60 protein-coding genes (1 of these 60 only partly in view) are annotated in these 56,256 nt (G+C 63.6%); 10 read left to right on the forward strand and 50 right to left on the reverse strand.

The features are described 5' to 3' along the window. Positions 1-153: 153 nt before the first annotated feature. The 23 genes from VGE08_RS23240 to VGE08_RS26655 all read right to left on the reverse strand — a co-directional run bounded on the left by VGE08_RS23240 (position 154) and on the right by VGE08_RS26655 (position 18,712). Positions 154-1,098, reverse strand: a complete 945-nt coding sequence (locus VGE08_RS23240; RefSeq protein ID WP_331070319.1) for a diguanylate cyclase domain-containing protein — start codon at positions 1,096-1,098, stop codon at positions 154-156. A gap of 15 nt (positions 1,099-1,113) precedes the next feature. Beyond that, a complete protein-coding gene (gene nagZ / locus VGE08_RS23245) occupies positions 1,114-2,157 on the reverse strand; it encodes a beta-N-acetylhexosaminidase (RefSeq protein WP_331070320.1) in 1,044 nt (347 codons plus the stop codon). Positions 2,158-2,247: 90 nt separating this feature from the next. Continuing rightward, the gene (gene rlmD / locus VGE08_RS23250) at positions 2,248-3,600 is read right to left on the reverse strand and encodes a 23S rRNA (uracil(1939)-C(5))-methyltransferase RlmD (protein WP_331070321.1); all 1,353 of its coding nucleotides are present in this window, start codon (positions 3,598-3,600) and stop codon (positions 2,248-2,250) included. Then, positions 3,597-4,385 carry a 3'-5' exonuclease gene (locus tag VGE08_RS23255; protein ID WP_331070322.1) on the reverse strand — a complete coding sequence of 263 codons (789 nt, stop codon included), beginning with the start codon at positions 4,383-4,385 and terminating at the stop codon, positions 3,597-3,599. Before VGE08_RS23255 ends, rlmD begins: the two co-directional genes overlap by 4 nt. Before the next feature lie 14 nt (positions 4,386-4,399). Continuing rightward, on the reverse strand, positions 4,400-4,786 hold the full coding sequence (gene acpS / locus VGE08_RS23260) for a holo-ACP synthase (protein ID WP_331070323.1): 387 nt from the start codon (positions 4,784-4,786) through the stop codon (positions 4,400-4,402). A gap of 100 nt (positions 4,787-4,886) precedes the next feature. Further along, a complete protein-coding gene (pdxJ, locus tag VGE08_RS23265) occupies positions 4,887-5,615 on the reverse strand; it encodes a pyridoxine 5'-phosphate synthase (protein ID WP_331070324.1) in 729 nt (242 codons plus the stop codon). Positions 5,616-5,627: 12 nt separating this feature from the next. Next, a complete protein-coding gene (gene recO, locus VGE08_RS23270; RefSeq protein ID WP_331070325.1) occupies positions 5,628-6,350 on the reverse strand; it encodes a DNA repair protein RecO in 723 nt (240 codons plus the stop codon). Between the two features lie 115 nt (positions 6,351-6,465). Beyond that, positions 6,466-7,446 carry a GTPase Era gene (era, locus tag VGE08_RS23275; RefSeq protein WP_331070326.1) on the reverse strand — a complete coding sequence of 327 codons (981 nt, stop codon included), beginning with the start codon at positions 7,444-7,446 and terminating at the stop codon, positions 6,466-6,468. Positions 7,447-7,471: 25 nt separating this feature from the next. After that, positions 7,472-8,164, reverse strand: coding sequence for a ribonuclease III (gene rnc, locus VGE08_RS23280; protein WP_331070327.1), 693 nt, complete (start codon positions 8,162-8,164; stop codon positions 7,472-7,474). A 19-nt stretch (positions 8,165-8,183) separates the two neighbouring features. After that, on the reverse strand, positions 8,184-8,549 hold the full coding sequence (locus VGE08_RS23285; protein ID WP_331070328.1) for a DUF4845 domain-containing protein: 366 nt from the start codon (positions 8,547-8,549) through the stop codon (positions 8,184-8,186). Between the two features lie 72 nt (positions 8,550-8,621). Beyond that, a complete protein-coding gene (lepB, locus tag VGE08_RS23290; RefSeq protein ID WP_331070329.1) occupies positions 8,622-9,413 on the reverse strand; it encodes a signal peptidase I in 792 nt (263 codons plus the stop codon). Positions 9,414-9,424: 11 nt separating this feature from the next. Continuing rightward, positions 9,425-11,227, reverse strand: coding sequence for a translation elongation factor 4 (gene lepA / locus VGE08_RS23295; RefSeq protein ID WP_331070330.1), 1,803 nt, complete (start codon positions 11,225-11,227; stop codon positions 9,425-9,427). Between the two features lie 147 nt (positions 11,228-11,374). Next, positions 11,375-11,620 carry a glutaredoxin family protein gene (locus VGE08_RS23300; protein WP_331070331.1) on the reverse strand — a complete coding sequence of 82 codons (246 nt, stop codon included), beginning with the start codon at positions 11,618-11,620 and terminating at the stop codon, positions 11,375-11,377. A gap of 19 nt (positions 11,621-11,639) precedes the next feature. Then, positions 11,640-12,719, reverse strand: coding sequence for a MucB/RseB C-terminal domain-containing protein (locus VGE08_RS23305; RefSeq protein WP_331070332.1), 1,080 nt, complete (start codon positions 12,717-12,719; stop codon positions 11,640-11,642). Further along, positions 12,719-13,441, reverse strand: a complete 723-nt coding sequence (locus VGE08_RS23310; RefSeq protein ID WP_331070333.1) for a sigma-E factor negative regulatory protein — start codon at positions 13,439-13,441, stop codon at positions 12,719-12,721. Before VGE08_RS23310 ends, VGE08_RS23305 begins: the two co-directional genes overlap by 1 nt. Positions 13,442-13,567: 126 nt before the next feature. Further along, entirely contained in the window at positions 13,568-14,161 is a 594-nt protein-coding gene (gene rpoE / locus VGE08_RS23315; RefSeq protein WP_331070334.1) for an RNA polymerase sigma factor RpoE, read from the reverse strand. A gap of 151 nt (positions 14,162-14,312) precedes the next feature. Beyond that, entirely contained in the window at positions 14,313-14,816 is a 504-nt protein-coding gene (locus VGE08_RS23320; RefSeq protein WP_331070335.1) for a hypothetical protein, read from the reverse strand. Then, on the reverse strand, positions 14,758-15,060 hold the full coding sequence (locus tag VGE08_RS23325) for a succinate dehydrogenase assembly factor 2 (protein ID WP_331070336.1): 303 nt from the start codon (positions 15,058-15,060) through the stop codon (positions 14,758-14,760). The genes VGE08_RS23320 and VGE08_RS23325 overlap by 59 nt, the downstream gene beginning before the upstream one ends. Before the next feature lie 56 nt (positions 15,061-15,116). Next, a complete protein-coding gene (locus VGE08_RS23330; RefSeq protein ID WP_331070337.1) occupies positions 15,117-15,899 on the reverse strand; it encodes a succinate dehydrogenase iron-sulfur subunit in 783 nt (260 codons plus the stop codon). Positions 15,900-15,901: 2 nt separating this feature from the next. After that, complete coding sequence (gene sdhA, locus VGE08_RS23335) at positions 15,902-17,686, reverse strand: succinate dehydrogenase flavoprotein subunit (RefSeq protein WP_331070338.1); 1,785 nt, start codon at positions 17,684-17,686, stop codon at positions 15,902-15,904. After that, on the reverse strand, positions 17,683-18,069 hold the full coding sequence (gene sdhD, locus VGE08_RS23340) for a succinate dehydrogenase, hydrophobic membrane anchor protein (protein WP_331070339.1): 387 nt from the start codon (positions 18,067-18,069) through the stop codon (positions 17,683-17,685). The genes sdhA and sdhD overlap by 4 nt, the downstream gene beginning before the upstream one ends. Continuing rightward, the gene (gene sdhC, locus VGE08_RS23345) at positions 18,066-18,461 is read right to left on the reverse strand and encodes a succinate dehydrogenase, cytochrome b556 subunit (RefSeq protein ID WP_331070340.1); all 396 of its coding nucleotides are present in this window, start codon (positions 18,459-18,461) and stop codon (positions 18,066-18,068) included. The genes sdhD and sdhC overlap by 4 nt, the downstream gene beginning before the upstream one ends. 47 nt (positions 18,462-18,508) lie before the next feature. Then, on the reverse strand, positions 18,509-18,712 hold the full coding sequence (locus VGE08_RS26655) for a DUF1674 domain-containing protein (protein WP_414717529.1): 204 nt from the start codon (positions 18,710-18,712) through the stop codon (positions 18,509-18,511). 115 nt (positions 18,713-18,827) lie between these two features. Here VGE08_RS26655 and VGE08_RS23350 point away from each other — a divergent pair, with 115 nt between their 5' ends. Next, on the forward strand, positions 18,828-19,751 hold the full coding sequence (locus VGE08_RS23350) for a hypothetical protein (RefSeq protein WP_331070341.1): 924 nt from the start codon (positions 18,828-18,830) through the stop codon (positions 19,749-19,751). Between the two features lie 82 nt (positions 19,752-19,833). On the opposite strand, the gene lysS is transcribed toward VGE08_RS23350, so the two are convergent. The 4 genes from lysS to VGE08_RS23370 all read right to left on the reverse strand — a co-directional run bounded on the left by lysS (position 19,834) and on the right by VGE08_RS23370 (position 25,384). Next, positions 19,834-21,405 carry a lysine--tRNA ligase gene (lysS, locus tag VGE08_RS23355; protein ID WP_331070342.1) on the reverse strand — a complete coding sequence of 524 codons (1,572 nt, stop codon included), beginning with the start codon at positions 21,403-21,405 and terminating at the stop codon, positions 19,834-19,836. A 5-nt stretch (positions 21,406-21,410) separates the two neighbouring features. Further along, a protein-coding gene (prfB, locus tag VGE08_RS23360) for a peptide chain release factor 2 (RefSeq protein ID WP_333783776.1) occupies positions 21,411-22,506 on the reverse strand; the annotation gives its coding sequence in 2 pieces (ribosomal slippage) (positions 21,411-22,442 and positions 22,444-22,506; 1,095 coding nt in all). A 128-nt stretch (positions 22,507-22,634) separates the two neighbouring features. Further along, the gene (recJ, locus tag VGE08_RS23365) at positions 22,635-24,368 is read right to left on the reverse strand and encodes a single-stranded-DNA-specific exonuclease RecJ (RefSeq protein ID WP_331070343.1); all 1,734 of its coding nucleotides are present in this window, start codon (positions 24,366-24,368) and stop codon (positions 22,635-22,637) included. Further along, complete coding sequence (locus VGE08_RS23370; RefSeq protein ID WP_331070344.1) at positions 24,362-25,384, reverse strand: hypothetical protein; 1,023 nt, start codon at positions 25,382-25,384, stop codon at positions 24,362-24,364. The genes recJ and VGE08_RS23370 overlap by 7 nt, the downstream gene beginning before the upstream one ends. A gap of 39 nt (positions 25,385-25,423) precedes the next feature. On the opposite strand from VGE08_RS23370, the gene VGE08_RS23375 reads away from it, so the two are divergent. Next, on the forward strand, positions 25,424-25,804 hold the full coding sequence (locus VGE08_RS23375; RefSeq protein ID WP_331070345.1) for an Mth938-like domain-containing protein: 381 nt from the start codon (positions 25,424-25,426) through the stop codon (positions 25,802-25,804). Between the two features lie 445 nt (positions 25,805-26,249). Here VGE08_RS23375 and VGE08_RS23380 read toward each other — a convergent pair whose 3' ends face one another. The 3 genes from VGE08_RS23380 to surE are packed head-to-tail and all read right to left on the reverse strand — an operon-like array spanning position 26,250 to position 28,451. Further along, positions 26,250-26,954 carry a peptidoglycan DD-metalloendopeptidase family protein gene (locus VGE08_RS23380; RefSeq protein WP_331070346.1) on the reverse strand — a complete coding sequence of 235 codons (705 nt, stop codon included), beginning with the start codon at positions 26,952-26,954 and terminating at the stop codon, positions 26,250-26,252. A 28-nt stretch (positions 26,955-26,982) separates the two neighbouring features. Further along, positions 26,983-27,687 carry a protein-L-isoaspartate(D-aspartate) O-methyltransferase gene (locus VGE08_RS23385; RefSeq protein ID WP_349258786.1) on the reverse strand — a complete coding sequence of 235 codons (705 nt, stop codon included), beginning with the start codon at positions 27,685-27,687 and terminating at the stop codon, positions 26,983-26,985. Beyond that, positions 27,684-28,451 carry a 5'/3'-nucleotidase SurE gene (surE, locus tag VGE08_RS23390; protein WP_331070347.1) on the reverse strand — a complete coding sequence of 256 codons (768 nt, stop codon included), beginning with the start codon at positions 28,449-28,451 and terminating at the stop codon, positions 27,684-27,686. The genes VGE08_RS23385 and surE overlap by 4 nt, the downstream gene beginning before the upstream one ends. Positions 28,452-28,612: 161 nt before the next feature. Between surE and VGE08_RS23395 the strand changes: the two genes are divergently transcribed. Further along, positions 28,613-29,149 (forward strand): Smr/MutS family protein, encoded by a 537-nt coding sequence (locus VGE08_RS23395; RefSeq protein ID WP_331070348.1) that lies wholly within the window; start codon positions 28,613-28,615, stop codon positions 29,147-29,149. Positions 29,150-29,172: 23 nt separating this feature from the next. Here the strand turns inward: VGE08_RS23395 and truD are convergent, their stop codons facing one another. From truD to VGE08_RS23445, 10 genes are all read right to left on the reverse strand, one after another. Next, entirely contained in the window at positions 29,173-30,234 is a 1,062-nt protein-coding gene (truD, locus tag VGE08_RS23400) for a tRNA pseudouridine(13) synthase TruD (protein ID WP_331070349.1), read from the reverse strand. Next, on the reverse strand, positions 30,231-30,722 hold the full coding sequence (gene ispF / locus VGE08_RS23405) for a 2-C-methyl-D-erythritol 2,4-cyclodiphosphate synthase (protein ID WP_331070350.1): 492 nt from the start codon (positions 30,720-30,722) through the stop codon (positions 30,231-30,233). Before ispF ends, truD begins: the two co-directional genes overlap by 4 nt. Beyond that, positions 30,719-31,420: a 2-C-methyl-D-erythritol 4-phosphate cytidylyltransferase gene (gene ispD / locus VGE08_RS23410; RefSeq protein WP_331070351.1), complete on the reverse strand. Its 702-nt coding sequence runs from the start codon at positions 31,418-31,420 to the stop codon at positions 30,719-30,721. The genes ispF and ispD overlap by 4 nt, the downstream gene beginning before the upstream one ends. Before the next feature lie 32 nt (positions 31,421-31,452). Next, the gene (gene ftsB / locus VGE08_RS23415; protein ID WP_331070352.1) at positions 31,453-31,845 is read right to left on the reverse strand and encodes a cell division protein FtsB; all 393 of its coding nucleotides are present in this window, start codon (positions 31,843-31,845) and stop codon (positions 31,453-31,455) included. 38 nt (positions 31,846-31,883) lie between these two features. Continuing rightward, a complete protein-coding gene (eno, locus tag VGE08_RS23420) occupies positions 31,884-33,176 on the reverse strand; it encodes a phosphopyruvate hydratase (RefSeq protein ID WP_331070353.1) in 1,293 nt (430 codons plus the stop codon). Continuing rightward, the gene (gene kdsA / locus VGE08_RS23425) at positions 33,173-34,006 is read right to left on the reverse strand and encodes a 3-deoxy-8-phosphooctulonate synthase (RefSeq protein ID WP_331070354.1); all 834 of its coding nucleotides are present in this window, start codon (positions 34,004-34,006) and stop codon (positions 33,173-33,175) included. The genes eno and kdsA overlap by 4 nt, the downstream gene beginning before the upstream one ends. A gap of 32 nt (positions 34,007-34,038) precedes the next feature. After that, positions 34,039-35,700: a CTP synthase gene (locus tag VGE08_RS23430; protein WP_331070355.1), complete on the reverse strand. Its 1,662-nt coding sequence runs from the start codon at positions 35,698-35,700 to the stop codon at positions 34,039-34,041. 183 nt (positions 35,701-35,883) lie between these two features. Continuing rightward, positions 35,884-37,269: a tRNA lysidine(34) synthetase TilS gene (tilS, locus tag VGE08_RS23435; RefSeq protein ID WP_331070356.1), complete on the reverse strand. Its 1,386-nt coding sequence runs from the start codon at positions 37,267-37,269 to the stop codon at positions 35,884-35,886. Between the two features lie 14 nt (positions 37,270-37,283). Further along, positions 37,284-38,243, reverse strand: a complete 960-nt coding sequence (locus VGE08_RS23440; RefSeq protein ID WP_331070357.1) for an acetyl-CoA carboxylase carboxyltransferase subunit alpha — start codon at positions 38,241-38,243, stop codon at positions 37,284-37,286. A 174-nt stretch (positions 38,244-38,417) separates the two neighbouring features. Further along, positions 38,418-39,407, reverse strand: a complete 990-nt coding sequence (locus tag VGE08_RS23445) for a ParB N-terminal domain-containing protein (protein WP_331070358.1) — start codon at positions 39,405-39,407, stop codon at positions 38,418-38,420. Positions 39,408-39,629: 222 nt separating this feature from the next. Between VGE08_RS23445 and VGE08_RS23450 the strand changes: the two genes are divergently transcribed. Further along, the gene (locus tag VGE08_RS23450; protein ID WP_331070359.1) at positions 39,630-39,938 is read left to right on the forward strand and encodes a DUF883 family protein; all 309 of its coding nucleotides are present in this window, start codon (positions 39,630-39,632) and stop codon (positions 39,936-39,938) included. Here VGE08_RS23450 and VGE08_RS23455 read toward each other — a convergent pair whose 3' ends face one another. The 3 genes from VGE08_RS23455 to VGE08_RS23465 are packed head-to-tail and all read right to left on the reverse strand — an operon-like array spanning position 39,939 to position 42,021. Next, entirely contained in the window at positions 39,939-40,838 is a 900-nt protein-coding gene (locus tag VGE08_RS23455; RefSeq protein WP_331070360.1) for a fused MFS/spermidine synthase, read from the reverse strand. Beyond that, on the reverse strand, positions 40,828-41,427 hold the full coding sequence (locus VGE08_RS23460; RefSeq protein ID WP_331070361.1) for a fused MFS/spermidine synthase: 600 nt from the start codon (positions 41,425-41,427) through the stop codon (positions 40,828-40,830). Before VGE08_RS23460 ends, VGE08_RS23455 begins: the two co-directional genes overlap by 11 nt. Before the next feature lie 18 nt (positions 41,428-41,445). Further along, a complete protein-coding gene (locus VGE08_RS23465) occupies positions 41,446-42,021 on the reverse strand; it encodes a hypothetical protein (RefSeq protein ID WP_331070362.1) in 576 nt (191 codons plus the stop codon). A gap of 130 nt (positions 42,022-42,151) precedes the next feature. On the opposite strand from VGE08_RS23465, the gene VGE08_RS23470 reads away from it, so the two are divergent. From VGE08_RS23470 to VGE08_RS23495, 6 genes are all read left to right on the forward strand, one after another. Further along, positions 42,152-42,439: a hypothetical protein gene (locus tag VGE08_RS23470; protein WP_331070363.1), complete on the forward strand. Its 288-nt coding sequence runs from the start codon at positions 42,152-42,154 to the stop codon at positions 42,437-42,439. Positions 42,440-42,575: 136 nt separating this feature from the next. After that, entirely contained in the window at positions 42,576-43,871 is a 1,296-nt protein-coding gene (locus tag VGE08_RS23475; RefSeq protein ID WP_331070364.1) for an MFS transporter, read from the forward strand. Positions 43,872-43,894: 23 nt separating this feature from the next. Further along, positions 43,895-45,136, forward strand: coding sequence for a serine hydrolase domain-containing protein (locus VGE08_RS23480; protein WP_331070365.1), 1,242 nt, complete (start codon positions 43,895-43,897; stop codon positions 45,134-45,136). 31 nt (positions 45,137-45,167) lie between these two features. Beyond that, positions 45,168-46,769 (forward strand): amidohydrolase family protein, encoded by a 1,602-nt coding sequence (locus VGE08_RS23485; RefSeq protein ID WP_331070366.1) that lies wholly within the window; start codon positions 45,168-45,170, stop codon positions 46,767-46,769. A 208-nt stretch (positions 46,770-46,977) separates the two neighbouring features. Beyond that, on the forward strand, positions 46,978-47,355 hold the full coding sequence (locus VGE08_RS23490) for a translation initiation factor Sui1 (RefSeq protein ID WP_331070367.1): 378 nt from the start codon (positions 46,978-46,980) through the stop codon (positions 47,353-47,355). A 36-nt stretch (positions 47,356-47,391) separates the two neighbouring features. Further along, positions 47,392-47,982: a YceI family protein gene (locus VGE08_RS23495; RefSeq protein WP_331070368.1), complete on the forward strand. Its 591-nt coding sequence runs from the start codon at positions 47,392-47,394 to the stop codon at positions 47,980-47,982. Between the two features lie 50 nt (positions 47,983-48,032). Here VGE08_RS23495 and dnaE read toward each other — a convergent pair whose 3' ends face one another. The 7 genes from dnaE to VGE08_RS23530 all read right to left on the reverse strand — a co-directional run. Continuing rightward, positions 48,033-51,563: a DNA polymerase III subunit alpha gene (dnaE, locus tag VGE08_RS23500; protein WP_331070409.1), complete on the reverse strand. Its 3,531-nt coding sequence runs from the start codon at positions 51,561-51,563 to the stop codon at positions 48,033-48,035. Between the two features lie 5 nt (positions 51,564-51,568). Further along, on the reverse strand, positions 51,569-52,309 hold the full coding sequence (gene rnhB, locus VGE08_RS23505) for a ribonuclease HII (RefSeq protein WP_349258787.1): 741 nt from the start codon (positions 52,307-52,309) through the stop codon (positions 51,569-51,571). Between the two features lie 36 nt (positions 52,310-52,345). Then, complete coding sequence (gene lpxB / locus VGE08_RS23510) at positions 52,346-53,536, reverse strand: lipid-A-disaccharide synthase (RefSeq protein ID WP_331070370.1); 1,191 nt, start codon at positions 53,534-53,536, stop codon at positions 52,346-52,348. Positions 53,537-53,618: 82 nt separating this feature from the next. Continuing rightward, positions 53,619-54,407 (reverse strand): acyl-ACP--UDP-N-acetylglucosamine O-acyltransferase, encoded by a 789-nt coding sequence (gene lpxA / locus VGE08_RS23515; RefSeq protein WP_331070371.1) that lies wholly within the window; start codon positions 54,405-54,407, stop codon positions 53,619-53,621. 132 nt (positions 54,408-54,539) lie between these two features. Beyond that, on the reverse strand, positions 54,540-54,986 hold the full coding sequence (fabZ, locus tag VGE08_RS23520; RefSeq protein ID WP_331070410.1) for a 3-hydroxyacyl-ACP dehydratase FabZ: 447 nt from the start codon (positions 54,984-54,986) through the stop codon (positions 54,540-54,542). A 91-nt stretch (positions 54,987-55,077) separates the two neighbouring features. Then, positions 55,078-56,145, reverse strand: coding sequence for a UDP-3-O-(3-hydroxymyristoyl)glucosamine N-acyltransferase (gene lpxD / locus VGE08_RS23525; RefSeq protein ID WP_331070372.1), 1,068 nt, complete (start codon positions 56,143-56,145; stop codon positions 55,078-55,080). A 54-nt stretch (positions 56,146-56,199) separates the two neighbouring features. Beyond that, on the reverse strand, positions 56,200-56,256 hold the 3' end of the coding sequence (locus tag VGE08_RS23530) for an OmpH family outer membrane protein (RefSeq protein WP_331070373.1). The gene runs 522 nt beyond the window's last position; only the last 57 of its 579 coding nucleotides appear in the window; the start codon falls outside the window, past its right edge; it ends in the stop codon at positions 56,200-56,202.

Below are 56,256 nucleotides of genomic sequence, written 5' to 3' on the forward strand. Positions count from 1 at the left end.
CCGTCCGCTCGCAGCGCAAGGGCTTGCTTGCGCAACTCGATTCTGGCGTCTGTGCTGGCCTTGCGGCGATCTTCTTGGCTCACCGGCGGAGTATGTCACACCGATGTTTTAGATTCATGTAGTTTCACGCCGGGTTAATAAGTGCCATTGCCCTTAATCCGCTTCGCGACTGACCACGCGATTGCGGCCCAGATCCTTGGCGTCACGCAACGCCTTCAACGCCTGCTCGTAAATGCGCTCCGGTGCGGCATCGTGCGGCGGCACCAGGGAAACGACGCCGGCACTGGCCGTCACGTAACGCGACACGATCGAGCGCGGATGATGAATAGCGAGATCGCGCACTCGCCCCAGCACCGCCTCGGCCAACTTGGAAGCCTGTGCCAGATCCAGACCGGTGGTCATCGCGGCAATCTGGTCTTCATCGAAACGGCCGCACAGGTCGCTGGCGCGTCGGAAACATCCGCCGATGACCCGTGAGATGCGCTTGAACGATTGATCCGAACCGTTCTTGCCGAATGTTTCCTTGTAGGTGAAGTAGCAGTCCAGATCGAAGATCAGGAAGCTGAGGCGGCGTGACTCGCGCTGCGCCAGGCCCCAGTCCCGCTTCACCAGCTCATCGAAATAGGTCCGGCGCAACAGCCCGGTCAGTTTGTCGTCGCGCAGGTAGGCCAGCATGGTTTGTGTACTCAGTGCCGGATCACTCTTGTCGCGCGCTTCGGGAAGACGCAGCCGATCGCCGCCCTCGCGATGAAAGCCTGCGAAGTGCGTCACAGTCCCGCTGGCATCGCGCAGCGGCTGAATGGTCACTTCGTTCCAGAACATCGTGCCGTCACGCCGATAGTTGCGCAGCGTGGTCTGGCACGACTTGCCGTCTTGCAGGGCGGCGCGAATCTTGGCCAGGCCCTCCTGTTCATGATCCTCGCCCTGCAGGAAACGCAGGCTGCGGCCCAGGAACTGGCTGGCGTCGTAACCGGTGAGCTTCTCCATTGCAGCGTTCACGAACACCACCGGGTGATCGGCGGCACGGGCGTCGCAAACCACCACCCCCTCCGGGGCGGCCTCCACCAGGCTTTTCAGCAGTGTTGCGTCGACGCTCATGTTGTTCGGTTCTGCTTATGCATTCAGCCGTAGATCGGGCCGCTCCATGCAGCCCTTCACGGCCCCCTCGCAGGCACGCCACTCCAGCGAAGCGTGCAGCGCGTCGCGGGGCAATCCCGGCTTGCCGTGCAGGCGGGCCATGCGGACTTGACTTAAAGGATCTCCGCTCCCCCGCAAAGAATCGATGACCTGGAGCACACCTTGACGATCGTTGCACAAGGAAAGCACATCACAACCGGCTTCCAGGGCCGCTTTGGCCCGGGCCGGCATGTCCCCGACCACTTTGGCGCCGGCCATGGACAGGTCGTCGGTGAATATGGCGCCCTCGAAACCCAGCCGGCCGCGCAGCTCGCTTTGCAGCCAGCGGCGTGAGAAGCCCGCTGGCTTATCGTCCACGTCGGTGAAGATCACATGGGCGGCCATGATGGAGGCCAGGCCGTTGTCGATCAGCCGGCGATACGGGGTGAGGTCCTCGTCCATGTCCGCCAGCGGACGGCGGTCCACCGGCATGGCCACGTGCGAATCGGGGGCTACGAAACCATGGCCGGGATAGTGCTTGGCGGTGGCCGCCATGCCCGCTTCCCGCATGCCGCCCATGAAGGCGATGGCCAGCTCGGACACGATGCGCGCATCGCGATGAAAGGAACGATCCCCGATCACCGTGCTGGCGCCATAGTCCAGGTCCACGCACGGCGCAAAACTCATATCGATGCCCACGGCCCGCAACTCGGCGGCCATCAGCCAGCCGCATTGGCGGGCCAGCAAGCGACCTGCGACCGGGTCCAGATCGTATTGGCGGCCGATGACACGCATCGACGGCAACACGGTAAAGCCCTTGCGAAACCGCTGTACACGGCCGCCCTCATGATCGACCGTGACCAACAGCGGCGGCGAGCGCACGGCGCGAATGTCGGCGACCAGTCGCTGCAACTGCTCGACGCTTTCGAAATTGCGCGTGAACAGGATCACAGCGCCAACCAGCGGATGAGCCAGCAGTTCCCGATCTTCCTCGGTCAGGGTGGTGCCCTGCACGTCGATCATCAGTGGCCCGAGAGTCATAGGACGGCGGTTGGTGGTTAGCGGTTGGTGGTTGGATGAAGAATAGTCGACGATCCCGGTAGTGGTCTCGCTCTGGCTAACCACTAGCCACTAACCGCCAACCGCCTTCACGAAGAGTGCGGCCGATTCCACGTGCGCCGTATGGGGAAACATATCCATCACACCGGCGGCGCGCAGTTCGTAACCATGCTCGTGCACGAGAATACCGGCATCGCGCGCCAGGCTGCCCGGATGACAGGAAATGTACAACACGGTGTCGGCACCCGACTTAGCGACCACAGGCAGGACTTCTTGAGCACCGGCGCGCGGCGGATCCAGCAGTACCTTGTCGAACTTGCCGGCCCACGGGCTCGAGAATTGCGCCGTGCCCAGGCTCTCGTCGGCCAGGTTGGCCGTATAAAACTGCGCGTTCTCCAGGCCGTTTCGAGCCGCATTGGCCCGAGCGCGCGCCACCAGGCTGGCATCTCCCTCGACCCCGACCACTTGCCCCGCCCGGCGCGCCAGCGGCAATGAGAAATTCCCCAGCCCACAGAACAGATCCAGCACACGATCCGTGCTCTGGGGCGCAAGCAACGTGACCGCGCGATCGATCATCTGCAGATTGAGCGGGCCATTGACCTGGATGAAGTCGGTCGGCAGGAAATGCAGCGCGAGATCGAACGCGGGCACGCGATACTCCAGCGGCGCGAGTTCCTCCCCAGCGTCATGCAGGGGCGCGACGGTGTCATAGCCACCGGGCTGGAGAAACATTTGTACCGAATGTTCGCGGCCGAACCGCTGCAGCAGCGCTTTATCCGCATCGGTCAACGGCTCGAGCACCCGCACCACCAGGGCAACCGCGTTATCCGCCACCGCCACTTCGATCTGCGGCACACGATTGCGAATGCTCAATGCCGTGACCAGCTCCGACAGCGGCACGATGAGTCGATCCATCGGCGACTGCAGTACTTCACAACGCTGCAGGTCGGTGATGTAGGGCGTATTGCGCTCGCGGAAACCGACCACCGTGCGGTTCTTCTTGGGCACCCAGCGTGCCGCCAGTCTCGCGCGACGCCGATAGTTCCAGGTGTCCGCCTGCAGCGGCGGTAGAATCTCCTGCGGCGTGACTTTGCCGATGCGCGTCAAGGAATCCATAAGCTGCTTTTGTTTGAACAGCAGCTGTTGTTCGCCGGACAGGTGTTGCAACACGCAGCCGCCACACATGCCGAAATGTATGCAGCGCGGCTCGACGCGAGCCGGCGACGGCTCGATGACGCGCAGCAAACGTCCTTCGTCGAAGTTGCGCCCGCGCTTGAAGCGCTGCCATTCGACCAGCTCGCCGGGCAGAGCATCGTCGATGAAAACCGTCTTGCCCTCGACATGGGCGATGCCGCGGCCTTCGTGCGACAGATCGGTGATCTTTGCGACTTCCGGTGCGCGCTGCGCATTGCTCCGCCTGCTCATCGTTGGGACGGCCCCCAGGCGGCGAGGAATTCCTGGAAGTGCGGCTTGCCCTGAGCGGCCTGCGTGGCCAGCACCTCGCGCACCCTGGCGATCTCGGCTTCATACTCATCGCGCATGAGACGGCCACGCATCATTTCGAAGCGCAGATAGATCAAGAGCGTGTTGAGCACATCGGTTTCGCAGTAGTTGCGGATGACGTCGATCTGTCCCTCGAGGTAGGCATCCCAAACTTTGTCGCCGCTCATGCCGAGCTTGCCGGGCAAACCGAGCAACGTGGCCGCGGCCTGCAAGCTCACCCGGGCGCGGCTCTGGTAGCTCGACAGCACATCCATCAAGTCCAGGTGCCGGGAGTGATAGCGATTGAGATAGTTGTTCCAGCGAAACGCCTGGTCCTCATCGCCGCCTTCCCAATAGCGTGGCGCGACGATGCCGTGACGGAGCGCGCGATAGTGCAGCACCGGCAGATCGAAGCCGCCGCCGTTCCAGGAAACCAGATCGGGCGTGTACTTCTCGATGCCATCGTAGAAGCGCTGGATGATCTCGGCCTCCGACGCGTTCGGATCGCCGAGCGACCACACCTTGAATGTATCGCGCGAGCGCAGTGCCACCGAGATGGCGACCACGCGCTGCTGCTCGTAGGAAAGAAACTCGGTGCCCGAGGCTTCGCGACGCTTGGCCTGCATCACATAGCCGACCTGCTTGTCGCTCAGGTCGCCCAGGTCATAGATGCGACGGCCCAACTCGACGTCGGGAATGGTTTCTATGTCGAAAACAAATACGGGCATTTAATTCGCCATTCTCAATGACCACGGCACATCAGCACCGCCACTGCGACCACCAGCCCCGCTTCATCGGTCAATGTGATGTGACCCTCGCCGATGCCGAGCCGCTCGCGCAGCCGCTGGCCGCGCTCCGACCAGATGATGCCGGGCCGGCCGAATTCGTTCGCGGCCACGCCGACATCGCGAATCCAGATGCCATGCGCGAAACCGGTCCCCATGGCTTTGACAATGGCTTCCTTGGCGGCAAAGCGCATCGCGAGAAACCGCGCGGGGCGAGTCTGCGCGCGAAACGCGTCCAGTTCTGCGGGCAACAGCAAGCGCTGGATGAAATGCTCGCCATACTTCTCGTGCAGCCGCTCGATGCGCTGGATCTGCACGATGTCGGTGCCAATGCCGAAAATCATGGCTAGTGGTTGGCGGTTGGTGGTTGGTGGTCAGTTAGCGATCGTCGTAGCGCCCTCGTCCGGCCAACCTCTAACCACCAACCGCTTACCGCTCTTCTCATCACCGCCCGGCTCGGGCCTGCAGCATCAGACGCTTCATCTCGGCGACCGCAGTCGCCATGCCATGAATCACGGCATGCGCCACGATGGAGTGCCCGATGTTCAGCTCGACGATCTCGTGGATCGCTGCGATGGGCTGCACATTGTGATAATGCAGGCCATGGCCGGCATGCACGGTGAGCCCCAGCTTGGCCGCGTGGTGGGCCGCCGCTTCGATGCGCTTGAGCTCCTTGGCCCGCTGTTCGCCGATCGCATCGGCATAGGCGCCGGTGTGCAGCTCGACGACCGGTGCACCGACCCGTACCGCGGCTTCGAGTTGCGCCGGTTCCGGATCGATGAACAGGGACACGCGAATGCCGGCGTTCGCCAGCTTGGCGCAGACCTTCTTCAACGAATCCTGCTGGCCGGCCACGTCGAGGCCGCCCTCGGTGGTGATTTCGGTGCGCTTCTCCGGCACCAGGCAGACATCCGGAGGGCGGACCTCCAGGGCGATGCCGACCATGGCGTCGGTGGCTGCCATTTCCAGGTTCAGGCGAGTCTGCAGCGCATCCTTGCACATGCGCACGTCGCGGTCCTGGATATGCCGACGATCTTCGCGCAGATGAATGGTGATGCTGTCCGCGCCCGCCTGTTCGGCGATCAACGCCGCAAACAACGGATCAGGATAGGTAGTGCGACGCGCCTGACGCAGCGTCGCCACGTGATCGACATTTACACCGAGGTGAAGCATTGGGGAATGCTGTCATTTTCCCTTTCGCAACGCCAGCATGACTTGCCGGGTGCGCAGCTCTCGGCCCTCCAGGCAGCGGTCCAGGGCGGCTCGCAACAGACGGCGGGCATCGGCGCAGACCGCCGCGTCCGACAATTCCTCGCGGCCCAGCGACAGCAGCGTTGCGCCGGAATAAACCACCGTCCCCTCGGCCACGCCTTCGATCCGCACCGGCCCCTGCTCCATGCGGTAGTGATAAGAAGCGTCCGGATCGATCGGCTCGTGGTCGCGCGCGTCTCGTTCCAACGCCAGGCCATAGCCGATGGCGTCGAGCAGGCGCTTCTCGAACAGGCGCAAGGGCCGGATCGGGTCCTCTCGCTTCAGCTGGTCCAGGGTCTGCGAGTACAGCGCGAATACGTCGGGATGGCTGTCGTGACGCGCGAACAGCTTCAGCAACAGCTCGTTCAAATAGAACCCGTGCACCAGGCGGTCCGGGGGCAGCGGCATCATCGCGCCGTCGAACTCGGCCCCAGTCAACTGCCCCGCTTCGCCCCGCCCGCTCCACGACACCAGCAGCCGATTGAACGGCTGCAGGATGGAGAGCAGCGACGAGTTGGATTTACTGCCGCCGCGCGCGCCGCGGGCAAACACCGAAACGCGACCGTGATCGCGCGTGAACAACTCCAGAATCCGGCTCGTATCGCGATACGGCCGGTGATGCAGTACGTATGACGGCTGGAGATGAACGTTGGCCACTGCGGCTTGGAAGTGACTAATGAATGGTGACTAATGAATAGTCAGAGGCGCACGACCATGCCGCCGAAGCATTTCTGACCATTCATCAGTCATTGGTCACCAGTCACTTCGGTTCCTACATTTCGTAGCCCAGCTGCTTGAGCGCCATTTCGTTGTCCGACCAATTCTCCTTGACCTTCACCCACAGCTCCAGGTGCACCGGGCGGCCGAACAGGTTGGACATTTCGATGCGCGAGGCGCGCCCGACTTCTTTGAGTTGCTCACCGCCCTGGCCGATGACGATGGCCTTCTGGCCGGTGCGCTCCACCCAGATCACGGCATTGACCAGCAGCCGTCCGTCCTCTTCCTTGAATTGCTCGATGGACACAGTCAGCCCGTACGGCAGCTCCTGCCTCAGACGCAATGTGAGTTTCTCGCGCACGATCTCCGCCGCCTGGAATTCACGGCTGCGATCGGTGAGCTGATCCGGCGGAAAATGCGGCGGCGACAGCGGCAGATGGCGCGCGATGATGGACGGCAGCTGCTCGATATTGCTTTTCTTCAGCGCCGACAACGGCACCACCTCGACGAATTCAGCGCGCCGGTTCAGTTCTTCGATGAAGGGCAGCAGACGCTCGCGCGGCGTCACCTTATCGACCTTGCTGAGCACCAGGATGATCGGACGCTTCTGCTGAACCAGAGCATCCAGCACGCGCTGGTCCTCGTCGCTCCAGCTCAGCGATTCGACCACGAACAGGTTCACGTCCGCATCCTGCAGGGACGCGAGCGCGGCCCGGTTCATGTGACGATTCATGGCGCGACGGCCGCCGGAATGAATGCCCGGCGTATCGACGAAAATGATCTGTTCCTCCGGCCGCGTCAGTATCCCCAGGATGCGATGCCGCGTGGTCTGCGGCTTGGGACTGACGATGCTGACCTTGCGCCGGAGCAACGCGTTCAACAGCGTCGACTTGCCGACGTTGGGCCGGCCGACGATGGCCGCGAAACCGCAGCGATAATTCTCGGACACAGCCAGGCCGCCGGCTTCATCGTGCTCGTGCAGATCGGCGGATTCTTCGGAGGGCTGGTCCGGGACTTGTGGGGGTTGCTCGCTCATCGGATCGCGAAACGTCGCAGCTTCATCAGGTGGATTTTTCCTGGCTCTGGTGGAAGGCATTCAATAACAACTGGGCAGCGGCCTGCTCGGCGCGGCGCCGGCTCGGACCGCTGGCGGACACTTGCAGGCCCAGCGAGCTCACCGAGCAGCGCACCTCGAAAAGCTGATTGTGCGCCTCGCCGGTGATGGATTCGACCGAATATGAGGGCAGCGGCAAGCCGCGCGCCTGCAGTGCTTCCTGCAAACGAGTCTTGGGGTCCTTCAGTTCGTCGGCGCTGGGCAGCCGGCCCAGGCGCGGCACCAGCAATCGTTCGATCACGCCAGCGGCGGCCTCGAAGCCGCCGTCGAGATAGACGGCGCCGAACAATGCCTCCAGCGCATCGGCCAGGATGGACTTGCGTCGGAATCCGCCGGACTTCAGCTCGCCCGAGCCCAGCCGCAGCTGGCTGCCGAGATCGATCTCGGCGGCGATCACGGCCAGCGCCTCGCCACTCACCAGGCTGGCGCGGAAGCGGGACAGATCGCCTTCGTTGGCCTCAGGGAATGCATTGAATACCAGCTTGGCGACCACGCAGGTAAGCACTGCGTCGCCCAGGAATTCCAGGCGCTCGTTGTGCGCCCCACCCGCGCTGCGATGCGTAAGCGCGGACTCGAGCAAAGCCGGGTCGCGGCACTCGTATCCAAGCTTCTCACGTAGCCATTCGCGCGCGGTCTTCAAGTGCGACTCAGATCCCCGACTAGGTTGCGCCGCCGACAGTCACGCTCTTGTCGAAGTCGACGACCAAAGAAACGTTGGCGATGAACGGTGCCTCGGCACGATACCAGGCGCGCATCACGAAGCCTTTGCCGTCTCGTTTGATCTCGATGTCCTGGTAATCGATGGACTTGATGTCCTCGACCGCCCAGCGACGCGACAGCGAGTTTCTGAGCGCGCGCTGATCGCCGCCCGAATTTTCCTTGGCAGTCTGCTCCAGGGCGCGTGCCACCGCCATGTATTCCAGATACAGGGGGACCAGCCGGATCAAGGCGAACACGGCCAGACCCAGGATGGCGACGATGGTCAACATACCCAGGGCAGTAGCGCCACGCTGACGGGAACGCATGCTTGCAACTCCACTTTACGGGCCGCCAAAGGCCCACCGGTTAGGGGGTCAGTGGCGCGAAAGATACCTGAATTACCGGATCGGATCGCCGATTCGGTCCCAGATTGGCGCGGCCGGCAGGTCCCAGTTGAGCCAGATCCGCACCGCCTTGCCCACCAGGTTGCGCTCGGGCACGAAGCCCACCTCGAAGTAGCGGCTGTCCCGGCTGTTGTCCCGGTTGTCGCCCATGAAGAAATAATGCCCGGCAGGGACGATCTCGTCGTAGTCCCGGGCTTCGCGGCCCGGCAGATACAGCACCTGGTGCTCGATGTCGCCCAAGTGCTCGGTCGCCAGCTGCGCCCCGGTATGGCCGTGGCCGGTGTAGGTGCCGTTCATGTCGACCTTGACCCGCTCGCCATTGATGTAAAGGTTCTGGCCGCGCACCACGACGTGATCGCCCGGCAGGCCCACCAGACGCTTGATGTAGTTGGTGGCCGGGTCCTTCGGCAGGCGGAACACGATCACATCGCCCCGCTGCGGCTCGCCAATGGCAAGGATCTTGGAGTTGAGCACCGGCAGCCGCAGGCCATAGGAGAACTTGTTGACGAAGATGAAGTCGCCGTCGAGCAGCGTCGGCATCATCGAATCGGAGGGAATGCGGAACGGCTCGAACAGGAACGAGCGGATCAGCAGCACGATCAGGATCACCGGAAAGAACGAGCGCGCGTACTCCACCACCAGCGGCTCGCGAACGTGTTCCGGCGTGATGCCCTTGGCGGCCGCGTCGGCCATGCGCCTCGGCTTGAACGCCAGCGCGTCGATGGCCCAGATCAGGCCGGTGAGCAACGTCGCCGCCACCAGGATGAACGAAAAGTCGAAGATCATGCTGTGCCCACTTATTCTTTCTTGGCCTTGCCCACCTGCAGCACGGCCAGGAAGGCCTCCTGCGGGATCTCGACCGAACCGATCTGCTTCATGCGCTTCTTGCCTTCCTTCTGCTTCTCCAGCAGCTTGCGCTTGCGCGAAACGTCACCGCCGTAACACTTGGCGAGAACGTTCTTGCGCAGGGCCTTCACGGTCGCGCGCGCGACGATGTGACTGCCGATGGCGGCCTGCACCGCGATTTCGAACTGCTGCCGGGGAATCAGTTCCTGCATCTTGTCGACCAGCTCGCGGCCGCGCGCATAGGCGTTATCGCGATGCACGATCAACGACAGCGCATCGACGCGGTCGCCGTTGATCAGCACGTCCAGCTTGACCAGCGGCGCCGATTCGAAGCGGGCGAATTCGTAGTCGAAGGAAGCGTAGCCGCGGCTCACCGACTTGAGGCGGTCGAAGAAATCCAGCACCACTTCGGCCATCGGCATTTCGTATTGCAATGACACCTGGTTGCCGACGTATAGCATCTTGGTCTGCCGGCCGCGCTTCTCCGTGCACAACGTGATCACGGCGCCGACGTACTCGGGCGGCAAGAGAATGTTTGCTGTAATGATCGGCTCACGCAAATCCTCGATTTCGTTGCTCGGCGGCAGCTTGGACGGATTGTCCACGTATACCAGCGTGCCGTCGGTCTTGAGCACCTCGTACACCACCGTCGGCGCGCTGGTGATCAGGTCCAGGTTGTACTCGCGCTCCAACCGCTCCTGCACGATGTCCATATGCAGCAGGCCCAGGAAGCCGATGCGAAAGCCGAAGCCCAGCGCGGTCGAGACTTCCGGCTCGTAATGTAGTGCCGAATCGTTGAGCTTCAATTTGGCGAGCGCGTCCCTGAAGTTTTCGTAATCATCCGATTTCACCGGGAACACGCCGGCGAACACGCGCGGCTGGACCTTTTTGAAACCGGCCAGCGGCTCGCTGGCGGGCCGGGCGTCGAGCGTGATGGTGTCGCCCACCGGCGCGCCGTTGATCTCCTTGATGCCGGCGATCACGAACCCCACTTCGCCGGTCTCGAGCGACTCGCTGGCCACCGATTTGGGCGTGAAGCGGCCGAGCTTGTCGATCTGATAGGCGCGACCCGTCGACCACATGCGGATCTTCTGTCCCCGGCGCAGCGAGCCGTTCACCACCCGCACCAGCGACACGACGCCGACGTAGTTGTCGAACCAGGAATCGATGATCAAAGCCTGCAGCGGCGCCTCGGGATCGCCCTTCGGCGGCGGGATGCGCGCGATCAACTGCTCCAGCAGCTCCGGCACGTTCTCGCCGGTCTTGGCGCTGACACGCACCGCGTCGCTGGCTTCGATGCCGATGATCTCCTCGATCTCCTTGATGACCCGCTCCGGCTCGGCCGAGGGCAGGTCGATCTTGTTGAGCACGGGCACCACTTCCAGCCCCTGCTCGATGGCCGTGTAGCAGTTCGCGACGCTCTGCGCTTCGACGCCCTGCGCCGCGTCCACGACCAGCAGCGCGCCTTCGCATGCTGCCAGGGAGCGGGACACTTCGTAGGAAAAGTCCACGTGGCCCGGCGTATCGATCATGTTGAGCTGATAGACCTGGCCGTCGCGCGCCTTGTAGCGCAACGACACGGCCTGCGCCTTGATGGTGATGCCGCGCTCCCGCTCCAGATCCATGGAGTCCAGCACCTGCGCCTCCATCTCGCGTGCTTCCAGGCCGCCGCACAGCTGGATGAAACGGTCGGCGAGCGTGGATTTGCCGTGATCGATATGGGCGATGATCGAGAAATTGCGGATCAGCTTCATCAGAAGGCTTGTACTGCTGGCCGGGGGACTGGCCGGCGGCGGCGGATTATAGCGGGCTTGGTGCTGGGCAGGATGCCCGAATGCAGCAAGCACATGAATGTGCAGGAGCTGCCGCCGCCGGTGGGCGTAGCAGCACCCGGGTGCGGTTTACGCCGGTCCGGCAGTGATGCGCCGGACCCGCTCCCGGTCCAGCCGGTAGTTGCAGACGAATTCGTCGTCGGCAAGCAGCACGGGAATACGCAGGCTGTACTTGCGCTCCAGGGCCGGATCCTGGCCGATATCGACGACCTTGACCCGCGCCGCCTCGGCAGGACTCAGCTCTTCAGCCAGCTCATGGAGCATTTGCTCGCACAGGCTGCATTCGGGGCGGCTCAGGACCGTCCATTGTGTCATCGCGGAGGCTCGTTCCCCGTCACTGCTGCGGCTGGGGTGGCGGCAGAGCGGACTGATTCGTGGCAGGCGCAGGCGCGGTCGGCGCTGCGGCCTCGTCTTTGGTGACACCGGCGGCAATGGCCTCCAGGGTCACGGGAGGCACTTCGCCTACAGCGGTGACCTGATGGTCGTCCAGCGAGCGGGAGAAGGCGAAGGCAGCGCCCACTTTGGCCAGGCCCTTCACCGGCTCGGCCTGCGGATTGCGGGGCTCGATGAATACCGACACCGACGCCAGGCCGTCCGAATACACCAGGTGCTGCACCGGGCCGCTGGAGCCGGCGATGAATTGAATGCGCCACGCCGTCAGCCGGAAGCCCGCTGGCAGGCGGATCACGCCCCAGCCTCCGGCCTGACCCGCGGCCGCCAGCTGCGGCTGCGCGTCTTGCCGGATCCAGCGAAAACCTTCGCCGGTAATGGACGGCTTCAAGCTGTCGGCAGGAATACGGTCGCGGAAATTGAGCTCCGCAAACAGGATCTGTTCGATGACCTTGCCGTTGCGATCGCACAGTTGCGATTTGAGCGGCATCGCCGTTTCGTCATCCAGCCACAGACGATAGCCATAACGAAACTGGTCGCGAGGCGTGACATTGATCACCTGCGTGCGGCGGCCCAGCGCCTTGGTGAACGGTCCACGCTCGATGTTGTAGTGAGCTTCGAGCTGATCGTTGTACGCGGGCACGGCCGCGAGCAGTGTGTTGTCGTCGGTGCGCTTTTCCACCAGCACCGTGCGACGGTCCGGCAGATAACAGATCACTTCGGTCTGATTGCGAATGATCTCGCGACCGCTGCCGTCGAGCGAGACCAGGCGCTCGGTGACCTTGCCCCTGTCGACGCGGTGATAGATCCGCATCGCTTCGGAGCGCTCGTCGCGCAGATGAAAGAAGCGGCCTTCGTAATTGCGGGTGGCGAGCGCTTCGGACATGCGCTCCAGCCACTGGCGAGCTTCACGATCCGCCGCCCCTGCTCCCGTGGCCACCACGGTCAGCATCGCGGCCATCAGACCAACCGGCCATCTAATCGGCCATTTCGGCATGTGAACCGTGGTGTGCAACGAAGCCATCAACGTACCGAAGCAGCGTCATCGTCGACAGAAATCTGGATCGTGGCATCGCCCGATTCCAGCGCCTGAACTTCCGCGTCGTCGGCCAGCACTCCACTGAGCACCGAGCGGCGGCCGAGCGGCGACGAATATTCGCTGTGCGCGACCACGTAGTTGGTCAGGCGGGTGGCGGGGATGAACGCGGAGCTCGAGGTCGTAGTCGGCACCACATAACTCGGCTCAGAATCGTCGGCCGGCGAAACGATGGACTCGTTCGCCGCGGGCTGATTGGCAGCGACCATCGGCATCGCGACGCCCCCCGAGTCGGGCTGACCGGTGGGCTGCAGAGTGAGCACAGCAACAGCCGCGACACCGGCGGCGATGGCCATACCGGCCGCGGGCCGCAGGTAACGCAGGGTCGCGGGGGAAATCCAAGAAGCGGCGGCCGGCGCCCGGACACCGTCGTTTCGGGTGCGATTCGGGTACTGGACCGGCGAGCGAGTTGGTGTTGCGGCAGGCGCGGTCGATTCCGCGGCCACGGCGGCCATCACCTTGCCGGCGAAGTCGGGCGAAGCAACCGCCGGGCGCTCGGCCCGCATGGCTTCGCCAATCAGCGAATAGCGGCCGATGGCGGCACGCAACTCAGCCTCTCGCCCCACCCGCTTCAAGAGCAGGTCGAGCTCCGCCGGCGGCAGCTCGCCGTCCAGGCAGGCAGAAAGCTGTTCATTCAGAGCATCCGTCATGCTGTCACCACGATGGTCATCGCCCCGGTCATATGTGTCGACACGCTCACCAACCTGGCCAACCTTGCCAGCAATGCACAATTCGATTCAATCGCCGCTCATCGCTCATCATTCCGGCAACGGCGCTCACTCCAGCAATGGCTTGAGCTTCTTGTCGATGGCCTCGCGCGCCCGGAAGATCCGGGATCGCACGGTGCCCACCGGACAATCCATCGCTTCGGCGATCTCCTCGTACGACAGGCCTTCCAGCTCACGTAGCACGATCGCCGTACGCAGGTCCTCGGGCAGCTGCTCCATCGCCTCCTCGACGACCGCGCGAATCTCGTCCGTCAGCAGCACTGCTTCCGGAGTGTCCGCTTCCTTCAGCTTGGCCTGCCGGTCGTACTGCTCCGGGTCCTGCAGGTCCAGGTCGAAGTCCACCGGCCGGCGCCGCTGCGACACCAGCGCGTTCTTGGCTGTATTGATCGCAATCCGATACAGCCAGGTATAAAACGCACTGTCGCCGCGAAACGAGGCCAACGCCCGATACGCCTTGAGGAATGCCTCCTGGGCAACGTCCTCGGCCTCGGCCGCGTCGTTGACGAAACGCCCGACCAGCTTCAGTACCCGATGCTGGTACTTGAGCACCAGCAGGTTGAACGCCGTCTGGTCACCGGCCTGCACGCGCCGGACCAGCTCCTGGTCGGTGTCATCCGGGGTCGTCGTCGGTGTGGTCGTCAAGCGCCCGCTCCCTGCCCGACAGGCGGAAGCGCGCTCGGTGGCCACTCCACGACTGCACTCATAGACTGACGGGCCGCGCGAAAGTTCGCCGCGACATAAGCTTCCCTGAACATTCGCTGAGTGAATACGTGATGGCCGTCAAAAAACATGCTCATGCACCGAGAACCCGCGCGCGCAGCGGCTGACGGCAGACTGATTCCAAGCGCAGGCGGACGCCGAGGCGGCGCAAATCGCCGTCTTCGACATCGCCCTGGAGCAGCAACATCGAGCGTCGCCGCGGGCCGCCGGCTTCGATGTGCCAGCGAAGCCACAACCAGCGGCTGCCGACTCTGGATTGGGGTGACAAAGCCGCGGGCAGATTCACCAGTCCCGCGTCGGTAAGCATCCAGCTTCCGTCGGACAGCCAGCGGACGCCCGTCAGACGGTGAGCACCGCCCAACCACCCCTGCCGCCAGAGGCCCGCGACGACCAGGCTGCATGCACTGAAAAAAAGAACGGCAGCGGCCAGCGGGGACAAATCGAGCAGACGGGCAGCAATTGCCAGGGCCAGCACCGCCAGCGCGCCGAGCCAGCGCTCGGTGCGACGGCCGCGGACATCAATCGTCAGCGGCTGGTGAATCGCCGGGGTCGGCGTTGCGGAGTCTGGCAATGACATGCGCCCAATCCGGATCTTCCGGCACCTCGCGTTGCACTACATAGGCGAACAGCTGCGGGTCTGGCGCTTCTAGCAATGCTGCAAAGGCCTGTTGTTCGGCAGCCGGGGCGGAAGGATACCGTTCCTGAAGATACCGTTCGAGCAGGACGTCCAATTCGCGCATGCCGCGCCGGCAGCGCCATTTGAGCTGGCCAGCGGTTGGCGCTTGGCGGTTGGCGGTTGGTGAAGAATCGTCCCGGCTCACAATGGCCTCGCGCCTCTGCTCCGACCAACCACTAACCGCTAACCGCCAACCGCATCTTAGTGCTGCCGTTCGGCCAGCTTCTTCTTGATCTCGGCAATGGCCTTGGCCGGGTTCAGGTCCTTCGGACACGCCTCGGTGCAGTTCATGATCGTATGGCAACGATACAGCTTGAACGGATCATTGAGCGCATCCAGGCGCTCGCCGGTCGCTTCGTCGCGCGTGTCGACGATCCAACGATACGCAGCCAGCAGCGCCGCCGGGCCGAGATAGCGGTCGCCGTTCCACCAGTAGCTCGGGCACGCGGTCGAGCAACAGGCGCACAGGATGCACGCGGCCGGACGATCGATCTTCTCCTGATCTTCCTTCGACTGCAGGCGCTCGCGATCCGGGGGCGCCGGCGTCCGCGTCTGCAGCCACGGCTTCACCGACGCGTATTGCGCGTAGAAGTTGGTGAGATCCGGCACGAGGTCCTTGATCACCGGCATGTGCGGCAACGGGAAGATCTTCACCGTGCCCTTCACGTCTTCGGTCGCGCGCGTGCAGGCCAGCGTGTTCACGCCGTCGATGTTCATCGCGCACGAGCCGCAGATGCCCTCGCGGCAGGAGCGACGGAAGGTCAGCGTCGGATCGATCTCGTTCTTGATCTTGATCAGCGCATCCAGAACCATCGGACCGCACGTCGACATGTCGATTTCGTACGTGTCGTAGCGTGGGTTCTGGCCCGACTCCGGATCGAAGCGATAGATGCGGAAGGTCCGCACGTCCTTCGCACCGGCCGGCGCCGGATAGTGCTTGCCGACGCCGACGACCGAGTTCTTGGGAAGACGGAATTGCGCCATGGTCAGTACACCCTCGCCTTGGGCGGAACGGGCTCCACGTCGTTGGTCAATGTGTTCAAGTGCACGGGGCGATAGGCGAGCGACACCTTGCCCTGCGGATCCACCCACGCGAGGGTGTGCTTCAACCAGTTCACGTCGTCACGATTCGGGAAGTCCTCGTGCGCGTGCGCGCCGCGGCTCTCCTTGCGATTCTCGGCGGAAACGATGGTCGCGACCGCCTGGCTGCGCAGGTTGTCGAGCTCCAGCGTTTCGATCAGGTCGGTGTTCCACACCATGCCGCGATCGCTGACGTTCACCTGCTCGAACGACTTGAACACGTCCTGCATCTTCACCACGCCTTCCTTGAGCGACTCGGAAGTGCGGAACACGGCGGCGTGGTTCTGCATCACGCGCTGCATGTTCAGCCGGACCTCGGCGGTCTTCAGCGAGCCCTTGGCGTTGCGGAACTTGTCGATGCGGCTGAGCGCGAAATCACCCGCATCTTTCGGCAGCGGCCGATGTTTGGTGTTCGGCTTGACGATCTCGGCGGCGTGCCGCGCGGCCTCGCGACCGAACACCACGAGGTCCAGCAGCGAATTGGAACCCAGGCGATTCGCGCCGTGCACGGACACGCACGCCGCCTCGCCCACCGCCATCAAGCCCGGCACGACCGCGTCCGGATTGCCGTCCTTCAGCATCACCACTTCGCCGTGATAGTTCGCCGGGATACCGCCCATGTTGTAGTGAACGGTCGGCAGCACCGGAATCGGCTGCTTGGTCACATCGACGCCAGCAAAAATCTTCGCGGTCTCGGCGATGCCCGGCAGGCGCTCGTGAATCACTTCGGCACCGAGGTGCTCGAGGTGCAGATAGATATGATCCTTGTGCGGGCCGACGCCGCGGCCTTCGCGAATTTCCATGGTCATGGAACGGCTGACCACGTCGCGCGACGCCAGATCTTTCGCGTTCGGCGCGTAACGCTCCATGAAGCGCTCGCCCTGCGAGTTGCGCAGAATGCCGCCCTCGCCGCGCACGCCTTCGGTAATCAAACATCCGGCGCCGTAGATGCCCGTCGGATGGAACTGAACGAACTCCATGTCCTGCAGCGGCAGGCCAGCGCGCAGCACCATGCCGCCGCCGTCGCCGGTACAAGTGTGAGCGGACGTACACGAGAAGTACGCACGGCCGTAACCGCCCGTCGCAAGAATCGTCTGATGACCGAGGAAACGATGCACGGTGCCGTCGGACATGTTGATGGCGACGACGCCGCGGCATTCGCCGTTGTCCATGATCAGATCGACGGCGAAATATTCAACGAAGAACTGCGCCTCGTGACGCAGCGCCTGCTGATACAACGTATGCAGCATCGCGTGGCCGGTGCGGTCCGCCGCTGCGCACGTGCGCTGCGCGGTGCCCTTGCCGAAGTGCGTGGTCATGCCGCCGAATGGACGCTGATAAATGCGACCGTCGTCGGTACGCGAGAACGGCAGACCGTAGTGCTCGAGCTCGATCACGGCGCCGGGCGCCTCCTTGCACATGAACTCGATGGCGTCCTGATCGCCCAGCCAGTCCGAACCCTTCACGGTGTCGTACATGTGCCAGCGCCAGTCGTCCTCGCCCATGTTGCCGAGCGCGGCGCTGATGCCACCCTGCGCGGCCACCGTGTGACTGCGCGTCGGGAAGACCTTGGTCACGCACGCCACCGAGAGACCCGAATGCGCCAGCCCGAATGTCGCACGGAGGCCGGCGCCGCCAGCGCCGACGACAACTACGTCGTAGTAATGATCGATGAACTGATACGCGCTCATGCGGCGCTCCCGAATGCGATGCGCAGCACGGAGAAGATGCCGAGCGCGCCCAATACATAGTGAATGAACTGCAGCGCCAGCATGGTGATGATCTTGGCACCGTGATGACTCACGTAATCCTCGACCACTACCTGCACACCCAGCTGCGAGTGATAGATCGTCGTGCCCACCAGCAGCGACAGCAGCACGGCGTTCATCGGCTCGTGGATCCACGCGGTGACGGTTTCGTAACTGCGATCGGGCAGCGCGATCAGCGCGAACACGAACCACAAGCCCAGCAGCACCAGCGCCACCGAAGTGACTCGCTGCGTCCACCAGTGGCCGACGCCCTCACCGGCCGCTCCCAGGCCCAGAACTCGTCCGACCGGACTGCGCAGACTCATACCGCACCTCCGCGGGCCAGCAGGAACCAAAGGAAAGCCGTGAGCACGGTCGCACCGAGGAACACCAGCCAGCCGCTGGCGCGTGCCTTGGCCTTCTCGAAGCCGTAGCCCACATCCCACACCAGGTGCCGCACGCCGTTGAGCAGGTGATAAAAGAAAGCGAACGAGAAACCGACCAGCAGAACGATGGTCACCGGATGGGCGAACACATCGCGCGCCGACGCGTACGCCTCGGGACCGCTGGCGGCGGCGACCAGCCAATAAACAAACAACAGCAATCCGACGGTGAGTGCGCAGCCGGTGAGCCGGTGCAGGATGGACAGCGTATTGGTGTACTGCCATCGATACATCATGAACGGCGACAGCGGCCGCTCGAATTTTGGATTGCTCATGTGAAATGCCTGCAGGTTGGGCAATCGTGCCGAATCAAAATAGAGACTCAGAAATCTATGCAGCGGCCCGCTTTTTCCCAATCGCCGAAGCGCGTCGGCTCCGGCCCGTCGCGGCCGCCGATCTCTTTCGGCGGGGAACCCGAGCCACCCGCTCCGGTCCCTTTATCGGTCACATCCGCCTCCACGGCGGGGACATCGCCCCCCGTCCGCGAACTTGTCGTTGTGGTTGGCCTCGAATTTGTATCTGCCATTGAACCGGACGATGATGGCGGAACCGTTCAAACGACCGGTAGTGTGCCAGAAGCACCCCGATGCAGGAACGGCGCGCTTTTCGTTTGTGGCGAGGCTTGATTTCGGATTTCACGAATGTCTGCCCCTAACAGTATCCCTGACAGCGTGGCCAACGGCGCCGCAGTGCCGTCAGTGCCTTCGGCCATCCAATTGACCCGGCTCGCCGCAATTATGGTGAGCGGGGCCGACGCTCGTTCTTATCTGCAAGGTCAGCTGACGGCCGATCTGGACGCGCTCGATTCGAATCGGGTGCAGCTCGCCTGCTGCAATTCCCCGCAGGGGCGCGTGCAGGCGGTGTTCTGGGTGCTCGCTCGCGGCGATGGCATCGCGCTAGTGCTGCCGGCCTCGCTGGTCGACACCACCGTGCTGCGTTTGCGGAAGTATGTATTGCGTGCAAAGGCGAAGGTGGAGGCCGCCAAACACTTGCAAATCGCGGTTGCGCCCCGCTCTGCTTTGCCTGCGGATGTGACATTGGAGAGCGGTGCCCATCGCCAGATCGATGGGGTGAGCTATTTTTCGCTTCCCGGCGTTTCTGTTCCCGGCATCGATGACGTGTTGCTACTCGGTGCGTTCTCCGCGCCCGTCGATGCAGCCGGCGAGCATCGCTGGCACCTCTCTCACATTCGTGCCGGCTTACCCCAGGTGTATCCGGAAACTCACGAAGCATTCGTGGCGCAGATGCTCAACATCGATCTGCTCGGTGGCATCAGCTTCGAGAAAGGCTGCTACACGGGCCAGGAGATCATCGCTCGCGCCCACTTCCGGGGGACGGTGAAGCGGCGGATGTTTCTTTTCCAGAGCCCTGGCCCGGCGCCCGCACCGGGCACGCGAGTTCTATCTGGCGAGCAACATGCCGGTGAGGTTGTCGATTCCGCGCCCACCGACAGTGGCTCCGAGATTCTCGCCGTCGTCAGCCTCGCGCAGCGAGACTCACCCTTACACATCGATGGCCAGACGGCGATCCTCACTCGCGTGCCGCTGCCCTACGCGGTTGAATAAGAGATTCAGTCTGATGTTGCTGAATCCGCGAAAAGCGCGGAGTTTCTCACATGATCCTGGGGACCCAGCCGGCGCCTCCAGATCAGGTCTCCGGGCGCATGTACGGGAACAGCAGCACGTCGCGAATCGAGGGTGAGTTGGTGTACAACATCACCAGGCGATCGATGCCGATGCCCAAGCCGGCGGTGGGCGGCAGGCCATATTCCAATGCGCGGATGTAGTCGGCGTCGTATTGCATGGCCTCCTCGTCACCCGCCGTCTTGCGGGCGAGCTGCTCCTTGAAACGCTGCGCCTGATCTTCGGGATCGTTCAGCTCGGAGAAGCCGTTGGCGATTTCGCGGCCGCCGACGAAGAACTCGAAGCGATCCGTGATGAACGGGTCCGAATCATTCCGCCGCGACAGCGGCGAGACTTCGGTGGGATAGGCGTAAACGAAAGTCGGCGCCACCAGCCGGTGCTCGGCCGTTTTCTCGAAGATCTCGATCTGCAGCTTGCCCGGTCCGTCGCCAGGCGAATGAGGAATGCCCAGCTTGTCGCAGTGAGCCCGCAGGTACTCCACATCGCGCAGCCTGGCGCGCTCGATGCCCGGGTTGAAATGCACCACCAGGTCTTCGACCGTGACGCGACGGAACGGTTGGCCGAAGTCGAACACCTCGCCCTGATATTCGATGCGACGCGTGCCGAGAATGGTGTCGCACAGCCCCTGGCACATGCGCTCGACCAGATTCATCAGGTCGGTGTAATCGGCATACGCCTGATACAACTCCAGCATCGTGAACTCGGGGTTGTGTCGCGTCGACACACCCTCGTTGCGGAAGTTGCGATTGATCTCGTACACCCGCTCGAAACCGCCCACCACCAGGCGCTTCAGATACAGCTCGGGCGCGATGCGCAGATACAAATCGATGTCGAGCTGGTTGTGATGCGTCACGAACGGCCGCGCCACCGCGCCGCCGGCGATTGCCTGCATCATCGGCGTTTCGACTTCCATGAAATCGAGCGCATCCAAGAAGTCACGCAGATACTTCACGATGCGCGTGCGCGTGCGAAACACCTGCCGGCTTTGCGGGCTGACGATGAGATCGACATAGCGCTGGCGATAGCGCGTTTCCTGGTCCGCCAGGCCGTGCCACTTGTCGGGCAGCGGGCGCAGCGACTTCACCAGCAGCCGCAGCTTCTCCACCTTCACCGACAGCTCGCCGGTCTTGGTGATGAACAGCGTGCCCTCGGCGCCCAGGATGTCGCCCACGTCCCAGGTCTTGAACTCGTCGTACACCGAGCCGAGCGCGGTGCTCTGGATGAACAGCTGGATCTCGCCGGTGCGGTCCATGATCTTGGCAAAGCTCGCCTTGCCCATCACGCGCTTGACCATCATGCGGCCGCCGACCTTCACGCGCACCGTGTTCTGATCGAACCATTCGGGCGGGCGATCGGCATACGCCGTGTGCAATTGATCGGCCAGCGCGTCGCGGCGGAAATCGTTCGGGAACGCCACGCCGCTGCTACGCAATTTTTCGAGCTTGGCGCGCCGCTCGGCAATCAGCTTGTTCTCGTCCACCGGAGCCTGCTCCGCCGCGCTCGACGGATTCGCCTTGGCGGCCGACTTGGCGGTCGACTTGGCGGTCGACTGGGGAGGTTGCGTGGGTTCAGTCATATGCGTTACAGGCCCTGCTTCAAGCTCGCTTCCAGGAACTGATCGAGATCGCCGTCGAGCACCTTGTCGGTGGCGCCGACCTCGACGTTGGTGCGCAGATCCTTGATGCGCGACTGGTCGAGCACGTAGGAACGGATCTGGTTGCCCCAGCTCACGTCCGACTTGGAGTCTTCCAGCACCTTGGCGGCGGCGTTGCGCTTGTTCACTTCCAGCTCGTACAACTTCGCCTTCAGCATCTTCATCGCCTTGTCGCGATTCTTGTGCTGGCTGCGCTCGGCCTGGCAGGCCACCACGATGCCGGTGGGCACGTGGGTGATACGCACGGCCGATTCGGTCTTGTTGACGTGCTGACCGCCGGCGCCGCTGGAGCGATACACGTCGGTCTTCAGGTCCGCCGGATTGATGTCGATCTGGATGTCCTCATCGACTTCGGGCGAGACGAAGACGGAGGCGAACGACGTGTGCCGCCGCGCATTCGAATCGAACGGCGACTTGCGGACCAGACGGTGCACGCCCGTTTCGGTACGCAGCCAGCCGTAGGCATAGTCGCCGCTGAAGTTGATGGTGCAGCTCTTGATGCCCGCGACTTCGCCGTCGTTCACGTCGACGACCTCGGTCTTGTAGCCGTGCTGATCGCCCCAGCGCAGGTACATGCGCATCAGCATCGCCGCCCAGTCCTGCGCTTCGGTGCCGCCGGCGCCGGCCTGGATGTCCAGGAAGCAGCTGTGCGCATCCATCTCGCCCGGGAACATGCGCTGGAACTCCAGCTTCTTCACCTGAGCTTCGAGCTGGGCGATGTCGCGCTCCACATCGGCGATGGCCGAGGGCTCGTTCTCGGCGACCGCCATTTCCAGCAACTCGGACGCATCCTTCAGGCCGTTATCGACCCGATCCAGCGTGCCGACGATCTGCTCCAGGCGGGCGCGCTCCCGGCCCAGCTCCTGAGCGCGATCGGGCGTATTCCAGATGGCGGGATCTTCCAGCTCGCGGGTTACTTCCGCGAGGCGTTCGCTCTTGGTGTCGTAGTCAAAGAAACCTCCTCAGCGCCCCGCTGCGCTCGGTGAGGTCTTCGATGGAACGGAGGATGGGATTGATTTCCATGAATGCGTGCGAATGGCCGGGAAAATGCGGGATGGCGATGCTATCACAGAAGCGGTTGGCGGTTAGCGGTTAGCTCCGGAGGCTTCCTGGCTCGACCAACCACTAACCGCTAACCGCCAGCCACTCATCTACAAGACCCGCAGATACTCCACCACCAGTTGCAACCGCTCCGCGCCGTTGTAGCGGTTCACGTCCAGCCGGTAGGCCAGCTCCACGCGGGAATCCGGCTGCACCTGCGGCGCGTCGTCGTGATCGAAATGGCGAAACGCAATCGCTTCGCAACTGGCGGTGCGCCCGTTGTGGCCGTCGGCGCGCACTTCCAGCTTGAGGTGCCGCTCGCCCAGGATGCGCACATTGCGCACCTCGAAACAGCCATCGAACAGCGGTTCCGGAAAAGCCTGGCCCCAAGGCCCGGCCTGCTGCAGCAGCCGCGCAACGTCGAGCGTCAGCTCGTCATGCTGCAGGACGCCGTCGGAATGCACCACGCCGATGGTGTCCTCGACACTCATCCAGCGCCGCACCTCGGCGTCGAGCTCGGCACGGAATGTTTCCAGGGCAGCGGCCGGCAAGGTCAGCCCCGCCGCCATCGCATGGCCGCCGAACTTCTCGATCAACCCCGGATGACGCGTTGCCACCGCATCGAGCACATCGCGAATGTGCACGCCCGGGACCGAGCGAGCCGAACCTTTCAACGTGTTCGCGTCCGCGCGAGCCAGTGCGATCACCGGACGATGGACGCGGTCCTTGACGCGCGAGGCCACCAGACCGACCACACCCTGATGCCACGACTCGTCGAACAAACATAGACCGAGCGGCAGCTGCGGATCTTCGGCACGCATGTCGGCGATGGCCATGAGCGCTTCCTGCTGCATCTGCAGCTCCAGCTCCTTGCGGTCGCTGTTCAATTGCGTGAGCCGGGCCGCCAGCAGCCGCGCGGTATTCGGATCGTCGGTCAGCAGACATTGAATACCGATGGACATGTCGTCGAGCCGGCCCGCCGCGTTCAAGCGAGGGCCGATCTGAAAGCCCAGATCCGCTGCCACGACATTGCCGGCAATGCAGTTGGCCGCTTCGAGCAAGGCGCGAATCCCCGCGATGCAGCGACCGGCGCGAATGCGACGCAGCCCCTGGTGCACCAGGATGCGATTGTTTCTATCCAGCGGCACCAGATCCGCAATCGTGCCGAGTGCCACCAGATCCAGCAGGTCCGCGACCGGTGGCGCATTGCTGCACAGTCCGCGATCCTGCATGGCACGGCTCAACGCCGCCATCAAATAAAACGCGACGCCCACGCCCGCCAGCGCCTTGCTGGGAAACGAGTCGCCCGGCGCATTCGGATTGACGATGGCATTGGCCGCCGGCACCGAGGCCGGCGCGAGATGATGATCTGTAATCAGCGTCTGGATGCCGAGCGCGGTTGCCGCGGTAACGCCGGCGTGACTGGAGATGCCGTTATCGACAGTGACGATCAAGCCCGGGCGCGCTTCCGCCGCGAGCTGCACGATCTCCGGCGTGAGACCGTAGCCGTACTGAAACCGATTGGGCACGAGGAAATCGACGTGCTTGAAGCCCAGCCCTCGCAGCTGACGAACCACCAGTGCCGTGCTGGTCGCGCCGTCGGCATCGAAGTCCCCCACCACCACGATGCGACTGCCGCGACTGAAGTGCTCACACAGCAAGTCCACGGCGGCATCGATGCCGCCCAGCCGGCTCACTGGAATCAGGCGCGCCAGTCCGAGATCCAGATCGTCGGCGGCATTGATGCCGCGGTTGGCATACAAACGTCGCAACAGCGGATGCAGATCGCCAGGCAACGCGAGCGAAGCTCCTGCCTCGCGACGACGGATAGTGCGGTTCAACATGCAGCCCAGTTCGCCGGCGGCAGCGGGCGGCGCCAGAATTTGAACATCGCGGCACGATCGGTATCGATGCGCCATCCGTCGAACAGCACCGTCAGATTCGAAATGGCGCCGCGGAGCAAAGCACGGCTGAGCGGCTCGAGCCAATTCGTTTCGAGCGCGCGTAGATCGGGCGGATCGATGATCGCGACGGTCGGGCCCGCGATGCGAGTCAACAAGCTCGCTGCATCGGCAGATTTGGGCTGCACCGGCAGGCCATGCAAGCGATAGATACCTTGCAAATAAACATCATCGCCGCTGGCCTCGGGCAATGACTGCGGTGTCACGTCACTCAACATCCCTTCCCCATGCACCCATATCGCGTTCATCGCGGGCAAGCCGCGGCGCTCACGCGATCTGTTGACCGGATGGTCGTGTAACAGCATCTGCATTTCTGTCATCAAGCGGCGCAGGCTGCCCGCATCCCGCCCGGTCGGCAAAATGTCGGCACGCGGATTCTCGGCAGCAAACTCCGGAGTGACCGTCTGCACCTGCAACGGCTCTTCACTACGCAGCAGCCACTCGCCATCCGCACCCTCGTGCAGCTGAATACCCGTGGACTGCAGATGATCGGCGAGTGTCGGTGACAACGCCGCGCGCTCGGCGGCACTCATGCGAGCCGCGCCATGCAATGGAATCGTCGTCAGACGATCCAGACCCGCCGCGAAGTGTATAGGCTGAGCACGCAGCCAGAAACCAATGGCACGCTCGCCGGTGGCGCCGGTGCGAATGACCGCTGCGCTCGGATACTGGTCGGCGGCATCGCGCAATTGAAGTGCATCGAGCACGGCCGCATGTAAGGCTCCCCTGCCCGCCTCGATCTGCCGCTTGAGCACCGAACCGCGACCTGCAAGGCGTGCAAGGCGAGTAAGCGGGGGCAGTCGACCGGTACCCGCCTCGTGCTCCGCGCCCAGGGGATTCTGATCGGGCGGATTCAGCTCGGGAACGATCAGGGTCACGGTGGACGTCAGCGTCTTCACATCTTCAGCAGTGGCAGGGACCTGCGCTATGGTAGCCGAATGAAACTGACCGACGAGAACATTGGTGGCATCAACCTGATCCGCTCGTATGCGGCTGGCGAGGTGCGCATCGGCGAGACCGTAATTCGCGGCAGCTGCCTGGTGGCGGCCGATCAGATCGTCAGCGACTGGCGCCCGCGCACCGCCGCCGATCTGTCGGTCGATGATTTGCAGCCGGTGCTCGCGATGAAGCCCGAGGTGGTGGTGATCGGCTCTGGACCGCGCCAGGAGTTTCCCGCGCCCGAGATCCTCGGCGCGGTGCTATCGCGCGGCATTGGCTGCGAGGTGATGGATACAGGCGCCGCCTGCCGCACCTACAACATCCTGGCGAGCGAAGGTCGCACCGTGGTGATGGCGCTGCTGCTGGGAAGTGCTCAATAGCGCCGCTCGGCTCGAGCAGCAGTCACAAAGAAAACGAACGAGGATCGGGAAACCGCGCGGGCCCGATCTGGAGTCTCAAACGATTCTCCCGGTCACCCTGTTGCCAGGATGACCGGGAGAAGACGCGAGGGACTGAAGATCGTTCGACCCAACTCGTCTAGTGCGCTCCAAAGGAGTCGTCGCTGGACGAAATATTCTTGTTATTTTGCTTTTGTTCTTCTTCGCGCTGTTTCCTCGAATCCCCCTCCGCCCCCGCGTCTTCACCCGGTCACCCTGGATTGAGCGGCCGCTGACACGTTGGGGGCGGATTTAGACACACGAGCGCGCGCAGCGCAACCCTTACGCGCATCGAGAAAGCCACGGGGGCAATCCTGTCCAGCGCAGAACAGGCGATGCAAAAACACGTTGCAACGATCGGACCAACGATCGTATTTGCGAACCGCTCTCAACGTTGCGGCAGCAATGAAAGCGGATTGCCCGGTGTGCCGTTGATACGAATCTCGAAGTACAACTGCGGTGAGCCTTGCGGCCCGTTGCCCATGGTGGCGATGCGCTGCCCGGCCCCGACCGTATCGCCCTCCGCGATCAACACCGACTGCAAATGGCCGTACGCGCTCAAGTACGTTTCGTTGTGTTTAACGATGACCAGCTGGCCGTAACCCAGCAGCCCGGAGCCGGTATAAACAACCTTGCCATTGCCCGCGGCACGGATCTCTTCTCCGAGCCGGCCGGCAATGGTCAGTCCGTGTCCCCCATTGGGGCGCGAAGTGAGCGTGGCCGTGCCGCCATTCACGGGCCAGTGCCATTTCACGGGAGGTCCGCTCGGAGTCGCGCGTCGTGGCGGCGGCGTAGGTGCGGGTCTCGCCTTCGGCGGAGTCCTTCTGCTTGAAGTGGTGGGTGCCGATGCCGTTCGCGCGCTGCTGCCGCCAGGAGGATACAAACGCAAGGTCTGCCCGGGATAAATCACATAATCCCGGCCGATACGATTCCAGCGCGCCACGTCCCGATAATCGAGCTTGTGACGAAACGCGATCGAATAGAGGGTGTCGCCGCGCTTTACGAGATACGTAGCGGGACGATCGCCGTTGGAGGCGCAGCCGGCCAGCAGCGCCAGGGCGATCAGTATCGGCGCGAGCCACCGGCACGACACGCGCCCAGCCTCATCGACTCGGGGCCCATCAATCCAGGCCTTTCAACAACGGAACGAAGCTGACCAACCCCAGGGTCTCCTTGTGAAGCTCATCGCCGCGGCGAGTGATGCGCACCAGTTGCTGCCGGCCTTCCGGCCCCACCGGCGCGATCAGCCGGCCACCCGGTGCCAGCTGACTGAACAAGACTTCAGGAATCGCGAGCGGCGCGGCCGCCATCAGAATCGCGTCATAGGGCGCGTACCCGCTCCAGCCCTGGAAGCCGTCGCCATGACGTAAATGGACGTTGCCGATATTCAGTTCCCGCAAGCGCTGGCGCGCGCGCTCCTGCAAAGCGCCGATGCGCTCGATGCTATACACAAAACGCACCAGCGGCGACATCACCGCGGTTTGATAACCGCAGCCCGTGCCGATCTCCAGCACTTTGCCGGGCGTGCCCGCTTCGATCATCGCCTCGGTCATGCGCGCCACGACGAAAGGTTGCGAGATGGTCTGGCCATGCCCGATGGGCAGCGCCGTGTCCTCATAGGCACGCGTGGCGAGCGCTTCGTCGACGAACAAATGTCGCGGCACGTTGCGGATCTGATCCAGCACCGCCGGATTGACGATGCCCTGATCGCGCAGACGCTGGACCAGACGCTCGCGCGTGCGCGCCGACGTCATGCCGATGCCGGCGCGATTGCCACTGGTGCTGGCTGTGATCCTGTGGGTGGTCTTGGGCGCCGGTGGTTTCATTCCACTCGCCCCTGCAACCAGTTGCGCATGTCGTCCAGCATGGAATGACGCGTGAGATCGATCTGCAGCGGCGTCACCGATACATAGTTGTTGGCCACTGCATGGAAGTCGGTGCCCGGCCCCGCATCCTGACCACCGCCGGCGGGACCGACCCAATACACCGGCCGGCCGCGCGGATCGTCCATGCGGACGATGCGTTCGGAGCGATGACGGAATCCCAGCCGCGTCGCTTGATAGCCGCGCAGCTGCTCATAAGGCACATCGGGCACATTGACGTTGAGGATGGTGGCCTGATGCAAGGGCGTGCGCCGAATGCGCAGCACCAGCTCGGCGGCGACGCGCGCGGCGGTGGCGAAGTGATTGCCCGAGTCCGGCCGGATCACCAGCGACATGGCGATGGCCGGCAAGCCCAGGAAGCGCCCCTCGATGGCCGCCGCGACCGTGCCCGAATAGAGCACGTCGTCGCCGAGGTTGGCACCGTCGTTGATGCCCGAGATGACCATGTCCGGATCGCTCTCGTCATCGAACAGCCCGGAGATGGCCAGATGCACGCAATCCGTGGGCGTGCCGTTGACCACCATGAATTTGCGCTCGTCATAGGGCAGCACGCGCAGCGGCACGTCGAGCGTCAGTGAGTTACTGGCACCGCTGCGGTTGCGGTCCGGCGCGACTACGGTAATGTCGGCCAGCGGCGCCAGGGCATCGCCCAGGGCGCGCAGGCCCTCGGCTCGATAGCCATCGTCATTGCTGAGGAGAATCTTCATGTATAGGCCCGGGAGATCCATCCCGTGGCTCCGGATGGAAGGTTCATGCCAACTTGCGGCGCGGAACTATACTGGAATCGACGCCTCAACTTCATGACGGGCCCCGCGGTAATCGAACCGGGGCGCTGGATGAGACGACTACTGCGGCGCTGGAGCGAGTGGTGAACGACGATCGGGATCCTGACGACCGGACTTTTCGCGAGGCGATGCGCGACGTGCGCCGCCTCCGCGACTCCGGCAAGCATATCCCAGCGGGCCCCAAGCCCCCGCCTCTCGCGCGCTTTACGCGTGCGGACCAACAGGAGGTGCTCCGGGAAAGCCTGCTGCCACCGTCCGATGAAGCCGCGCTTGCCACCGGCGACGAGCTGAGCTTTCGACGGCCCCACATTCCAGAAGCAGTGCTGACCAAACTGCGCCGCGGCCATTACGCGGTCGACGCCGAGATCGACCTGCATGGCATGACCGGAGCCGAGGCGAAAGCAGCCATGCGCGAGTTCCTCACCGAAGCGCTGCAGCGGCGCATGAGCTGCGTGCGCATCATTCACGGCAAGGGTCGCCGCTCTGGCCCTCGCGGCCCGGTCCTGAAGAACGTGGTGAACCAGTGGTTGCAGAGGATCGATGCCATTCAAGCCTTCGGCTCGGCCCGACAGGTCGATGGCGGCAGCGGCGCCGTATACGTGCTGTTGCGAGTGAAGTGAACGCCCCGTAGCGCGCATTGAAGTCATACATCCGCCTCGGGGGTATCCGCTTGGAATGCATTGCTGATCAGCTCGTGTAGCACCGCGGTCGCGAACGAGCCTCGCTGCAAACGAAACTGCAGATGCACGTCGGCACCATCGATGCGCCAGCGCAGCTCCCTCACCGGCACGCGCAACGGGCGTCGCTCCGGCTCCAGCTTCGCTTTCGACAAGCCCTCGGCGAGCGTCGCGTGACGCTGGGCGATCTGCAATTCCATCTCAGCGACCGCGCCCGTCGACGGCAATGCATCGCCATGCCACATCGGCCCGGTGGGATGCACGTCGAGACGATCGCATCGCTCGCGCAGCGTGTCGTCGATGCTCTCGGCAAGGAAGATGCTGCCGCTGCCGTTGAGGTTCACCACATCGCCGTCGCGCAGATGATTCCAAGTGCCGTCATTCACGCGCTCGGCAAGCACCGCATTGAAAATCACCGAGCGCGCGGCGGATAACGCAAAACCTCGCTCCATACGCTCGGGAGCAGGCCCGCCTTCGAACCATGCAATCGCCGTCGCAATGTTGTTGCCGTCGCGGCCAAAGCGCTGCGGCCCGAAATAATTGGGCACGCCCGCTGCCGCGAGCTTCTGCAATCGCTGCTCCAGCACGGCTGCGTCGCCAACGAAGTCCCTCAGCACCAGCTCAAAGTCATTGCCCTTCAGCGCGCCTCGCTTGAGCTTGCGACGGATACGTTCCGCACCGATGACTTCGAACCCCTCGCCCGTGACGCCGAGCCAATTCGGAACCGCCGATCGTGCCGGCACGGTGAACGATTGCTCGGCGACGGCATCGCGGTCTTTCAGGCCAGCAAAGCCGACATCACGCGGCGGTATCTTGCCCATTCGCGCCAGTTGTTTGGCGACCCACATCGTGTTCGCGCCACGCTTGCGGATCTTCAACAGCAGGTGATCGCCGTCACCATCAGCGCCGAATCCGAGCCACTCGCGCACCACGAAGTCTTCGGGCATCGAACGCAAGCGAGCACTGCCTGCCGGGCCACCGTGCGCGCACGGCAGATTCATGAAGTCGGCCCAGCTCATCCGACTCATGCAGAAATGTACTCGATGAGCGCAATGGCCTGGCAAGCCAGTCCCTCGGCGCGGCCGATGAAACCCATCTTTTCGCTCGTGGTCGCCTTGATGTTGACGCGCGTGATGTTGATGCCCAGATCGGACGCGATATTGGTACGCATCGCTTCGCGATACTTGCCGAGCCGCGGCGCCTCGCAGATCACGGTCGAATCGACATTGACGATGACAAAATCGCGTTCTTTGAGCAGCTCCCGCACATGACGCACGAAGGCGCGACTGTCGGCTCCCTTCCAGCGCGGATCGGTATCGGGAAAGTGCATGCCGATGTCGCCCGCCCCTGCCGCGCCGAGCAGCGCATCGCAGATGGCATGTAACAGCACATCGCCGTCCGAATGAGCGAGAACACCGTGCGAGTGTGGAATCTTCACGCCGCCCAGCGTCACATGATCACCGGTGGTAAATGCGTGTACGTCGTATCCCTGCCCGATGCGAAGGTGAGAAGTCATGCCGGGCTCCGTGATCTCAAGATGCGCTCGGCGCGCGCCAGGTCTTCGGGCAGCGTGATCTTGATATTGTCGGCATCGCCGGCCACCAGCTTCGGTTGCAATCCCAGCGCCTCGACCGCCTGCGCTTCATCCGTCACCGCGACACCCCGCGCTCGCGCCTCGGCCAGAGCCCGCTGCAAGATATCGCGTCGAAACATTTGTGGCGTCAGTGCGCGCCAGAGTTTTTCTCTCGCCACCGTTTGCGCGACCCTGCCGTTCTCATCGGCACGCTTCAATGTATCCACGACCGGTGCGGCGAGTAGCCCGCCCACCGCATCGTCATTCAGTTCTTCGAGCAAGCGATCCAGATCCGTGGCGGACAAGCACGGCCGGGCCGCATCGTGCACCAGCACCCAGTCGTCCGGCGCCGCTTTCGCCTGCAAGACCTCGAGCCCCGCCAGAACCGAATCCATGCGCTCCGCGCCTCCGCTCGTCGTCATGATCTTCGCCTCCCTGGCAAGCTCCATTCGCGACCACCGTGGGTCCTGCTCGGCCAGCGCGATGACGATGCCGGCAGTGCAGGCATGCGCCAGAAAAGGCGCAAGCGACCACTCGATCACCGTTCGGCCCGCCAGCGGCAGATACTGTTTGGGAACAGCGCCTCCCATGCGGCGAGCACTGCCGGCCGCGGGCACGATGACCCAAAAGTTTCTGCTCACCACGGATCCTCTGGTCCCCGAACCAGACGGCGCTAATCTTTGTTCGGCACGCGCGCTTGGATGACGCTGGACGTGCCACCGCTGCGTGAACTGCCACCGCCGCGCTCGTCCTCGTCCTCGCGCGGGACGCTCGGCGCAGGCTGCGCAATCGGCTTGGTTTGGACGACCTGATAGAAGGTCTCGCCCTTGCCCACCATGCCCAGGTCGGTGCGCGCGCGCTCCTCGATGGCGACCGTGCCCTTCTTCAAGTCCTGCACTTCCGCGGCCAGCGTCCGGTTGCGCTCCTTGAGTGCGCGATTCTGTTCGCGCTGATCTTCGATTTCCGCGCGCAACCGACGCACTTCGGCCATGCCGCCGTCGCCCAGCCACAGCCGGTACTGCAGCAGCACCAGGACGATGACCAGGCCGGCGGCAAGAATTTTCATGGCAGGTTAGCGAAGATCTCTTTCGGCCCTGTCACTTCTTAGCACGACATGCCCGGCAGTGGCACCGGCAGCGCTTCGATGCCCGCGTACTTGGCCTCGCTGCCCAGCTCCTGCTCGATGCGCAGCAACTGGTTGTACTTGGCGATGCGATCGGAACGCGACATCGAGCCCGTCTTGATCTGCGTGGCGCGAGTGGCGACCGCGATGTCGGCAATGGTCGCATCTTCGGTCTCGCCGGAGCGATGCGACACCACCGCCGCATAACCGGCATCGGCGGCCATGTTGATGGCGGCCAGCGTTTCGGTCAGCGTGCCGATCTGGTTGACCTTGATCAGGATGGCGTTGGCGATCTTCCGGTCGATGCCCTGCTTCAGGAACTTGGTGTTGGTGACGAACAGATCGTCGCCCACCAGTTGCACCTTCTTGCCGAGCCGCTGCGTCAGCAACGCCCAGCCGTCCCAGTCGTCCTCGCTCATGCCGTCTTCGATGGTGACGATGGGATAGCGGCCCACCAGGCCTTCGAGGTAATCGGCGAACTGCGTCGAGTTGAACTTACGATTCTCGGACTCGAGATGATACACGCCGTCCTTGAAGAACTCGGTGCTGGCCACGTCGAGGCCGAGGAAGATCTGCTTGCCGGCCTTGTAGCCGGCGCGATCGATGGCTTCGAGAATGGTTTCCAGCGCCGCTTCGTTGGACGGCAGGTCGGGCGCGAAACCACCCTCGTCGCCCACCGAGGTCGCGAGCTTGCGCTCGTGCAGAACCTTCTTGAGCGTATGGAAGATCTCCGCGCCATAGCGCAGCGCTTCGGACAGCGACGGCGCGCCGATCGGCAGTATCATGAACTCCTGGATATCGACGCTGTTATCGGCGTGCGCGCCGCCGTTGATGATGTTCATCATCGGCACCGGCAGCGTCGTGGACGTGCCCAGGCGGCGGAACAGCGGCTGTTTGGTTTCCTTCGCCATCGCGTGCGCGTTGGCAAGCGACACAGCGAGCAATGCATTGGCGCCAAGGCGCGACTTGGTCTCGGTGCCGTCGAGCTGGATCATGGCCTGGTCGATCGCGGCCTGATCGCCCGCGTCGCGGCCCACCAGCAGCTTCTTGATCTCGCCATTGACGTTGCCAACGGCCTTGAGCACGCCCTTGCCGAGATAACGCGACTTGTCGCCGTCGCGCAGCTCGATGGCCTCGCGCGCGCCGGTGGATGCACCAGAGGGAACCGCGGCGCGTCCCATCGCGCCGGACTCCAGGAATACATCGGCCTCCACGGTCGGATTGCCGCGCGAATCGATGATTTCGCGGCCGCGGATGTCGACGATCTTGCTCATAACAAACTTTCCTCGTAGGGCCGCGACTTCACGGCTTGGTCTAGTTCTTTCAGTGTGGTCAGCAGAGTTTCCATGCGCCCCAGCGGCCACGCATTCGGGCCATCGGAGAGCGCTTTATCCGGATCGGGATGGGTTTCCATGAACAAACCCGAGACGCCCGCGCCCACCGCGGCGCGCGCCAGCACCGGCACGAACTCGCGCTGACCGCCCGACGCGGTGCCTTTGCCGCCCGGCAACTGCACCGAATGAGTGGCGTCGAAAACGACAGGCGCGCCGGTTGCACGCATGACCGACAGCGAGCGCATGTCGGAGACGAGATTGTTGTAGCCGAAGCTGAAGCCGCGCTCGCACACCATGATCTGCTGGTTGCCGGTGGAGCGAGCCTTGTCGACCACGTTCTGCATTTCCCAAGGCGACAGGAACTGACCCTTCTTGATGTTCACCGGCCGGTTGTGCGAGCTGACATTGACGATGAAGTTGGTCTGGCGGCACAGAAACGCCGGCGTCTGCAGCACGTCGACAACCTCGGCCACTTCGGCGAACGGCGTGTCTTCATGCACGTCGGTGAGCACCGGCAGGCCCAGCTGGCGCTTCACTTCGGACAGAATGCGCAAGCCTTCCTCCATGCCCGGGCCACGGAAGCTCCTGGCGGAAGAACGGTTGGCCTTGTCGAACGATGACTTGAAAATGAACGGAATCTGCAGCCGCGTGGTCAGCTCCTTGAGCTTGCCCGCCGTGTCGAGAATCAGCCCTTCGCTTTCGACCACGCAGGGACCGGCAATCAGGAAAAACGGCTTGTCCGGCCCGACGTCGAAATTCAGCAGTCGCATGTAAGTCTCGATGGCCTCGTTTCGATAGCCAGTCAGGCGCCGCCGACGGCGACGCGCTTCTCTTCAGGCTGCTGGCTCTGGTGATAAGCGCGCGCGGCTTTCACGAAGCCGGTGAACAACGGATGACCATCGCGCGGCGTGGAGCGGAATTCCGGATGGAACTGGCTCGCCACGAAGAATGGATGCGTCGGCAGCTCGATCATTTCCACCAGGCCGTCGCGCGAGAAGCCGGAGAAGCGCAGGCCCGCGTTCATCAGCTTCTGCAGGTAACGGTTGTTGAACTCGTAACGATGGCGATGGCGTTCCATCACCGTGTCGGAGCCATAGATCTGGTGAGCTTTCGAGCCGTGTGACAGTCGCGCCTCCTGGGCGCCCAGGCGCATGGTGCCGCCCATGTCCGACTTCTCGCTGCGCTGCTCGACATTGCCCTTCTCGTCCTGCCACTCGGTGATCAGCGCGACCACCGGATGCGGCGTGGCACGATTGAACTCGGTGGAATGCGCGCCTTGCAGGCCCGCAACGTTGCGAGCGTATTCGATGATCGCCAGCTGCATGCCGAGGCAGATGCCCAGATACGGAATCTGCCGCTCGCGCGCGAACTTGATCGCCGCAATCTTACCTTCGATACCGCGCTCGCCGAAGCCGCCGGGCACGAGGATGGCATCCACGCCTTCGAGGCAGGCGGTACCGTGCTTCTCCACGTCGGTCGCCTCGACGAACTGGATGTTCACGCGCGTGCGCGTACGCACGCCAGCATGCGTGAGCGCTTCGGACAGCGAGATGTAAGAGTCGCGCAGGTTGACGTACTTGCCGACCATCGCGATGGTGACGCTCGCATCGGGATTCGCCTTGGCTTCGACCACGCGCTGCCATTCCGACAAATCGGCCGGCGGCACGTCGAGACGCAGCTTGTCGACCACGATGTCGTCCAGGCCTTCTTCGTGCAGCAGTTGCGGAATCTTGTAGAGATCGTCGGCATCGACCGCCGTGATCACGGCGCGCTCCTCCACATTGGTGAACAGCGCGATCTTGCGACGATGCTCGGCGGGCAGCGCGCTCTGCGCGCGGCACACCAGGATGTCCGGCTGAATACCGATGGAGCGCAGCTCCTTCACCGAGTGCTGGGTCGGCTTGGTCTTGATCTCGCCCGAGCTCGGGATGTACGGAATCAGGGTCAGGTGCATGTAGAGCACGTTGTTGCGGCCGAGCTCCACGCCCAGCTGGCGAATCGCCTCGAGGAACGGCAGCGATTCGATGTCGCCCACCGTACCGCCGATCTCCACCATGCAGATGTCGGCGTCGCCGGCGCCCATGCGGATGCAGTGCTTGATCTCGTCGGTGATGTGCGGAATCACCTGCACCGTCGCGCCCAGGTAATCGCCACGACGCTCCTTCGCGATCACACGCTCGTAGATGCGCCCGGTGGTGAAGTTCGAATTACGTGAAGTGGTGGTGCGAACGAAGCGCTCGTAGTGGCCGAGGTCCAGGTCGCTCTCGTAACCATCGGTGGTCACGAACACCTCGCCATGCTGGAACGGGCTCATGGTGCCCGGATCGACGTTGATGTACGGGTCGAGCTTGACCATGCTGACCTTGAGGCCGCGCGATTCGAGGATGGCGCCCAGGGAAGCCGCGGCAATACCTTTGCCCAGCGAGGAAACCACACCGCCGGTCACACAAATAAAACGCGTCATCGTAAGCACCGTCGCAGATAAAGGGGGGAGCAAAGTCGGTGACGCGGCGCTTCACATCCACCGAATGGCGCGCGCATCACTAGAATCACGACGGGAGCGCAGTGTAACTCAAAGCGCGCGGCGGCGATAGCCGCGCATGCATGGAAATTGTCCGTACGGCACGATGCGCCGGCCGAGAATGCGTTAAGTACTCGAACGATGGGCGACGACTGCGGGCCGCTCGTCCCAGACTACCGCGAGGCCCGGCTTGCCGGCCTCAGTCGCGAATTCCGCGGCGATCCACAAATCGCCGACAGCGACCAGTTGCTTGCCCGCATAAACGAGCGGCAGGCGTTCGCGCCACCACGGCAGGATGTCAGCCGCTTGCAGCAGCTTCTTGAGTTTGTGGTGAAAGCGATGCCCGACGGGCTGCAAGGTCTCGCCGCCTGCGCGAAAGCGCACTGTCAGATTCGCCGGCAGCTTGGCCGGATCGAGGCGGCCTGACTCAGCGACCATCATGCGCAATGTACCCAGGCCCGCGGGCAAAACGAGCGGCGCCTGGTGCGACCACGACATTTCTTGATCGGTGTCGAGCGATGGCAAATGGGGCTCGCAGTACAGCCAGCCTCGATGCCGCCGCATTTCCCAGCCATCCCAGGCCACGCATGGAGTGCGATCCGCGCTTGCCGACAGCATGTCGTGCTCGATTGCCGTCAGCTTGCGAGTGGACGGAGCCCGAGCGCCGCGTCGGCGGATCCAATATCGGAGCAGATTGCGACGTCGCTCGGGATTGAGCGCGGCCAGCCGATCGACATCGAGGCACTCGCCGCTCAGCGCCGTTTCGGCATCGATCGCGGCGAGTTGCTCCAGGGTTCGCCATGCCTCCTGCAGATGTTGCGTAGAGCGCAGCGCCGTTTGTGCCGCCGCGGGCCAGCGTTCGCGCAATGCCGGGACGACGCGGTGACGGATGAAATTGCGATCGAGAGCGTGATTGTCGTTGGAGGGATCGCCGAGCCAGCGCAGGCCCTCCGCCCTCGCCCACTGCTCCAACTCGGCTCGCGTGAAATCCCACAGCGGTCGCAGCAGCGCGCCTCGGGCGAATTGTTCGAATCTCGGCATCCCGCTCAATCCCAACACACCGGCGCCACGCATCAGCGCGAGCAAGACCGTCTCGAGTTGATCATCCGCGTGCTGACCGAGCAGCAAATATTCGCCAGGCCGCAGCTCTTTCGCGAAGGCATCATATCGAGCATCGCGCGCGGCCATTTCCAGGCCAAGCCTGGCGATGCGCGTCACCTCGACGCGGATCGACTTGAATTCAACCTGCAGGGATCGAGCCTGTTGCTCGCAGTGGTCGCGCCACAGTGCGGAATCGGCGTGCAGTCCGTGATCAATGTGCACGGCTCGCACGCGATAGCTTTGATGCTGCGAAGTTTCCGCTTGCGCGGCGAGACGGGCGAATGAATGCAACAAGACTGTGGAATCGAGACCGCCGCTGAAAGCGACGCAGACCGACGCATCCGGCGGCAGCAACGCGAGGCCGCCGGCGGGCCTGTGCAAGCGAGTCTGCAGCTCACGTGGCGAGAACATGAGCTACGGCACCTTTAACCGACGCTGTAGACTCCGTAGCCGCGCAGGCGCTGTTCGCGCGCCTTCATCAACTGCTCCAGCGGCCTGGCCTGCAATTCGTTGAGGTGGCGCAGCAGCGCATCCTTCAACGTATCGGCCATGGCCTGCGGATCGCGATGCGCGCCGCCCAAAGGTTCCTTGAGAACTTCGTCGACCACGCCGAGCTTGGCGATGCGCTCGGCGCTCACGCCCATGGCCTCGGCGGCCAGATCTTTCTTATCCGCGCTGCGCCACAGGATGCCGGCGCAACCCTCCGGCGAAATCACCGAATAGATGCTGTACTGGAGCATCAGCAAACGATCGCACACCCCGATCGCCAGCGCGCCGCCCGAGCCGCCCTCGCCGATCACCACGCTGATGATGGGCACTTCCAGGGCCGACATCTCGAACAAGTTGCGGGCAATGGCCTCGCTCTGACCGCGCTCTTCGGCACCGACACCAGGGTAGGCACCGGAGGTGTCGATGAAGGTGATCAAGGGCAACTGGAAGCGCTCGGCCATGCGCATCAGGCGCAGCGCCTTGCGATAGCCCTCGGGCTTGGGCATGCCGTAGTTACGACGCACGCGCTCCTTGGTGTCCCGGCCCTTTTGCTGGCCGATGAGCATCACCGGCCGGCCATCCAGGCGGGCCACGCCGCCCACGATGGCGTGATCGTCGGCATACATCCGGTCGCCATGCAGCTCCTGGAAATCGCTGAAGATGGTGCTGACGTAATCCAGCGTATACGGCCGCTGCGGATGGCGGGCCAGCTGCGCAATCTGCCATTGGCTCAAGTTGGAGAAGATGCTGGTGGTGAGCGCCCGACTCTTGGCGCGCAGCCGTGCGATCTCCTCGCCGATATTGACCTCGGCATCGCTGGAAACGAACTTGAGCTCGTCGATCTTCGCCTCCAATTCGGCGATCGGCTGCTCGAAGTCCAGGAAATTCATTGCCATGCAAACAGTTGCCTCATCCTTTGGAGGCGCGAACATAGCGGGCGGCACCGGGAAGGGCAAGCACGGCGCCAGCCCGGCCAGCGGTTGGCGGTTGGCGGTTAGTGGTTAGGTAGGGGGCGCGTGGGCCTCGGTTCAGGTCCGACCAACCACTAACCGCCAACCGCCAACCACTGGTTATTCCGAGTCCGGCGCGCCGGCCGCCTTGGCCAGATCCTGCTGGTTCACCTTCTCGACATTGAACCTGGCCAGGCGCTCCTTCATGGTTTTGAGCACTTCCGGCAGCGGCGGCGGCTCGTCCTTGATCCAGCGCAAGGGATTGATGCGCGCGACCACGAAGGCGCGCAGGTACGGGCTCACCAGGCCGCGCTTTTTCAACTTATCGACGATGTCGGTGACCTTCTCGTCCAGCTCGAACAGCTGATCGGCGTACTTCTGATGGACCTGCAGCGACTTCTGCAGCGACTCCGAGGAGAACTCTTCCAGCCGCCGCAGGATGGGATGATAGGCGCCGCCGGCGAAGTTGCCCCGGCGCTCGTAGCACAGCCCCAGCGTCACCAGCGACGCCTCCTCCAGATAGAACGCGAAATCGCTCTCCGGCCGGCGCGGGTCTTCCTCGATCAGGCCCTTGTAGATACGAATGACTTCGAGCGCGCGCTCGCGCAAGTTGTGCGCCTTCTCGGTATTCAGCGCCAGGATCTGCCAGGCGATCTCGCGCTTCGGGACGACCAGCGCGATGATGGTCTTGGCGCCCAGCCGGCGCATGGCCTCGAGCCGATGCCGGCCGTTGGGTGTCCAGAAGCCTTCCTTGGGCGCGGTGATGGCGATCACCGGGTCCAGGAACAGGCCAATGCGATCGATGACGCCCGAGAGCTTCTTGTGATGCGCATCGGAAAGGTCGCGCTGAAACGGCGTCGGCTCCACCTGCTCGATGGGCAGCGCGGCCAGCAGCAGCGGATTGCGACCCAGCGGCTCATAATAGCTGGCGATCAGCAGGCCCCCTTCGCGCTCGATGCGTGCGGCCACCTCGGCCGCGTCGCCTTGCAGTTCATCGAGGCGACATTCTTCCGGCAACACACCTCGTGTACGCGGCGCAGCTTTTTTCGGAGTCTTGCGTCTCGCCGGAGCGCGCTTGCGCTTCGCAGTCGTCTTGCTCTTGGTGGCCATAACAACTCCGTGCTGTTGTCCGGGACGGCGCCCCATGCAAACGTAGTGCGCAAACCTGGTGCGCAAACCTCGTGTGCAAACTATGCATACGAAGCCGGTATCGGTCCTGCCCGGCGCTGATCCTACGTGGAACCTGTCAGCAATGCATGGCGTTGTTTGCAAAGACCGGCGGAACGTCCAGGCTCAGCGGCCGCCCCACCACGAGAGCTCAGGAGACCTCCCATGCGAAACGGCGCATTCGATACCCCAATGCGGAATCTGCGTAACGATCTGCAGAACGTTGCCCGCGATGCCGAAGCGCTGCTGCGCGCCACGGCCGATGTCGCGAACGATCGCGTTCAAGAAGCGCGCGCGCGCACCGAGAAGACCGTGAAGCAGGCGTTCGATCATCTCTACAACCGCAGGATGCACCGTCGCGTGCGCAGGTACGCCCGGCACACGGACGAATATGTGCGCGATCACTCCTGGACCGTCATCGGTGTCGTGGCAGGTGTCGCGCTGCTGATCGGCCTGCTGTCCCGCCGCGATTGATCAGTCTCGCCCGAGATTCAGCAGATTTGCGGGGGAATACTGGTCGGTCAGGACACGAGCATTGCGCTTCCAGTCCTGCTTGCGTGAGAACAAGTCCAGTATCTTGCGGCTGCTGAAACCGAACGAATCGAAGGCAGCTTCGAAACGTTCGCTGTTCTGCGCCAACTGCTCATCCGTCGGCAGCGCGCCATTGGCCGCGATGATCACGCGGTTCTCGCGCTTGAGATTGAAGAACTGCGGAAACACGGACGCATAAGTCACCGACTCGTGATCGTACAAGCGGCTCGACGAAAACGTGTTGGCCGCCAGCACTCCCGAGGGCGTCAGCAGCCCCTTCACTTCCTGCAAGAACTCGCGAGTCAGCAAGTGCTCTGGAATGTATTCATGATCGAAGGCATCCAGCATGACGATGTCGTAGCGTTGCTGCTGGCGTAGCGCGCGCTTCACTTGCACGCGGCCGTCGGCTTCGATCACGTTTACGGAACTGCTGTTGCCGAGATCAAAAAAGCGCCGCGCGACTTTCACTACCGCCGGATCGATCTCGACCACATCGATGCGCGCATCGGGCACGACTTCCTCGAGCGCGCGCGGAATGGTGCCGCCGCCCAGACCAATGATGAGTATCGACTTTGGATCGGGTTTGGCGAACAACGCGCCGAGCATCATCTGCGGATAGTTCATCACGATGCGCTCGGGCTGCTTCACATCCTGGCAGGTCTGCCGGCCGATGCGGCAGTAGCGCGTGAAACAGATACAGCGCACATCGCCCGCCTGGTAGACGAGCACTTCCCGATACAACGAGCGCTCGGAGTGCAACAGCTTCATGTCATTGGCGGCAGCCTGCCCGGCGGCGACGAAGCCGGACAATAGCAATAGCAACGCCATCCAACTACTGCGCATGCGCTTCTCCGCGTACCAGCCAGGCGGCCGCTCCCAGCGAGCACGAAATCGCCATCAATGCCATCAGGATGTGATCCACCTCCATGATGAGTACCAGGTAAAAAGAGGTGAGTAGCGTGCCCGCCGCACTACCGAACGTCGACACGAAGTACAGCTGGCCGGCGTGCCGGCCCGAGCTCGACCGGTCGGGGACGATGAGCCGCACCGCATACGGCGAAATCATTCCCGAGAATACCGTCGGAATGAAGAACAATGCCGTCGCGCCTACCAATGAACCAAAGCGCGGATCGGGAATGGCGTTGGCCACAGCGTCAAGCATCGGAATCGCGAACAGCAACAGCGGCAGCACGGTAAGCGCGGCGACGATCAGGATCAGGCCGAGCTTGCGCACGCTCGGCGCGTTCATGGACAAGCGTCCGCCGAGCAGATAACCGATCGACAGCGCCAGCATGAACACCGTTATGATTGCGCCCCACACGTAAATACTGCTGCCGAAGGTCGGCGCGAGCAACCGCCCACCGAGCAGTTCCACTGCCATGACGAAGAACCCCGACCAGCCCGCAATCGCATAACTCAATACCAGCTGCATGCACCCGCCGCCTTGGAATCAGGGGTTTTTCTGCGGCGGGGACTGAGGATCATCGACGGGGCGCACTCGCTCGCCCGACGCAGCCACCACCGTGAACGAATCTTCGACCGTACCGCGCGAGCGCGGTGCCGCGCCTCTCATCCACACCTGGCTCGAAAAATCGCGCGCCTCGCCCGGAGGGACTGCGATCGAGATCCAGTGCTTGTCCTGCCACAGCACCACGCAACCGCTGGGGTCCAGCGCGCCCTCGTAGCAATCACGCCGCGTCACCAGCAGTGTGATCGACTTCAGCTGCGCATCCGAGCGGTTCTCGATCCGGCCGCTGAGCTCGAACGGCGCGCCGCCGCCGGTCATCTTCAGGTTCTCGACTTGCACCTGTTCTGGCGCGATCACCTGCATTGCCGCCGCCGGTGATGTCGGTCGGCCGCGTTGCTGCACCTGGGACCCGGCATCATCGGCAGGACTGCGTAAGCGCTGTATTACGCCCCAAGTCAGCATCGCGCCCAGCAGCACGCAACCAACGACACCGATGGGCCGATATCTCGGCACCGCCAGCGCGATCAGGATGAAGATTGTAGCGAGTATCCAGTACACCCTGAGAGCATACCTTGCCTGACGGTCCAGTATCTCTACAGCATCGCTACGGCGGTCACGGAACCTCGCTTTGCAGGGGGCGTTCTAGCCAGCAGTACCCCAGCACTACCGGGACGCATTGGAGGAATACATGGGCAGACAGCGTAACGAAGGCGAAGGCAACAAGACCGCTGATCGCAACTATCGCAAGGCGACGCAGGAGTTCGTCGAATCCGAGCGCGGTCAGCGCGAGATCGACAAGGCCGGCAACGTCTCGCCGCGCGAGGAGCAAGACATCCGGCGTGCGGAGGAACAAGCCAAGCAGCGCGCCAAAGAGCACGATCCCGCCGAGATGATTCGCGGCGGCAGTGGTCCGGGCGCCAGCGAGAGCCGGCCGGGTTCATCAGGTTCGTCTCGAGATTCACGATCCGGCCATTGACGGTGGCACCGCCACGGGCGAATCCGTGAATCCCTTCAGGCCCCTGCTCGTCAGGCCCCTACTCGGGGCCTTTATTTTGCAGCCGCTTTTGTTCACCATCGCACGGTCCGCTTCCGGGCTCACCGAACAATGATAAGTGAACGATAGCGCGGGGACCGCCGCTCCCAACACGACCGCCAGCCAACGAGTCCGCGCCGTTTTCGGCGGCTCCATCGGCAATCTCATCGAGTGGTACGACTGGTACACGTACGCCGCGTTCGCCATCTATTTCGCGCCCAGCTTCTTTCCCGCAGGCAACCACACCGTCCAGCTGCTGAATACCGCGGCGATCTTCGCGGTCGGTTTCTTCATGCGTCCGATCGGCGGCTGGGTGCTGGGACGCTACGCGGATCGACATGGTCGCAAGGCTGCGCTGACGCTGTCGGTCACGCTGATGTGCCTGGGCTCGCTGATGATCGCGGTGACTCCCACCTACGAAACCATCGGCGCCGCCGCGCCTGCCCTGCTGCTCGTCGCACGATTGCTGCAAGGGTTCAGCGTCGGTGGCGAGTACGGCACCAGCGCCACCTACATGAGTGAGATCGCGCCGCGCGGCAGCCGCGGTTTTTATTCCGGCATCCTGTACATGACGCTGATCATGGGCCAGTTGCTGGCGCTCGGCGTGCTGATGGTGTTGCAGTTCCTCGTGCTCGATGCCCAACAGCTGGAAGCCTGGGGCTGGCGCATTCCCTTCGCCATCGGTGCGTTAGCAGCGCTGACCGCGCTGTATCTGCGCCGCAATCTCATGGAGACGGAGGCGTTCAAGAAAAAATCCGATGCGCCGCAGGCCGGTCAACTGGCCTTGTTGCTGAAGTATCCGCGCGAGGCGTTGATCGTCGTCGGCCTCACCATGGGCGGCACGCTGTTCTTCTATACGTTCACCACGTACATGCAGAAGTTCCTGGTCAATACCGTGGGCCTCGACAAAGGCGAGTCGACGCTGGTGGCCACCGCGAACCTGTTCATCTTCATGCTGATTCAACCCTTGATGGGCGCATTGTCCGATCGCGTTGGCCGGCGCCGCATGCTCGTCACGTTCGGCACGTTGGCACTGTTTGCCACCGTGCCGCTGTTGACGGCATTGTCGCAGGCACAGGATATGTGGACCGCGTTCTTTCTGATATTGGTCGCGCTGACGATTTCGTCGTTATACAGTTCCATCAACGCGGTGGTGAAGGCGGAATTGTTTCCAGTGGAGATCCGCGCCCTGGGCGTAGGACTGCCGTATGCAATCGCTGTTTCTTTGTTCGGCGGCAGCGCCGAGATGATCGCATTGGCGTTCAAGAACGCCGGCCACGAAGAACTGTTCTATTGGTATGTGACCGGCTGCGTGTTCTGCTCGCTGCTGGTCTATATCTTCATGCGCGACCCGCAACGCACGTCGCGCCTTTGACCATTGTCAGACGAGGAACGGGAATGTCCGTCGTATCTCCTGAAAGCGTGGGCCTCTCCAGCAGCCGCCTGCAGCATCTCGATCGCCATCTACGGCAGCGCTATCTCGACACCGGCCGTCTGCCCGGCGCGCTGGCGCTGGTCGCACGACGCGGTGAGATCGCACATTTCAGCGTGCAAGGTCACATGGATGTGGAGCGAGCGCGGCCCTTGCAGCAGGACACGATCTTCCGCATCTATTCCATGACCAAGCCCGTCACCAGCGTGGCCATGATGATGCTGGTGGAAGAAGGCCTGATTGCGCTCGACGATCCTGTGCATCGATACATTCCTCAATGGCGCAACCTGGGCGTGTATGAAGCCGGCGTCGCCGGCGCGTTTCGCACGCGGCCCGTCACCGCGCCCATGCGCATCGTCGATCTGATGCGCCACACCTCGGGCCTGACTTACGGCCTGCAGCAGCGAACCAATGTCGACGCCGCGTATCGCAAGTTCGGCTGGGGCGATCCGAACGGCAGCGGCACGCTCGAGGAAATGATCGAAGGTCTGGCGAAGCTGCCGCTGGAAGCGTCGCCGGGCGAGGTCTGGACTTACTCGGTGTCCACCGACGTGCTCGGCTATCTGGTCGGCAAAGTCTCCGGCGTGCCGTTCGATGAGTTCGTGCGTCAGCGGATCAGCGCGCCGCTCGGCATGGTGGATACCGATTTCCATGTGCCCGCGGCCAAGGCATCGCGATTCGCAGCCTGCTATCTCGCCACGCCCGAAGGGGGCATGAAGCTGCAGGACGATCCGCAGGCCAGTCCGTTCCTGCGGGCGCCGACCTTTGTTTCGGGCGGTGCCGGCTTGGTGTCCACGGCGGCGGACTATCTGCGCTTCTGTCGCATGCTGTTGAACGGTGGCGAGCTGGAAGGCACTCGCCTGCTCAGCCGCAAGACCGTCGAGCTGATGACCACCAATCACCTGGCCGGCGGCAAGGACCTGACCGATGTGTGCGTGGGCCTGTTCAGCGAAGTCGCATTCTCGGGCGTCGGCTTCGGCCTGGGTTTCGCGGTCACCACCAGCCCGGCGCGCTGCCTCCTGCCCGGCAGCGCAGGCGACTATTCGTGGGGCGGCATGGCATCCACCTATTTCTGGATCGACCCGCGCGAGCAGTTGATCGTGATCTTCATGACGCAACTGATCCCCTCGACGCTCTACAACGTGCGTCGCGAGCTGCGCACGCTGGTCTATTCGGCATTCGCCGATCCGCCGTCGTTTGCGGCATGATGCGCCCCTCGCGGCACGGAGATACAGACGCATGCGATCCCGACTGACCCTCGCCTGGGCGACGCTTTCGCTGAGCATGATGCTGCCCACCGGCCCGAGCCTGGCAGCCGAAAGCGAATTCAAGGTGCCACCAGCGCCGCCTCGCCAGGAAGGTGAAGGTCCGTACTCGCAACTGATCCTGCGTAGCGCGACCGTCATCAATGGCACCGGCGCGCCCGCCTTCGGCCCCGCCGATATCGTCATCGAAGGCAATCGCATCGTGAATGTCATGTCCGTGGGCGCTCCCGGCGGCGCCAAGCTCGATCCCCGTCGCCCCAAGCTCAAGCCGGGGGGCCGCGAGATCGATCTGAGCGGCCACTATGTCCTGCCGGGCCTCGTCGACATGCACGGCCACATCGGCGGCAGCGAGCAAGGAGTTTCTGCCGAATACGTCTACAAGCTCTGGATGGCCCACGGCATCACCACCATTCGCGATCCCGGCTGCGGCAACGGTGTCGAGTGGTGCGCCAGCGAGACGCGCCGGAGCGAACGTAACGAGATCACCGCGCCACGCATTTTTCCATTCGCCTTCCTGCTCCCGGAAAAGCCGCTGACCACTGCCGAACAGGGGCGCCAGTGGGTACGTGACATCAAGGCCAAGGGCGCGGTCGGCATGAAGTGCTTCGGCTATCGGCCCGAGGTGCTGCAAGCCGTCTTCGACGAGCTGAAGAAGCAAGGCATGCGCAGCGCCTGTCACCATGCGCAGCTCGACGTCCGCCGCGTCAATGCGCTGACCACGGCGCGTTGGGGGCTCACGACCATGGAACATTGGTACGGACTGCCCGAAGCGCTGTTCGACGACCGCACCGTGCAGGACTATCCGCCCGCCTACAACTACAACAACGAGCAGGATCGCTTCGGCCAGGCCGGCCGTCTATGGCGCCAGACCGCCAGGCCGGGCAGCGAGAAATACGAGGCCGTGATCGAGGAACTGCTGTCGCTCGACTTCACCCTGGATCCCACGTTCACCATCTATCTGGCATCTCGCGACCTGATGCGCGCACGACGCGCTGACTGGCACGAGCAATATACGCTGCCGCAGCTGTGGGACTTCTACACGCCGAACCGCGACAACCACGGCAGTTTCTTTTTCGATTGGGGCAGCGAGGACGAGATCGCCTGGCGCGACAACTACCGGCTGTGGATGGCGTTCGTGAACGACTACAAGAATCGTGGCGGCCGCGTCACGGTCGGCTCCGACTCGGGGTTCATCTATCAGCTCTATGGCTTCGGCACGATCCAGGAGCTGGAACTGTTGCGCGAGGCCGGCTTCCATCCCCTGGAAGTGATTCGCTCGGCGACACTGAACGGCGCGCAGGCGCTTGGCGCCGAGGATCGTATCGGCTCGATCGAGCCGGGCAAGCTCGCAGACCTGGCCATCATCGACGAGAACCCGGTCGCGAACTTCAAAGTGATGTACGGCACCGGTCACGTGCGTCTCGGCGACGACGGACGCACTCATCGCGTCGGCGGCGTCAAGTACACCATCAAGGACGGCATCATCTATGACGCCAGGCGCCTGTTGAACGACGTGCGTGACATGGTGGCCGAAGAAAAGCGCAAACGCGGCATCACGCAGCTGGCGCAGCCCTGAGACAAGCGCGGCCCCACTTCGTGAGGCCGAGGCCGCCACCAGGGCCACGGTAAAGCTACAGCGGTCGAGCTGGATTCCTTTCTCCGCGGCATAAGTCTTATGTGCGCATACTGCCTGCGCGGGCGGCCGGTCGCGGTTGCACATGCCCGAGAAAGCCGCAACACTTTCGCGCCATGAATGCCCTCATGAACGACACCGCCCTGCTCCGATGACGTCCACGCGCAAAGCTCCGCCCGACGGCGGCGGCATCGTCTATTCAACGGGCATCGGCGAGCGTTGTCCCAACTGCCTGCGCCCGGTCCGCGAGTGTGTCTGCAAGAAAGGCACCCCCGGCAAGACATCGAGCGACGGCGTGGTGCGCGTCAGCCGTGAAACGCAAGGGCGCAAAGGCAAGGGCGTGACGGTGATCAGCGGTCTCGGCCTGCCCGCCGAGCAACTCGCCGCGCTGGCCACCGAACTGAAAAAGAAGTGCGGCTCGGGCGGCGCCGTCGCCGACGGCCGCATCGAAATTCAAGGCGACCATCGCGACAAACTGGTTCAAGAGTTGACGGCGCGCGGCTTCAAGGCCAAGCGGGCCGGCGGCTGAATCGTTCTTTCCCACTCTCGATCGACGGAGATTCGAATGAAGTCATTGTTGCTTGCCCTTGCTGCGTCCACCGCGCTCGGCGCCGCCGCGAGCGCCGCTCCCGTCAAGTACGACATCGATCCCAGCCACACCTACCCCAGCTTCACCGCCGACCACATGGGCGGGCTGTCCAACTGGCGCGGCAAGATCAACAGCAGCTCCGGCACGATCACGCTCGACACCGCCGCGCAGACCGGCACCGTCGATGTGACGATGGACATGAAGACAATCGACTTCGGCCACGAGAAGATGAACGAGCACGCGAGATCGCCCGATATTTTCGACGTCGAGCAGTTTCCGACCGCGACCTACAGCGGCAAGCTGGTGAACTTCAAGAACGGCGCCCCCACCGAAGTCGAAGGCTCGCTCACCCTGCACGGCGTGACCAAGCCGGTGAAGCTGAAGATCAACCAGTTCCTGTGCAAGCCGCACCCCATGAAAAAGACAGAGGTCTGCGGCGCGGACGCCTCCGGCAAGATCAACCGCGAAGACTTCGGCGTGAGCTATGGCAAGGGCTACGGCTTCAAGCAGGAAGTGGAGCTGCAGATCCAGGTCGAAGCCCTGAAGGCGGGCTCGGAATCCACTTGATCAATCCATGCTCGCGCGCGACGTCGTGCACGTTGCGCGCGGGACGAGCGTCAATTGACGCTTGGCGCGCCATAGATCAGCTTGAAGCCGTCATGCCCGCACAGCTGTGAGAGCCGCTCCGTGAGCTCACGCGTCGGCTTCACCTGCCACTCCTGCGACAGCACCAACTCAGCTCGGGCATTGGAACTGGTGTAGTAAACCGCGACGGCGCAGCGGCCGCCGCGGAACGGCCGCAAAGTCTGCTCGAGTTGTTTGAGGAAATTGCGCTGGCCCTGCGCGTCCAGGCCAGGCGGCCAGCGCACGGCCAGGCGCTTGGCGTGCTGCTCGCGAGCCTGGTCGATATCGATGACGCGCTTGGCATTGAGCCGCCAGCCCTCGATGTACTCATCGAACCGCAGCTGACCTTCGACGATCACGATCGCGCTCTTGGCGATCACGGTCCGATACTGCTGCCACACGTCCTCGAACATGGAGGCTTCCATACGGGCGCTGCGGTCATCGAGCGTGAAGATCACGCGCTGGCCGCGCTTGCCCACGTCGAACACCATGCCGGCAACCGTCACCGGCTTGCCCTTGAACTGCTGGAAGCCTTCGCCGCCGCTGGGCGCGGGCCGGTCGCTCGTGAGATCCACGATGCGGCCGCTGGTGATGGGTTTGACCTCGGCCTCGAACTCCTCGAACGGGTGGCCGGTAAGATACAAGCCGAGCGTGTCGCGCTCGCCATCCAGGCGCACACGCCGGCTCCAGTCCGGCAATACCTCGGTGACGACCGCTGGCGCCGCCGTCGCACTGGTATCCATCAAGCCAAACATATCGTCCTGCCCGACGGCACGAGCGCGGATCGTTTGATCGGCGAGTTGCATGGCCGAGGGCAGCGAATGCATCAACGTGGCGCGGTTCGCGCCGAGCGAGTCCACCGCGCCGGAACGGATCAACGCCTCCAGCACGCGACGATTCATACGATTCGCATCACTGCGGCGGCACATGTCGGCCAGGTCGCGATACGGCTCGCTCTTGCGCGCCTCGACCAGCATCTCCACCACGGCCTGACCGACGCCTTTGATCGCGCCCAGGCCGTAGCGAATGGTGCGCTCGCCCGACACGGTGAACATGAAGTTCGAAGAATTCACATCCGGAGGCTCGACCTTCAAGCGCATGCGCCGCGCTTCGTCGATGAGCGTCACGACCTTCTCGGTCTTGTCCATATCGGAGGACAACACCGCCGCCATGAAGGCCGCCGGATAGTGCGCCTTCAGCCAGGCCGTTTGATACGACAGCAACGCGTACGCGGCCGAGTGCGACTTGTTGAAGCCATAACCGGCGAACTTCTCCATCAGGTCGAAAATGTGCTCGGCCTGATGCTGATCGACGCCGCGCTCGGTCGAGCCCTTGACGAAGATGGCGCGCTGCTTGGCCATCTCCTCGGGCTTCTTCTTGCCCATCGCGCGACGCAGCAGGTCGGCGCCGCCGAGCGAATAGCCGGCCAGCACCTGCGCGATCTGCATCACCTGCTCCTGATACAGGATGACGCCGTAAGTCGGTGCCAGCACCGGCTGCAGATCGGGATGCAGATAATCGATGGGACCGGTGGTATTGCCGCGCTTGCGCTGAATGAAGTCATCGACCATGCCCGATTCGAGCGGGCCGGGACGGAACAGCGCCACGAGCGCGACGATATCTTCGAAGCAGTCCGGCTGCAGGCGGCGGATCAAGTCCTTCATGCCGCGCGATTCCAGCTGGAACACGGCGGTGGTTTCGCAGCGCTTCAGCAGCTCGAAAGTCGCAGCGTCGTCCATCGGCAACGCGTTCATATCGAGCGGCGGCTCGCCCTTCTGCGCGCGCTGGGCGTTGATGACCTTCACCGCCCAATCGATGATGGTGAGCGTGCGCAGACCCAGGAAGTCGAACTTGACCAGGCCCGCCTGTTCGACGTCGTCCTTGTCGAACTGCGTGACAATGCTTTGGCCGTTCTCGTCGCAGAACAACGGCGAAAAGTCCGTGAGCACCGATGGCGAGATCACCACGCCACCGGCGTGCATGCCGGCGTTGCGCACCAGGCCTTCGAGGGACATGGCCATGTCGAGGATGGCGCGCGTCTCCTCCTCGTTCTGATAGCGGCGCCGCAGCTCTTCTTCTTTTTCGAGCGCGGCCTTGAGTGTGATGCCCAGCTCGAACGGAATCAGCTTGGCGATCGAGTCGGCGAAACCATAGCTTTGGCCGAACACTCGCGCGACGTCGCGCACCACTGCCTTCGCGGCCATGGTGCCGTAGGTGATGATTTGCGAAACACGCTCGCGGCCGTAGCGATGCGCCACGTACTCGATGACGCGATCGCGGCCGTCCATGCAGAAGTCGACGTCGAAGTCGGGCATGGACACGCGCTCGGGATTGAGGAAGCGCTCGAACAGCAGGTCATAGCGCAGCGGATCGATGTCGGTGATGCCCAGGCAGAACGCCACCAGCGAGCCTGCGCCGGAGCCACGGCCCGGCCCCACCGGCACGCCGTTCTCCTTGGCCCACTTGATGAAGTCCGCGACGATCAGGAAGTAGCCGGGGAAGCCCATCTGGATGATGACGCCCAGCTCGATCTCCAGGCGCTCCTGGTATTCCTCGTCGGGAATCACGCGGCCCTGCACCGGCGATGACTTCAGCTGGACCAGTCGCTCCTGCAGACCTTTGCGAGATTGCTCACGCAGGTAGTCGTCGACCGGCATGTCGTTCGGCGTCGGGAACTTCGGCAGCACACTCTTGCCGAGCTTCAGCTCCAGGCTGCAGCGGCGCGCAATCTCGACGGTGTTCTCGAGCGCTTCGGGCACGTCCTTGAACAGCTCCGCCATTTCCTTTGGCGACTTGAGATATTGCTGTTCGGAGTAGCGGCGCCGACGTTTCGGGTCGCCCAGCAGCGCGCCGTCGTGAATACAGACGCGCGCCTCGTGCGCCTCATAATCCGATTTGCGAATGAAACGCACGTCGTTGGTCGCGACCACCGGCACGCCACGCGCAATCGCAAGGTCCAATGCTCCCTGCACGTGCCGTTCGTCGCCTTCGCGCCCGGTACGCTGCAGCTCCAGATAGAAACGATCGCCGAACAGGTCGAGCCAGAAATCCAGCGCGCTGCGTGCATCATCGTCGCGGCCATTGACAATGGCCCGGCCGATATCGCCCTCGCGCGCGCCGGACAGTGCGATCAGACCTCTCAGGTCCTCGGCATTCAGCCAGGAGCGATCGACCGTGGCCACGCCCTTCCTCTGGCCTTCCAGGTACGACTTGCTGACCAGCTTCGAAAGATTGTTGTAGCCGACATTGTTCTGACACAGCAGCACCAGCGCCGATGGCTCGGCGCGATCGCCGGGCTCGTACACGCGCAGGTCCACGCCGATGATGGGCTTCACGCCGGCGGACTGCGCCGCCTTGTAGAACTTCACCATCGCGAACAGATTGCTCTGGTCGGTGAGCGCGACCGCCGGCATCTGGGCCGCTGCGACCGCATCCATCAGCCCGGGATTGTCGCCCTCCTTCGTGATGCGCACCACGCTGTCGACCAGCGAGTATTCCGTGTGCAGGTGCAGGTGAACGAACATCGACACTACGAATCGGCCCGGGCAGCAGCTTGCAGATCGACGACCGCCAGCGGGGCCGCATCGGCGTGCGCAAGGTCGCGCTCGTCATCGGCCCTCATCTCACCCATGTCGGCGAGCGACAACCGCCGCTCGCCTGCCAGCCGCACCGGCTCGAAGCTGCGCCGATGAATCGGCGTGGGCCCGTGACGTTTCAGCGCCTTGTAGTGTTGCGGCGTGCTGTAACCCTTGTGCGAGGCGAAGCCATATTCGGGATAGAGCGCATCGAGCTCGACCATCATGCGATCGCGCGTGACCTTGGCGAGGATGGACGCGGCGCCGATGCAAGTGCGCAGAGCGTCGCCATCGACGATTGCTTCGTAACTGCACTTCATCGGCAGTCCGGCGAAGGACGGACACAGGTTACCGTCGACCTGGACGTGACCGGGGTGGATGTGCAGGCCGATGAGCGCGCGACGCATGGCGAGATGCGTAGCCTGCAGGATGTTGTGGCAGTCGATCTCTTCCACATCGGCCCAGGCCACCGACCAGGCCAGCGCCGCCGAGCGGATCTTGATGGCCAGGGCCTCGCGCTCCCCGGCTTCCAACTGCTTGGAATCCTTGATGCCGCGAATGCGGCGGCGAGGATCGAGAATGACAGCGGCCGCGACCACCGGGCCCGCCAGTGGCCCGCGCCCCGCCTCGTCGACGCCGGCCACCAGCCCGGGCGCCTGCAACGGCAAAGCCATTGTTCGCTGAGATGCTGCCATCGTCCTCTTTTACACCAACGCGTGCTGTCGGCGGCGTCAGCCGCCGGGCGCCAGCAGTTGCTTGTTTGCGAGCAATGCCACGATCGCGTCGGCGGCGCGCGAGCTCGCGTCGCGCCGCAGGGTCTCGTGGATGGAGGCGAAAGTTTGCACGAGCTGCTCGCGATCGGCACGCTCCAGTTGCTGAAGCACCGCGGGGCCGAGCACTTCGGCGCGCACCTCGGAGTTGAAGAACTCCGGCACCAGCTCGCGGCCGGCCAGCAGGTTGGGCTGGGCGAAGAACGGCGCCTTGAAGAGTTTCAAGCGCTTGAGAAGAAAACTTGTCAGCATCCCTAAGCGATACGCCACCACCATCGGACGCTTGATCAAGGTGGCCTCCAGGGTCGCGGTGCCCGAGGCCAGCAGCACCACGTCGCTGGCCGCCATCACCGTCTGCGCATGCCCGGACATCAACGTGAGCCGGTCGCGAAGCGTGGGCTCCGAGGAGCGCTCGAGCGCCGCCTCGAAGGTCATGCGCGTCGAGTCGTTGGCCAGCGCCGCGATAAAGCGCAGGTCCGGCTGGCGTCGGATCAACCAACCCATGGTCGCCACGAAGTCCGGACTGAGCCGCGAGACCTCGCCTGGCCGGCTGCCGGGCAGCACGGCGACGTACTGCCCCTTCTCCGGCACGCCCAACTGGTAGCGCGCCGTCTCGGCGCTCATCTCCATGGGTACTTGATCGGCGAGCGGATGACCGACGAATTCGGCGTGCACCGAATGCTCGTCATAGAACTGCTTTTCGAACGGCAGCAGGCACAGCACCAGGTCCACGGCCTTGCCGATCGTATGCACCCGCCCCTGCCGCCACGCCCAGACCTGCGGGCTGACGTATTGCACGGTCGGAATGCCCACCTCTTTGAAGCGCGGCGCGATGCGCAGATTGAATTCCTTCGCATCCACACCGACGTACACCGCCGGCCGCTCGGCGAGCACGCGGTCGATGAGGTTGCGGCGAATGCGCAGCAGTCGCGGCAGATGGGGAATGATTTCGAACAGCCCCATCACCGAGAGACTCTCGACTCGGTCCCACGCCTCGCAGCCTGCCGCCACCATGCGTGATCCGGCAATGCCGGCGAAGCGGGCGTTCGGGATGCGTCGGCGCAGAGCAGTGATGAGTTGCGCACCGAGGTTGTCGCCGGAAGCCTCGCCTGCCACGAGGACGATCAGCGGTGCGCCGTCATTGGAAGTCACGTCGTTATCCAACCGATCAAAGGTGCGGAGTCGCCCGCAAACGTCTGGGCGAGACTGTTGATGCGCCGGTGGTACTCACTCGCTACCGGACGATGCCAACGCGCTCGCGTCGCGGCGTGGAGTCGTTCAGGAAGTCGAGCAGCGGCTGCAGCTCCGGTTGTGTCTTGGCGCGTTGCTCGATCTGTTCGGTGGCCTCGATCAGCTTCAGCTGCGAGCGATACAGGATTCGATAGGCATCGCGGATGTTGCGGATCTGCTCGGGCGAATAGCCACGGCGCTTCAAGCCTTCCGAGTTCACGCTGTGCGGCTCGGCCGGCCGGCCCACCGCCATCACGAACGGCGGCACATCGCGAGTCACGGCGGTGTTGTTGGCGATGAATGCGTGCGCGCCAACCTGGCAGAACTGATGAATGCCGGCGAAGCCGCCCATGTGCACCCAGTCGCCGATGATCACGTGACCGCCGAGCGTGGCGTAATTCGCCAGCACGCAATGTGAGCCGATCACGCAGTCGTGGCCGACGTGCGAGCCGGTCATGAACAGGTTGTCGCTGCCGATCCTGGTCACCAGCTGGTCCTTGGTCGTGCCGCGGTTGATAGTGGTGTTCTCGCGGAACGTGTTCCGATCGCCGATTTCGAGCCGCGTCGGCTCGTTGTTGTATTTCAAGTCCTGCGGCGCGGCGCCGATCGAAGCGAACTGGAAGATCTTGTTGTCGCGGCCGATGGTGGTCGGTCCCTCGACAACCACGTGCGGCCCGATCCAGGTGCCGCCGCCGATCACGACGCCGGCACCGATCACTGTGTATGCGCCGATGTGCACGTCCGGCGCAAGCTGCGCGCCAGCGTCGATCAAAGCTGTGGGATGAATGGCCATGGCAGCGGTTAGCGGTTGGCGGTTAGCGGTTGGAAAGAAAAGACCAGGCCAACGTTGCTGTGTCTGATGTCATCGTCAATGAATCCTTGTGCTGGACGTACCGCGGTTCTACTAACCCCTAACCACCAACCGCTAACCGCTTTTCTTCGTATCGCCGGGAGCCACCATGATCTCGGCGCTGCACGCCTCTTCGCCGCCGACCTCGGCGATGGCGGCGAATCTCCAGATGCCGCGCAGCGAGCGCTCGAGTGTGGCCTTGAGAATCAGCTGGTCGCCCGGCTCCACCGGCCGGCGAAAGCGCGCCTTGTCGATGCCGACGAAATACAGCTGGCGGTGCTCGTCCGGATACACGCCGGCGGTGACGAAGGCCAGGATGCCGGCGGCCTGCGCCAGCGATTCCAGGATGATCACGCCCGGGAACACCGGACGATGCGGGAAATGACCGGTGAAGAACGGCTCGTTGACGGTCACGTTCTTGAGCGCGTGGATGTGCTTGCCGGCGACGCACTCGAGCACACGGTCCACCAGCAGGAACGGATAGCGGTGCGGCAGCCGTCGCATCACCTCGTGAATGTCCATGGTGATCGCCGGTGGCAGCGCTACGCCGGCCACGTCGCCGGTCGCCTTATCCTGCCCGGAGGTTGAACTGCTTGCGGTCATAGAACCCTTGTCATTCCCCACTCGTCGAATCGGAATCTTGCGTCGCGCCCCCGTCCTCGGCGGCGTCTCGCTCCCGGCGAACCTCGCGCACGAATTCGTCCAGCCGCTGGAAGCGGGCGGCATTCTTGCGGAAACGCGGCGTTTCGTCGACCGGCAGGCCGCTCGAATAGTAGCCGGGCCGCCGGATGCTGCCCGACACGAAAGACTTACCGGTGATCACCACGTCGTCGCAGATGCTCAGGTGGCCGGCCACGCCGACCATGCCGCCGATCATGCAGCGCTTGCCGATGGTGGCGCTGCCGGAGATGCCAGCGCAGCCGGCGATGGCTGTGTGATCGCCGATTCGCACGTTGTGGCCGATCTGGATCTGGTTATCCATTTTCACGCCGTCGCCGATCACCGTGTCGTCGATCGCACCACGGTCGATGGACGTGCTGGCGCCGATCTCGACATCGTCGCCGACGCGCACCGAGCCCACCTGCGGCACCTTGATCCATTCGCCTTGATCGGGCGCGAGACCGAAGCCATCGGAGCCGATGACCACGCTGGGATGAAACAAACAGCGGCTACCGATGATGACGCCGTGACATAAAGTCACATTTGCGGTGAGGCGCGTGTCATCGCCGATCGTTACATCGTCCATCACGACGCAGCCCGGGCCGATGACGGTGCGCGCACCGATCTTCACTCGCGCTCCGACGACGGCGTGCGGGCCGATCGATGCACTGGCATCGATCTGCGCCGATGCGTCGATCACCGCGGTCGCATGACGGCCTGGAGGCGCAGACGGCGGTGGATACAACAAAGCCGCGATGCGCGCGTACGTTGCATACGGATTCTTCGCGAGCAGCGCGTTCACCGGGCAGGCATCAGCCAGCTTCGGATCGAGCACCACGACGCCCGCCTTGGTCTGCTGCAAATAACGGCGATAGCGGGGATTGGCGAGGAACGTGACGGACTGCGCGTCCGCACGTTCCAGCGCAGCAACCCGCGACACGCGCAGGTCAGGATCACCTTTGAGGATGCAGCCAAAGCGGACGGCGAGTTCGCCCAGGCTGAGGCCGGGCTGCGCGGACATCGCCGTCGCCCGGCTCAGCCGCGCAACCCGGAATGGAGGTGCGCGTTCATGGGTTTATTGCTTGGCCGGCGGGCTGGCGGGCTTCACGCCGCCGCTCTTGGCACGAGCCTG

Origin of the sequence: Steroidobacter sp. (genome assembly GCF_036406195.1) — a bacterium.
In the GTDB taxonomy this organism is placed as follows: domain Bacteria; phylum Pseudomonadota; class Gammaproteobacteria; order Steroidobacterales; family Steroidobacteraceae; genus Steroidobacter.

Bases quoted from the DNA above. Each gene is read 5' to 3' on its own strand.
- VGE08_RS23440 (WP_331070357.1), bottom strand. From the start codon at position 38,243: ATGGCAATGAATTTCCTGGACTTCGAGCAGCCGATCGCCGAATTGGAG.
- recJ (WP_331070343.1), bottom strand. From the start codon at position 24,368: ATGTTGAACCGCACTATCCGTCGTCGCGAGGCAGGAGCTTCGCTCGCG.
- tilS (WP_331070356.1), bottom strand. From the start codon at position 37,269: ATGTTCTCGCCACGTGAGCTGCAGACTCGCTTGCACAGGCCCGCCGGC.
- pdxJ (WP_331070324.1), bottom strand. From the start codon at position 5,615: ATGCTTCACCTCGGTGTAAATGTCGATCACGTGGCGACGCTGCGTCAG.
- ispF (WP_331070350.1), bottom strand. From the start codon at position 30,722: ATGACTTCTCACCTTCGCATCGGGCAGGGATACGACGTACACGCATTT.
- sdhA (WP_331070338.1), bottom strand. From the start codon at position 17,686: ATGAGCGCGTATCAGTTCATCGATCATTACTACGACGTAGTTGTCGTC.
- VGE08_RS23375 (WP_331070345.1), top strand. From the start codon at position 25,424: ATGAAACTGACCGACGAGAACATTGGTGGCATCAACCTGATCCGCTCG.
- VGE08_RS23240 (WP_331070319.1), bottom strand. From the start codon at position 1,098: ATGAGCGTCGACGCAACACTGCTGAAAAGCCTGGTGGAGGCCGCCCCG.
- surE (WP_331070347.1), bottom strand. From the start codon at position 28,451: ATGAAGATTCTCCTCAGCAATGACGATGGCTATCGAGCCGAGGGCCTG.
- VGE08_RS23310 (WP_331070333.1), bottom strand. From the start codon at position 13,441: ATGACGGATGCTCTGAATGAACAGCTTTCTGCCTGCCTGGACGGCGAG.
- VGE08_RS23445 (WP_331070358.1), bottom strand. From the start codon at position 39,407: ATGGCCACCAAGAGCAAGACGACTGCGAAGCGCAAGCGCGCTCCGGCG.
- lepA (WP_331070330.1), bottom strand. From the start codon at position 11,227: ATGAAGCTGATCCGCAATTTCTCGATCATCGCCCATATCGATCACGGC.
- VGE08_RS23285 (WP_331070328.1), bottom strand. From the start codon at position 8,549: ATGCGTTCCCGTCAGCGTGGCGCTACTGCCCTGGGTATGTTGACCATC.
- VGE08_RS23350 (WP_331070341.1), top strand. From the start codon at position 18,828: ATGTCTGCCCCTAACAGTATCCCTGACAGCGTGGCCAACGGCGCCGCA.
- dnaE (WP_331070409.1), bottom strand. From the start codon at position 51,563: ATGTTCGTTCACCTGCACCTGCACACGGAATACTCGCTGGTCGACAGC.
- truD (WP_331070349.1), bottom strand. From the start codon at position 30,234: ATGAGTCGGATGAGCTGGGCCGACTTCATGAATCTGCCGTGCGCGCAC.
- VGE08_RS23300 (WP_331070331.1), bottom strand. From the start codon at position 11,620: ATGACACAATGGACGGTCCTGAGCCGCCCCGAATGCAGCCTGTGCGAG.
- lepB (WP_331070329.1), bottom strand. From the start codon at position 9,413: ATGATCTTCGACTTTTCGTTCATCCTGGTGGCGGCGACGTTGCTCACC.
- sdhD (WP_331070339.1), bottom strand. From the start codon at position 18,069: ATGAGTCTGCGCAGTCCGGTCGGACGAGTTCTGGGCCTGGGAGCGGCC.
- VGE08_RS23385 (WP_349258786.1), bottom strand. From the start codon at position 27,687: ATGAAACCACCGGCGCCCAAGACCACCCACAGGATCACAGCCAGCACC.
- VGE08_RS23485 (WP_331070366.1), top strand. From the start codon at position 45,168: ATGCGATCCCGACTGACCCTCGCCTGGGCGACGCTTTCGCTGAGCATG.
- kdsA (WP_331070354.1), bottom strand. From the start codon at position 34,006: ATGCGACTGCTGAATTTCGACGTCGGGCCGGACAAGCCGTTTTTCCTG.
- eno (WP_331070353.1), bottom strand. From the start codon at position 33,176: ATGAGCAAGATCGTCGACATCCGCGGCCGCGAAATCATCGATTCGCGC.
- era (WP_331070326.1), bottom strand. From the start codon at position 7,446: ATGAGCGAGCAACCCCCACAAGTCCCGGACCAGCCCTCCGAAGAATCC.
- lysS (WP_331070342.1), bottom strand. From the start codon at position 21,405: ATGACTGAACCCACGCAACCTCCCCAGTCGACCGCCAAGTCGACCGCC.
- VGE08_RS23330 (WP_331070337.1), bottom strand. From the start codon at position 15,899: ATGGCGCAATTCCGTCTTCCCAAGAACTCGGTCGTCGGCGTCGGCAAG.
- VGE08_RS23495 (WP_331070368.1), top strand. From the start codon at position 47,392: ATGAAGTCATTGTTGCTTGCCCTTGCTGCGTCCACCGCGCTCGGCGCC.
- lpxD (WP_331070372.1), bottom strand. From the start codon at position 56,145: ATGTCCGCGCAGCCCGGCCTCAGCCTGGGCGAACTCGCCGTCCGCTTT.
- VGE08_RS23430 (WP_331070355.1), bottom strand. From the start codon at position 35,700: ATGACGCGTTTTATTTGTGTGACCGGCGGTGTGGTTTCCTCGCTGGGC.
- lpxA (WP_331070371.1), bottom strand. From the start codon at position 54,407: ATGGCCATTCATCCCACAGCTTTGATCGACGCTGGCGCGCAGCTTGCG.
- VGE08_RS23450 (WP_331070359.1), top strand. From the start codon at position 39,630: ATGCGAAACGGCGCATTCGATACCCCAATGCGGAATCTGCGTAACGAT.
- fabZ (WP_331070410.1), bottom strand. From the start codon at position 54,986: ATGGACATTCACGAGGTGATGCGACGGCTGCCGCACCGCTATCCGTTC.
- rlmD (WP_331070321.1), bottom strand. From the start codon at position 3,600: ATGAGCAGGCGGAGCAATGCGCAGCGCGCACCGGAAGTCGCAAAGATC.
- sdhC (WP_331070340.1), bottom strand. From the start codon at position 18,461: ATGAGCAATCCAAAATTCGAGCGGCCGCTGTCGCCGTTCATGATGTAT.
- rnhB (WP_349258787.1), bottom strand. From the start codon at position 52,309: ATGGCAGCATCTCAGCGAACAATGGCTTTGCCGTTGCAGGCGCCCGGG.
- VGE08_RS23320 (WP_331070335.1), bottom strand. From the start codon at position 14,816: ATGTCATTGCCAGACTCCGCAACGCCGACCCCGGCGATTCACCAGCCG.
- VGE08_RS26655 (WP_414717529.1), bottom strand. From the start codon at position 18,712: ATGGCAGATACAAATTCGAGGCCAACCACAACGACAAGTTCGCGGACG.
- VGE08_RS23480 (WP_331070365.1), top strand. From the start codon at position 43,895: ATGTCCGTCGTATCTCCTGAAAGCGTGGGCCTCTCCAGCAGCCGCCTG.
- VGE08_RS23460 (WP_331070361.1), bottom strand. From the start codon at position 41,427: ATGCAGCTGGTATTGAGTTATGCGATTGCGGGCTGGTCGGGGTTCTTC.
- VGE08_RS23455 (WP_331070360.1), bottom strand. From the start codon at position 40,838: ATGCGCAGTAGTTGGATGGCGTTGCTATTGCTATTGTCCGGCTTCGTC.
- VGE08_RS23470 (WP_331070363.1), top strand. From the start codon at position 42,152: ATGGGCAGACAGCGTAACGAAGGCGAAGGCAACAAGACCGCTGATCGC.
- VGE08_RS23305 (WP_331070332.1), bottom strand. From the start codon at position 12,719: ATGGCTTCGTTGCACACCACGGTTCACATGCCGAAATGGCCGATTAGA.
- ftsB (WP_331070352.1), bottom strand. From the start codon at position 31,845: ATGAAAATTCTTGCCGCCGGCCTGGTCATCGTCCTGGTGCTGCTGCAG.
- nagZ (WP_331070320.1), bottom strand. From the start codon at position 2,157: ATGACTCTCGGGCCACTGATGATCGACGTGCAGGGCACCACCCTGACC.
- VGE08_RS23255 (WP_331070322.1), bottom strand. From the start codon at position 4,385: ATGCCCGTATTTGTTTTCGACATAGAAACCATTCCCGACGTCGAGTTG.
- acpS (WP_331070323.1), bottom strand. From the start codon at position 4,786: ATGATTTTCGGCATTGGCACCGACATCGTGCAGATCCAGCGCATCGAG.
- VGE08_RS23490 (WP_331070367.1), top strand. From the start codon at position 46,978: ATGACGTCCACGCGCAAAGCTCCGCCCGACGGCGGCGGCATCGTCTAT.